This window comes from Candidatus Parakkermansia intestinigallinarum, assembly GCF_944389695.1.
GTDB classification, from domain to species: domain Bacteria; phylum Verrucomicrobiota; class Verrucomicrobiia; order Verrucomicrobiales; family Akkermansiaceae; genus Akkermansia; species Akkermansia intestinigallinarum.
In genome coordinates, this window is record NZ_CALXNG010000016.1 from 1 (window position 1) to 49,396 (window position 49,396).

The window sequence follows — 49,396 nt, forward strand, 5'->3', positions numbered from 1 at the left end:
CTGCCCCCTGCGTTGTTTTTCTCTTCTTCTCTCTGCTCTGTTGCGGCGTCATTCCACACAATTAGCAGAAGAGCCGAGTTGTCCTTTCGTGCAGCGTGCCAACGAAGAGTTTATTGACAGGCGTACCGATGATGAAAAGCAAGATGCAAAGCGTTGAAAGTTAGCGGATAAAACAGCAAAATAAATGCAAAAACTTCTGGACTCAAGTCCCCATTGTGCTATACTGAAAGATACACCTAAACGTTTAGCAATAATGAGTAACAACTTTCTAAGCAAGTACAGATTCGAGCTTTCAAATAAAGCCCTCCAGCGAGTTGCGCTGCTGATAAAGCTGCACTACGACTTGAAGGAGAGCTTCTTCATTATAGCCAAGAAACACGTCCGGACGGCGAAGCGAAAGAAGAACTATCGGGAAATTGAGATAAAACACAAGGAACTGCAAAGCATCCACGAAAGGCTAATTGAAACAATCAGCCAAATGGAGGGGCTGTTCACCGATATCTTGGAGGAGCTAAAAGTTGCAGCTGATTGTCTCAATCCTGAAAACACAGATACGCCCCATTACGGCTCTGCCTACATTGAAAAGGACGATGTCGAATACTACCTGTCCTTGACAAGCTATCTTCCCACAACAAACAACAACAACACATTATGAACGTATACATCGAAGCTAACTTCAAGCTGGTGAGCACAGGCGAATATCAAACAGTCGAAGTCAAGATTGACGAAGACCTGATTCCATTCGGAGTGCACAAGTTCCTGACCGCTCGATATGGAAAACTTGATTCTCTGAGCTTCCATTTCACCAGAGAAGCTGAGGATTAAACAGAGGATAGGGCAACCTGCTCAGCCGCCCACAAGCCACGTCTGGCACCAAAATAGAAGCTGCAAATTTATTGCGTAATATGCGACTCATTCAAGTAATAAAGAACAGCCTCCCGGATGGAAGGCTGATACTTTATTCGTGCTTATTTCTTTTTATTCTGATTAAACTTGCGTATTACATCTCTATGATGTGACAAGGGGTCATTATAATCCAACGGTATATAATCACCCTTTTGAGATTTGAAATCTTTACAGCGGTTACCCTTGCCATTGGCACACCATGAATATTTGCAGTTGCCGATTGTATCGCCCATCATGCAAGGTCGACAAACAGGCCGCACATTTTCAGGCAACTCCGCCAGTATATACCCTGAATTGTCCGGATCGGCGGCAATATGATTCTTATAATGCTCTTCAAAATATGCCATTAATGCAGGCTCATGCCGTCTGACAGCCTCGGTTAACGCTTTTGCTTGTTTGTTGACTTTAACAAATTCATGCTTTTTTTTCTTCTCATTGAAGGATTTAGCATATTTCATATATGCGTCTTTGTATAAAGTTCCGCTCGATGATATTTTGCTATCGCCAACTAACGATAACAACGCATTTTCCCACTGTTCATCTGTCCATGATGCAAATTTAGCACCCTCTCTCAAGTCCGGCAAATTAGCATCCCAATTTTCTTTTTCTCTTAAATCTCTGAGTTTTTGAAACTTTTTAGTTAACTTCGCTATTTCTTTTTCTATTTTTTCAGGTGTTTTTTTTGCATTTTTAGGATTTGTCGGATCATTCAGAATATTGAGTTGTTCCTGAATTTTATTCATCCGATTGATATTTTTTTCAATTTTCTTTACTTTGTTAGCGGCATCTTTAGCTGTTTTTTTCATCGCCTCGCATTGTTCGGTCATGGCAAGAGCTTCCATGCGATCCGCCAACTCAGTTCTACGCTCCATAATACCGGTAGTCGATGCCGTGCTGTCTACAACCCCCTCAAACGAAAGGAGCGAATTATTCTTGTTTGAATGGTCTTCTACGTGCCTCTTTTCGTGCGCTATAACTCCCGCCTCTACAATAAATAACGGCAGTCCTGTTTTTTGGGCTCCCATTTGCACTACATTAATATCATATCCACCTGTAATGGTGCGATTCGTTTCGGAATACCCCGTTATTTTTCCATCTTTCCAAGATACCGTCAAATCGCAGGCTGAAATAACCCACCCGGCAAGCGCGGAATATTGAGGGGCAAACACCTTACACGTCCAATATCCCCAGCTCTTATCACTATTGTAAACAACTTCACCCGGTGTAGTTTTATAGGTCAAATCCGGGCGAGGTTGCGGTTTAATTTCAATCTTAGGAGCAGAGAATGCCGTACCGGCAGAGCCAAGCAAAAACGACAGACAAGTTACTACTGTTATAGCTGTTTTCTTTATCATGTTCATATTTAAAATAGGATATAAATTCAGGTTCGGCAATGTATCACACAAACATTCTGTACCTCGCCATCAATAGACAAGATAGTCACATCCAACTCTGAAGTCAAGCAAAAATCACCCTATTCTCTTGCGAATGAAAAAAACACTATCTCGTAAAGTATCTTCCCGGTAGTTCGGAGTTTATCACACAGTAGTCTGCACGCTCCGAACAGCCCAAGAGAACATCACCATTGAGGCTCATGATTTGATTATTGAGTACAATGCCCTCAAGGCAGTGGTAATTGCAATGAACCCGAACGTTGTACCCGAGCCAGCTACGGCAACGCTAAGCCTGCTGGCTCTCGCAGGTCTGGCTGCACGCCGCCGCCGTAAGTAATAAGCAACAAGTTCGAGTGGGGTAACCAAGCCCCGCATTGCGCACCCGCCCTAGGTTTCATACTGATGGGCGGGATTTCTTTTTGACACGTGTCCACAAGTATGGACACTCACTTTCATTCCAATACTCACGTTCGTTCTTTCTTCAAATCCATCACGTCCGAGTCTATGGGCTGCGGCCACCCGGACAAAGTTGCAGACGCTATCTCTGATGCCATCCTCGATGCCTGTCTTGAGCAGGATCCAGAAAGCCGTGTTGGCTGCGAGACTCTGGTAAAGGGCAATCAGGTTATCCTTGCCGGGGAAATTACCACCAAGGCAAAGCTGGACTACGAGCAAATAGTGAAAGCCGTAGTTCGCAGCATCGGTTACTGCACAGCTCAGGATGACCCAGTATTCAATTCCGAATCCCTCAACGTGACAAACCTAATCTGCGAGCAAAGCCCCGACATCGCGCTCGGCGTTGATGAAAACACGGGAGCGGGAAAAGAGCAAGGCGCAGGTGACCAAGGCATGATGTTCGGCTACGCTTGCGATGAAACTCCCGAGCTGATGCCAGCCCCCATCATGTTTGCCCATCGAATCATGAGGAAGCTGGAAGAAACAAGGAAGAGCAAAGCTTACGAGTGGCTTCGCCCGGATGCTAAATGCCAAGTGACAGTTGAGTACAATTATGCAGGAAAGCCCAGCCGTATCAGCGCCGTTGTTCTCAGTACTCAGCATGCCCCAGAGGTTTCGAGGGAAGAACTTGAGAGCGTTTGTCGACAAGTCATCACCGCCAGCCTCCCAGCCTCACTTTTATCACCCTCTACTCAATTCCTTATCAACCCCACCGGACGCTTCGTTACAGGTGGCACACAGGCCGATTGCGGTCTGACAGGCCGTAAGATTATCGCCGATACCTACGGCGGCGTAGGGCGCCATGGCGGGGGCGCATTCTCCGGCAAAGACGCCGGCAAGGTTGACCGCAGCGCAGCTTACATGTGCAGATGGGTTGCCAAGCACATCGTGGCAGCAGGATTGGCCAAGCATTGCGAGGTTCAGGTGAGCTATGCGATAGGTAAGGCTGAGCCTGTTTCAGTTGAGGTTTTGAGTGATTGCAAAGCCTTAACTGACGATGAGCTTTCCAGGCGAGTGAAAAAGGTGTTCTCATTCAAGCCCGCCGATATTATCGAAGCTCTGGGGCTGAAGAATCCGATATTCTCGGCTACTACGAATTACGGCCACTTTGGCAAAGCCGACCTGCCTTGGGAGAAAATCAATTCTGAGCGTATTGATATGTTACAAAAAGCATGAACGAAGCATTAAAATGCAATTTGTCTGAGTTGTAGCCCGAACGGAGCGGTAAACTGCCAAAATGGCATTTTTTGCAGTTTTGGCAAAATAAAAACATTGATATATCAATGTTTCTGTTTTTAATGCCGCAAAAAATGATGGCAGAGTCCCTGTGAGTTCGACCCCCTCGAAGGACCCTCGAAAAAAAGGGCACTCTTCGCAAGAAGGGTGCCCTTTTTCATCATACACCTGCGGCTGTGGGGATCGAAGCCACGACAAGCGCAGGTTGTCGTGGGCGAGGACATGCAGTGCATGTCCTCGCCCCTTCGCCCGCGAGACACCTCTCGCAGGGCAGTCTGCGCAGCAGACCGAAGGGGGCGGCCCCGGAGGGGGATCCCCACTGCTCACCCTTGAAAAAAAGGGCACTCTTCGCAAGAAGGGTGCCCTTTTTCATCATTCCCCGTAGGTTGTGGGGATCGAAGCAATCGAAGCCGCGCCGCGGGGGGACTCAGCGACGCCTCAGTCGGGAATAACGATGACCTGACCGACGTGTATCCGCGAAGCTTCAGCCGCCGTCATACCGTTGGCCTGAAGCAGCTCAGAGAGAGAGACACCGTAGCGGCGCGCTATACCGCCGAGAGTCTCGCCCGCCTTCACCGTGTGCGATCCGGGCCCGGCGGCGGGTTCACGGGGCGAATCGGCAGCGTCGGGCGGCTCGGGGCGGCTGCCGTCGGTGATGCGGCCCTCGGCATCGGGAATGAGCAGGACGGCGCCTTGGTTCAGCTCGGTGGCGGGATTAGCCCGGCGCAGCATCTCGACGCTGATGCCGTACTGAGCGGCAATGCTGGGGGCGCTGTCGCCGCGCCGCACGATGTGCTTGACGGCCACGGGGCCGGCTTGGCGCAGCAGAGGCTTGAGCCTCGGCGTCGCGGCAGGGGCTGCAGCGGGGGCGGGATCGGGCTTGGGCTCCGCGGCGGCGGGTTTGCTCACCGGCGGTTCAGGCTGCGCGGCGCTGCGGGTCGGAGCAGGAGCCGGCGCCGCTTTTTCGGTGCGCGCTTTGTTCGGCTTCTGCCCGGCGCTCGCGCTGCGGCCTTCGCGCAGCAGCACCATAGCGTCGAGCTCACCCCCCTCCGCCGCTTTCTGATACCAATCGCGCGACTGTCGGCGATCCGGCGCCGTGCCGGCGAAGCCGATGCGGCAGAAGAGCCCCATGCAGCGCTCGGCGGCGGGCAGACCGCGGGAGGCCGCGCTCTTCACGAGTTTCAGGACGTAGGGGTCGCCCCTGCCGTGGTCGCTGCATTGGCCGTAGATTTTGACGGCGAGGTTGTAGAGTTCATGCGGCGAGGGGTCTTTCCGGGCGAGCATTTCTTCGGCCTCGGCAAACAGGTTCTCGTCGCGCCGAGCGTCGGCGCTCTCCTCCTTGTCATTGCCGAGCAAGCCGCCGTGGACGACGGCGGCCCCGCCGCCGAGAAGCACGAGAGCGGCAAGGATGAAGATGGTGCGGCGGCGGGAGCGACGGGGCTGGTCGTGATGAAACATGGGGAGAGAAGGCGTTGGCGGTTCGCAGGGACGCGCGAGCTCGCCTGCGGCTATGATGCGAGACTACACAAGAGGCGGCGCGAAGTCAAGTGAGAATTGTGCCCGCACCTGCCGCGCCGCCGAGCGGCGCAGGTGTCAGCGTTTGACCTGCAGGTAGATGGTGCAGCGCGCCCGGTAGTCGCTGCAGTCGGTGACGAGGCGCAGGCGCGCGAGCACGGGTTTGGCCGTCGTCTGCGGGGTGACGGTGATGGTGTACTCTCGCCCTTTGCGAACGATGCGGGGCTCGTAGTCGAAGCCTTTGCCGACGAGTTCGGCTCGCTCGATGTTGTGCACGGGCGAGCCTTCCGGGATGGTGATGCGGAGCACCTGCGGCGTGCGCGCAGAGCCCTTCTGCCAGACGAGGCTCGGGCTGCTCACGGTGTAGAGGGCGGGGACGCTGAAGCGGATGGTGAGGCGCGTTGTTTTGCCGTCGGCAGTGCGGGCGTCTATCTGCTTGTCGATGTCGCGGCTGAACTTGGAGCTGTCGACGCGGGCGATGAGGCGGCTGCCGTCGATGCGCGCCGTGATGCAGTCGCAGAGGGGGGTGACTTTCTCGATGCCGACGCCGTCGGTCTCAAAGATGACCGTGACTTCGTTCTGCAGGTAGTCCAGCTTGACGCTGCGGGTGTCGGTTTTGAAGTCGGCGGCGGCGGGCACGGCCGCTAGGGGCAGCAGCGGCAGCAGGGCGAAAAGGAGGAGGGGCTTCATGGGAGGGTGTCGGGTGAAGAATCAGGGGCTCGTCGGGAGTCGGAGGAGTCGGAGGAGTCGGAGGAGGCGGAGAGAGCGGAGGCGGCGGAGGTCTCAGCTCGGCTGCGGGGTGTCGCTGCCGCTCGCAGGCTGCGTCAGCTCAGCGGTCGGCTGAGTCGCCTCAGCGGTCGGCGCGCTTGCTTGGTCGTTCGTTTCTCGGCTTCGGGCCTTGGTTTCTTTTTCGTCGGGGCGCTGCCCGGGCAGGAAGGAGACGAGGAGGAAGAGGGCGGCGGCGATGCAGACGCAGCTGTCGGCGACGTTGAACGAGGGCCAGTGATACATGCCGTCGGGGTTGACGGCCGAGTGGATCCACGGCAGGCCGACGTCGAGGAAGTCGACAACGTAGCCGCGGCTGAGATTTTCAAAAAAGCTGAGTTGTTCGGCTCCGGGCAGGAAGAAGCCCTGAAGCAGGCGATCGGTCATGTTGCCGATGACGCCGGCGAGGATGAGAGCCCAAGCTACTCGGAGAAGGCGCGAGAAGAAGAAGCCGCGGCGGTAGAGTACGATGAGAAAGGCGAGGGCGGCCAGCTGCACGCCGAGGAAGACGTAGGGAGCCCAGAGGGTGCCGTTGCCGAAGCCGAAGGCGACGCCGTTGTTGTGGACGCGCACGATGTCGAAGCAGAGCGCGGCGCTGTCGAAGACCGAGACGTGATCCGTGTAGTAGACGGGAGGCTCGAAGTTGAACACGATGAGCCATTTGCTCACTTGGTCGATCAGGTAGAGGACGACGATGAGGATGATGAGGCTGATCGTGGTGCGACGCGAGGGGGCAGAGGTGGTCATGGTTCCGCTCGGCAGGGTGAGGGGGTGGGTGAATCGGGGAGGAGGGATCAGGGCGGAAAGGCGCGGAGGGAGGGAGAAGGGCGGCCGGAGGAGGGGCGGGCCGGAGGGGGCGCCTTCCCTCCCGCTGGCTCGCTCCCCGTCGGCGGAAGCGCCGGGGAGCGAGCACGGGCAGAGGGGCATCAGCCCAGCACGGCGGCGCAGCGGGCGCAGAGGCCTTCGTCGTTGACGGCGGGCTCGTAGCGGCGGCAGCGCGGGCACATGGCGCAGGGGGTCTTGGCAGCCGTGGCGGCAAGTTCGGCACCGCGGCTGAGGTCAAGGTCGGCGACGATGAAGAATTCTTTGGCGAATTCTTTGTTCTCCAGCAGGGCGACGACAGCGGCATCCTCGCTCTCGGGGATGCTGAGGTGCACGACGGCTTCGTTGTTTTTGCTGAAGGCTTTGGCTTTGACCTGAGCTTCGATGGCGACCTGGATGACGCTCTTGATTTGCTGCAGGCGGGCGAAGGTGGCGCTCAGGCCCGCATCGGCGGCGGGGTCTGCCTCGGGGAAGTCCTGCTCGTGCACGGAGTCACTGTGGCCGGCGTGCTCCCAAGCCTCTTCGCAGGTGAAGGCGAGGATGGGGGCGAGCAGTTTGACCAAGGCGTCGAAGATGCGCGAGAGGGCATACTGTTTGCTCACGCGGCGCGGCGCATCGGCGGCATCGCAGTAGAGGCTGTCTTTGGTGATGTCGATGTAGAGCGCCGAGAGTTCGTTGGTGCAGAACTGGTTGATGGTGGTGAACACCTTGCGGAAGTCGTAGGCCTCGTAGGCGGCGCGCACCTCGCGGATGAGGGCGTTGAGGCGCTCGAGAATCCAAGCGTCGAGGGGTTCGAGCTCCGCCGGCTTTTCGCTCTTGTAGCCCTTGAGGTTGGCCAGCAGGATGCGCAGGGTGTTGCGCAGGCGGCGGTAGGGGTCGGTGATCTGCTTGAAGAGGTCTTCGCCGAAGGGGACTTCGTTCTGCCAGTCGACGCTGCTGACCCACAGGCGCACGATGTCGGCGCCGTACTTCTCGTAGAAGTATTTGGCGTTTGTGGGCTTCTGGTAGCTGCCCTGAGCGCTCTTGGAGATTTTGCTGCGATCTTGGTTGACGACGAAGCCGTGGGTCATGACGGCTTTGTAGGGGGCGCAGCCGCGCCAAGCGCAGGAGAGCATCAGCGAGCTTTGGAACCAGCCGCGGTGCTGGTCGGTGGCTTCGAGGTAGAGGTCGCAGGGGGCGTGGAGTTCGGGGCGCGTCTCGAGGACGGCGACGTGCGATGAGCCCGAGTCGATCCAGACGTCGAGGGTGTCTTTGCCCTTGCGGAGGCCGGCGGGCAGGCCGAGGCGCTCGCAGAGTTGCTCGCTGCTGAGCTCAAACCAGATGTTGGTGCCCTTCTCTTCGACGAGGTCGGCGACTTTGCGGACGATGTCGGCGCGCAGCACGGGCTTGTCTTCCGCGTCGAAGAAGACGGGCAGCGGCACGCCCCAAGTGCGCTGGCGGCTGATGCACCAGTCGGGGCGGGCTTCGACGGTGCCGTAGATGCGGTTGCGCCCCCATGCGGGCAGCCACTGAGTTTTGTCGATTTGCTCGAGGGCGACGGGGCGCAGTTTCTCCATGCTGATGAAGAATTGCTTGACGGCGCGGAAGATGATGGGCGTCTTGGAGCGCCAGCAGTGCGGGTATTGGTGGGTGAACTCTTCGCGGCCGAGCAGGCGCTCGCGCTCGACGAGCATGGTGATGACGTCTTCGTTGCTGTCAAAGACGTGTTTGCCGACGAGGGCGGGCACGCCGCATTCGGCGGTGTAGCAGCCGTCGTCATCGACGGGCGAGAGCACGCCGAGGCCGTACTGCATGCCGACGTTGTAGTCGTCGGCGCCGTGGCCCGGGGCGATGTGCACGGCACCCGTGCCGGTGTCGGTCGTCACGAACTGGCCCATGATGATGAGCGAGTCGCGGTCGAGGAAGGGGTGGCGGGCATGGCGATTCTCGAGCTCCTGCCCCTTGAAGGTGGTGAGCTCTTCTTCAAGGCTCCAGCCGGTCTTGGCGCAGAAGGTTTCGATGAGTTCGCGCACGACGATGAAGTTGCGCCGGGCGCCGTCTTTGGCGTAGCGAGCGACGACGTAGGTGAAGTCGGGGTGCAGCGCGATGCCGAGGTTGCTGGGCAGGGTCCAGGGAGTCGTCGTCCAGATGACCATGTCGCAGGTGACGCCGTTGACGGGGGCATCCATCGGGAAGGCGACGAAGATGGCCGTGGAGGTGTCCTCCATGTACTCGACTTCGGCTTCGGCGAGGGCGGTGTGGTGCGCGTAGCTCCACTGCACGGGCTTGAGCGACTGGTAGACGGCGCCGTCTTCGACGAGTTTGGCAAAGACGCGCAGAATCCAGGCTTCGTAGCCGGGCTGCATGGTGATGTAGGGGTTGAACCAGTCGCCGAAGACGCCGAGGCGGCGGAAGGAGACGCGCTGCTGGTCGATGAAGCCGAGCGCGAACTCGGTGCAGCGGCGGCGGATCTCGGCGGGCTCAAGGCCTTGGAATTCTTTGACGACTTTGGCCTCGATGGGCAGGCCGTGGCAGTCCCAACCGGGGATGAAGGGGGCGTAGTAGCCGGCCATGGTCTTGCTCTTGACGATGATGTCCTTGAGCACTTTGTTCAGCGCGGTGCCCATGTGCACGTCGCCGTTGGCGAAGGGGGGGCCGTCGTGCAGGATGAAGCTCGGAGCTCCCTGCGCCTTGCGGCGCTCCGTAATTCGCTCGTAGAGCTTCTCTGACTCCCATTTCTCGAGGCGGGCCGGCTCTTTGGTCGTGAGGTCACCACGCATGGGGAAGGTGGTGTCCGGCAGGAAGATTGTGTTCTTGTAGCTCTTGGCGGGCGTGCTCATACGCGCGCTAATATACGCCCGACGCTCTGAAAAGTCAAACCATTATAGATTTCGGGACGAGGCTTTCGCGCCCGACGGTGCATTTTGTCCCGCTGAAACGACGGCGCCGCTGCCCGATGGGTTCTCGGGCAGCGGCGGCGGATCGCGGCGGATGCGATTCTCCGAGCTGAGGTTCAGCCTTGGCGGAGGATCTCGAGTTTCTGCGCGTCGAGCATCTCCCAAGGCAGGTCGGCTTTGGTGAAGTGGCCGTAGTTGGTGGTGCGCTTGAAGATGGGGCGCTTGAGGCCGAGGGCGGCGGTCATGTCGGCCGGCTTGAAGGAGAAGGCTTTGTTGACGCGGCGGATGATTTCTTCTTCGGGCAGTTTGGAGGTGCCGTAGGTTTGCACGTCGAGCATGATGGAGACGGGCGCGGCTTTGCCGATGGCGTAGGCGACTTGGAGTTCGCAGCGGTCGGCCAGCCCGGCGGCGACGATGTGCTTGGCGACCCAGCGGCACATGTAGGCGCCGGAGCGGTCGACTTTGCTGCAGTCTTTGCCGGAGAAGGCGCCGCCGCCGTGGCGACCCATGCCGCCGTAGGTGTCGACGATGATTTTGCGCCCGGTGAGGCCGGAGTCGCCGTGGGGGCCGCCGATGACGAAGCGCCCGGTGGGGTTGATGTAGAATTCGGTCTCGGGGGTGATGAGTTCGGCGGGCAGGACGCGGCAGATGAGTTCGCGGCAGAAGCGGCGGATGGTGTCGTTGTCGACGTCTTCGGTATGCTGGGTGCTCAACACGACGTTGAGGATGCGGGAGGGTTTGCCGTCCGCTCCGTATTCGACGGCGACCTGGCTCTTGCTGTCGGGGCGCAGCCAAGCGACTTCGCCGCTGTGGCGCACGCGGGCGAGCTCGATCATGATGCGGTGCGAGAACATGATGGGCGCGGGCATGAGCTCGGGGGTTTCGTTGGAGGCGTAGCCGAACATGATGCCCTGGTCGCCGGCTCCCTGCTCGCTGCCTTCTTTGCCGTCGGCCTCGCGGGCATCGACGCCTTGCGCAATGTCGGGGCTCTGGGTGGAGAGGTAGTTGGTGATGTCGACGCTTTCGGCGTTGAAGACGGGGTCGTCGCCGGCGTTGCGGTAGCCGATGGCGCGGATGGTGTCGCGCACGATGGCTTCGTAGTCGACGCGGGCTTGGGTGGTGATTTCACCGGCGAGGATGACGTGGCTGTCTTTGACGAGGGTTTCGCAGGCGACGCGGCTGTCGGGGTCTTGCTCCAGGCAGGCGTCGAGGATGGAGTCGGAGATGAGGTCGGCGACTTTGTCGGGGTGGCCTTCGCCGACGGATTCCGAGGTGAAGATGTGCAGGTGTTTCATATGCGTTCTTTATTCAGGCTGTGAAGATTGAAAGCGTGTCAGTCCGCTGGGCAGGCCCGCGCGGTGCCGACCGATGCCGGCGAGGACGGAGACGGCGATGGCGGCGCAGTAGTGGCTGTGCTCGGGGCGCCAATCGAACATGCAGCGCAAGGCGTCCCAGAGCAGGGTGACCTCGTTGCGGTAGGGCTGGGCTTGGATGTGGAAGCAGCGCAGGCCGATGTTGTACAGGCGGTGGCATTCCTCCCGCGTGAGGAAGTTGTAGCGGCATTCGCCGGGGGGCGCGAGCGGAGCGCCCGGCGATGCAAGGCAGCCGACGCGCGCGCACAGGCGGGCTATTTGCTCGGGCAATTCCATGTCGCAGGGTCGAGCGCGGCGAGCTGAGAGCAGCTGAAGGTGGTCGCGCCGCACGGGGCAATGCCGCAGGCAGGGGTCGTTGACGACGGCGTCGAAACGCAGCGGGGCGCTGAGTTGCTCGGTCAGGCCGGGGCGCACGGCGTCATCGGGGTGCAGCATGAGTCTGGTGTAGAGCTGCCCGAGGCGCTCGTAGAGCTCGGGGGTTCTCTTGCCGGGTTCCGCGACGAGGCGGTTGACGTGGCAGATGAGGGCCAGCTTCGGGAAGCGCGCACGCAGGCGGCGGGCCAGTTCGTCGTTGGCCACACAGACGGCGTTGCGGCGAGCGTCGGCTTGCACGAGCAGCTCGACGAGTTTCATGCCGTAGGGGTCATTGAGTTCGTCCGGGCTGATGCGCGGCCGATCGAAGATGAGGGTGAGTCCGCGCTCGAGCGCGGCGTACTGCCGGATGAGGGCGGCGGCCCGGCTCAGGCTGTAGGGGGCGCGGGGTTCGTGCCAGTCGAGGCTCCAGAGGCAGGGCGGAGCGCCCGCAAACTGGGTGACGATTCTCGGGGCTCCCTGCTCTTCCAGCTGAGTGCTCAGTTCGATGAGTCCGGCGTCCCAGCGGAAGGCGCCTTCGAGAATCCAGCGTGCGTCGGGCATGTCGTCCGCGACGAGGAAGGCACAGCGCTGCCGGGCTTCGGCGCGGGTGATTGGGTCTGCATGTGCTCTCATCTCGGGGAAGCGGGGCTGAGGGATTCCCAGAAGCGAACGCCGGCGGCGTGCATGCTGTTTTGCGTTGCGGTGTCGCTGCGCAGGATGAGGCGCAGCAGGTCGGTGAGCAGGGGCGCGGCGTTGGCATGCCCGCGGCCCTGAAGTTTGAAGTGGCGGAAGCCCATGTCGTAGAGGGCATCGAGTTCCGGCTCGTTGAGGGCGAGCACGCGCCGCGTTTCGTCGCTCAGCAGGGTGTGCAGCTCTCCGCAGCCGTTGCCGGCTTTGGCCTTCATGAAGTGCGAGTCGTCGTAGCTCAGGAAGTTGAGGGCGTATTCGGAGAGGGTGCGGTAGTGGTAGGGGCGAATCGGGCAGTTGCGGATGCAGTATTCGTTGATGATCAGGATGTATTTATCCTTATCCTCAAGTTTCTCCAAGAGCTCGGGGCGGCGGACGTCGTCGGGGTGCACCATGACTTCGTCGTATTCGTCGGCGAGGCGGCGGTAGACGTCGGGGTTGCGAACGGGCTCGTTGTTGGTGATGTGCAGGACGGAGGAGACCAGTCGCAGCTCCGGGTACTCGCGCCGGATGAGTTCGCGCAGCCCGTCGTTGGCGACGATGACGGCGTTGCGGGCGGTGGGGTTGTTCCGGCTGAAGAATCGGCAGAGGGCATGCCCGACGGGGTCCTTGAGTTCGCGCGGGCCGAGCAGCAGGTTGGTGAAGGTGAGGTAGACGCTGATGCCGAGCCTAGCGTAGGCGAGCCCGGCTTCGCGGATGTCTTCCGCTTCGCGCATCATGTGCGACAGGACGCGCCCGCTGTTCCACGGGCAGAGGGGAGCGCCGTGCACGATGTGAAAGGGCTCGAGGGAGAGGGCGTCGCGGCAGTACTCGTAAAAGGCCACGAGCTCCCGATCATCGACGAAGGCGCCGGAGACATCCCAGACGGCTTCGGGGCGATGGGGGTGCAGGTATGGTGAGCCGGCTTTCATGCGTCGTTAGTGTAGCAGCTGAGGGGGTGCGCTTCAAGCTCAATCGGCGGCTGTGTCGAAATCAGCTCAGGCGGCAGCCGAGGCCGGCGCTGTCGGCTCTGATGTCGAGCAGGGCGAAGGCGTTGTCATCCAAGCTGTCGAGGACTTCAAAGTCGGCTTCGCTGTAGACGGCGTAGTATTCGGCGCCCCAGAGTCGGGCGACTTCCGCGAGGTTGTACGGCGGCGGTTGCACCATGAGGCGGCGCAGCTCGTCATCGAGTTCGGGGCGGTCGGCGAGGCCGGCGCCTCCGTTATTGAGGACGGCGACGATGCGTTTGCCGGCAGAAAGCTGCGGCAGGAGGCTCGCGGCGCCGAGGTCGCGCAGGAGGGCGAGGTCTCCGGTGAGGCAGCAGGCGAGGGATGCGTCGGCGGCGTTGCCGAGGAAGGCGGCGATGGTGCCGTCGCTGCCGCTGTTGGCGGTGTTGGCCCGCAGGTAGACGGTGGGGACACGCAGCTGGGCGTAGCGGTTCCAGAGCTCGGTGCAGCTGCCGCTGCCCAGGCAGAGGACGTCGGCGATGCAGACGTGGTTGGAGAGGTAGCGCACCATGGCGGCTTCCGATTCGGGCGCGGCCAGCATGGCTTCTTCCACCTGCCCTGCGTGGTGACGGCTGCGGCTCAGGAGGCGATTGACGTCGCCGACGTGGGGCACGTCGCCTAGGGCTTTCATGATTTGTTCAAGGTCGCCTTCGATGACGTGGCTGCGGCGGCTCAGGCCGGAGAAGCCGGTGCGGGTGACGGAGTAGACGTCGGTCTGCGGCAGTTGCTCGAGCTGTTTCCAGAAGCGCCCGGTTGGCACGTCGCCGATGCGCAGGACGTAGCGGGGCGGGCTCTTGCACAGCCAGTCGTCGCCGCCGTGCAGCAAGAGAGCCGAGAGTTCTTCGCGCAGGCCGCTGGAGGCTTCGGCCAGCAGGGGGACGCGCAGGGTCTGCGCCAGCCAGAGGGCCGGTTCCTGTTCGCCGGGTTCGAGGGCGCCGATGATCAAGACGAGACCCTCGCGCGAGCGGAAGCGCAGCATCTGGGAGAGTTCGACGAGCGAGCCGTGGAAGCGCGGGGCCTGCGGGGCCGGCCCGGGCTCCAGCGTGCTGTAGTCGCCGCTCAGGGCGACGCCTTCGCCCATGCAGATGTTGAGGTGGATGGGGAAGCCTTCGCTGAAGAGTCCGGCGAGGTCGGGCAGGTCGGAGACGGCGCAGGGCAGCGTGATGTCGAGGCTGGGGGCGTACATGCCGAACATGCCCTCGTGTTCGATGCAGCCCGGGCGGGCGGCTGCTCCGGCGTGCTCGGCGGGCTCGACGGTGACGATGACGAGGGGGCGGCGCTGGTAATAGGCTTCGACGACGGCGGGGGCGAGGGCGGCGGCTGCCGTGCCGCTGCCGGCAACGACGGCGACGGGGCGGCCGGTGGCCTGCATGCGCCCGATGGCGAAGTAGGCGGCGGTGCGCTCATCGCTCTGGCTCCAGCGGTGGATGAGCGGGCAGTCGGCCAGGGCGCGTATGGCGTTGCCGTTGTGTTCTCCGGGGCAGCAGACCCACTCGGCAAGGCCGCCGATGGTGCAGCAGGCGATGAGGTTTTTCATGGGGGGAGGCGGCGTATCAGTTCGGGGTGGCGGCGTCGGGCTGCGGCAGGGCAACGGGGCTGCCCATGTGCAGGGGTTCGCGCTGAGAGATGAGGTCGTAGAGCATCGAGATGCGCGCGCAGCGCTCGCGCAGGGCTTGGCGCAGGCGGCTGCTGCGCCCCATGCCTCGCTCGGAGGCTTCGTATCCCTCGGCGTCTATCCCCATGCTGCGGGCGATGGCGACGGCGCGGCGCACGTGGCCGGGCTGGCTGACGATGAGCATTTTGTCTGCCCCGAAGATTCTGTTGGCGCGCACGACGGAGTCGTAGGTGCAGAGCCCGGCGAAGTCTTCGATGATGAGTTCGCGGGGCACGCCGCGCTCGACGAGGGCCTCGCGCATGTCTCGCGGCTCGTTGTAGTAGGGGCTGCTGTTGTCGCCCGACACGATGATGCAGCTGAGCTTGCCGGCCTGCCAGAGTTCAACGGCGGCTTCGATGCGGTAAATGAAGTAGAGGTTGTTGTAGGGGCCGATTTTCTTCGAGCAGCCGAGCACGAGCCCGACGCGCTTATCGTCGCCGCACTGCGCGGCACTGCTGTGGCAGTGGGCGTCGGCCATGATGAGCGTGTATGCTTCGGCCGCCGCCACCAGCAAGCCCGCCAGCAGGAGGGCGAGGAAGGCGGCGACGATGAGGCGCGTGTATCTGAGGCGCAGCGACAGCATGATCGGCTCGGCGGTCTGTCTCAATCAATGGGTATCACTTGGATGCGCGTGGTCAGCTCGTGAGTCTCGCCGCAGCGCAGCATGATGTTTTCAGCCGGAACGACGCCGGTCTCGACGCAGAGGAAGTGCTGCTGCTCTCCCTCGCCGAGGTCGGGCATGCCGGCGGCCAGTTCGGCGCCGGGGTTCCAGACGATGCACGAGCCGGAGCCTGCCCGGCTGATGCGGATGCTGCGCTTCCGGCCCGGGTCGTGAATCGTCAGTTCGGCGTTTTCCGAGACGGGGCAGTAGATGCGGTCGATGTTGCCGGCGGGGATGAGCGGGTCTTCGAGGTGAGGCACGGGTTTGGCGGCGTACTCGGTGAAGGCGCATTCCTCCAGCCCGGTCAGAGCGATCTTCTCGTAGTCGCTCACGGCGTAGTAGCAGTGCATGGCGGCCGAGAAGTGCATGGCCTGCGGCACGTCCATGGTCATGAGGCTCAGGGTCAGTTCGTTGCCGATTTCCATGGCGAGGGCTGCGCTGGGAGTCATGTTGTCCGCCGGCGGCAGAGCCAGCAGCAGGCGCACGCGACCGTCTTCCTGCTCTTCCTGCGCGGCGAGCTGCCAGAGCGAGGTGCGCGCGACGCCGTGGGTCGGCAGCGAGGCGTCTTGCGGGTGCTTGCCGAACCAGGGCCAGCAGATCGGGATGCCGCCCCGCAAGGCTTTCCCCCGGCGAAAGACGGCGCGAGGGCTCATGTAGATGACGGGTTGCTGCCCGGCGGGCGTCCAGCTGAGCAGCTGAGCGCCGTAAAGGGATACTTCGGCGCTGCACAGCGCCGTTTCGATGCGGATAACGGGAAAGTCTTCTCCGTGCGGATATTCGGTGGTGACCATGGCTCGGCGCCATTGTATCAGATTGCAGCGCGTCAGGCAAGCGGTAAGCGGGTCATGTCGCTCCGCCGTTTCCGCGCGCAGCGCTCACTGGTCCGGATCGCTGTTGTCTCGCCCCAGAATGGAGCGGGTGTTCATGATGTTTTTGTTGTAGTAGTCGCGGTAGTTGCGGACGGGAGGCGCCGGCGTGCGGTCGCGCCGGGTTTCAAAGTAGCCGCTTTCCGTCTCGCGATGGTAGCTGCTGCCCGAGGTGCCGTAGACGACGTCGGTGCCGGACATGGCCTGCCCTTCGAGCGCCGAGCGGCTGTCGCTGCCGCTGTAATTTTCATGAGCCAGCCCGCGGCTGCCGTTCATGAAGTCGGGGCGCAGATCCTTGCTGTACGAGCTCGTGCGGCCGCCGGTGAACTCGCGGCGGTCGCCGTACTCGCGCCTCCCGTCGTAGTGCCGGTCGGCAAAGGCGCTCTCGCCGCCGCCGCTGTAGCGCGACGTGCCGTAGCGCTCTTCGGTGCCGCGGGCGCTGTTGAGGTCTTTTTGATAGCGGCTGACGCGGTGAGAAACGGCTTCGGGCACGCCGTCCTCGTTCTTCTTGAGGCTGAAGCCCGAGTTGATGCGCTCCTCGAAGCTCGACATGATGTCCGTCTCCTTGCCGGGCTCTTTCTCCTTGACTTCATTGCCGTACTCGTCGTACACCGTCCGCACGGAATGGCAGGCGGTGAGCAACAGAGCCAAGGCAAGCGCGTATCTCATCAGCGCTCAGTATAGCTGTTTCACCCGCACATGGCAAACCTTTTTTCCGCCGGGGGCGACTTCCGCGCTGTGCCTTGCTGCTCAGAGCCACCGATGATGCCCCCGAGCTTCCGCCGGACGCGATTCTCCCGACGCGATGCGCCGGGCGCCCCTCACTTGAAGAGGCGGCGGAAGGCGGCCGTGACGGCCATACCGGCGCGGCCGAGGCCGCCGGCTTCCTTGAGCACGAGCCACTCCGTATCGCGCCTGAACGGCGCGCGGCAACGCGGCACGTCAATATGCTCGACGATGTTGCGCAGGAAGGCGCGCAGTCGGCTGCGCCAGTCGAAATCAAAGCCGTCGAGCAGGGGCTTTTCGGCCAAAATGCTGCGGTAGGCTTCGTCATTTTCATCCAGATAGCGAATGTAGGCAATCAGCTCGGCGGTGCTGCGGAAGTCATCGACGTTGATGACGGACTTGGGGTTGATGCATTCGGGGATGCAGCCCTTGTAAATGGGCACGGAGCCGGCCAGAAGGGGCTCGATGAGTTTCTCGGTGCAGTAGCCTTCGCCGTAGGTGTTCTCCCAAGCAATGGTGAACTTGTATTGCCTGATGAAGCTCTGCTTGCTCGACGAACGGACATTCGAGTAGCGGCCTCCCAACTCGGGCGCCTCCATGTTGTGCAGCACCCGCCCCGGGCAATCGACATGCTTGTACTCCATGAGCTGCTTGCAGAAGTCGAGGCGCTCGCGCGTGCCGATGTAGCGCGCCTTGTTGTTCGAATAGATGAAATTGCAGAAGCGCGTCTTGGCTTCCGCCAGTTGCGGCGCGCGATCATTGATGCCGCTCAGATCAAAACCGTACTCCCAAGGAGCAATGCGCAGGTAGCGATCCCCGTAGCTCATGGGCTGGCAGGAGATGGCGTAGTCGCACTCATTGAAGTTCGGATGGACGTTCTCGAGGCAGAGAAAAAGCCGCCGGGCATTCTCCGGCATCCGCGTGAAATTCCGCGAGAAGCATGAATAGACGACCAGCTGCGGATTTCGGGTATCAATCACGGGATTGCAAACCGCCGCAAGATCGGGAAGGTAGGCGCAGGGGTCGCAGATGCTTTCCGGCAGATCACAACTGCAGGTGCGTATGGTGGGTAGGGTCTGGTTCATGGGGACGAAGATGCTGTTCGAGACCGCGGCTTGCCTTCCGTGCCTCAACCGCGCTCCGCTATTCTAGCCTATATCCTGCGTTGCTGCAAGATATTTCATACCCGTAAGATCTTCCGCTCATCACCGCTCATCACCGCTCATCACCGCTTGTGGGGTCGGCGCCGACCGCACGCTTCTTCGGCGCGCAAGGCCCCGGCCGCCGAGTCTCCGCCGGGCACCGAACGCAGAGAGGGGAGGCTCACGCGAGCCTCCCCTCCCCTGAAGGTTGTTGATTCGATGTTGTGTTGTCTACCTGAGCCGCGGCTTCAGTCGTAGCGGCCGCTCCGGATCAGTCGGATCTGGGCATTCACCTCGCGCGTCCACATGCGCGAGCTGGTGCAGTAGTGGCGACCGATCTGCTCGACGGTCACACGTCCCTTGTCGCGATAATTGCCCAGAATACGTCCCAGATCGTGCACACAAGCTTCTTTGCTCTCGTAGCGGCGCTGTCCCTTGCGGCCCATGATGCCGGCAAGGTTGTTCTTGGTGCGCGCGGCACGTGAGGTGGCATGCCCCGACTCAAGCCTGATGATGGCTTCCATCAACACGGGGTCCACTCCATTGGCTTCTGCTGCCTGTTTGATGACGGGGCGCAGGTCCGTGACAGCATCAGCTGCCTCGCCCATCGGCACTCCCATCAGCACGACAGCCGTCAGAATCGTCAATGCTAACTTCATGTCGCGGCGCATCCTAGCACGGAAGGTTGAAATTGTCAACAGAAAATCGACAAGAGCTTTAATGATGCCGTGTTACACTGATAACATCTAATTTACGTTAAGGAAATTCCCGGCTTGCACACGGGCTTTTTATTCACGATAATACCTTGTTGATAAAACGCTAAGACAAGCAGATAAGAAAGGCGCCAAAGTAGTCGATTTTCACCCGTTTCGTTATTCCGTTTACCCGCTTTTTCACCGCGTTTCGCCCGTTTTATGACAGAAGCGAGCGATTCGGGCGCGGCAGGCGGCCCTCAGCGCCCCTGTTCGCGGCGCAGGCGCAGCTGCCCGCAGGCGGCGTTGATGTCGTGTCCCTTTTCGTAGCGCATCGTGACGGGAATGCGCTCGGCAATCAGGGCGCGGCAGAAGGCGCGGCACTCGGCTTCGCTCGGGCGCACCCAAGGGAGACCCTCGACGGTGTTGTAGGGGATGAGATTGACCTTGGCGCGAAGCTCGCGGGCGATGGCGGCGAGTTTGTGCGCCTCGGGCAGCATGGCGTTGACATCTTTGATGAGGATGTACTCGAGCGTCACCATGTGCTTGCTGGTGCGCGTCCATTCCTTGAGCGCGGGGATGAGCTCGCGCAGCGGCCACTTTCGGTTGACGGGCATGACGCGATCGCGCACGGCGTCATCGGCGCCGTGCAGCGAGACGGCCAGGCGCAGCGGCTTGCCGAAGGCCGCCAGGCGGCGAAGACCGGGCACGTTGCCGGAGGTCGAGACGGTGATGTGGCGCGCGCCGATATTGAGCGCCTGCTGATCAAGGATGATGCCGAGGGCCTTGAGCAGGTTGTCGATGTTGTCGAGCGGCTCGCCCATCCCCATGAAGACGAGGTTGTCGATGCGCTCGCCGGCGATTTGCTCCGCCAGCAGAATCTGCGCGAGAATCTCCGAAGCCGTCAAGTGGCGCGTAAAGCCGAGCAGGCCGCTGGCGCAAAAGCGGCAGCGAAAGGCGCAGCCCACCTGCGATGACACGCAGAGGGTGAGGCGGCTGCTCAACGCTCCCCCCTGCCCTTCGGAGGCGGGAATGATGACGGATTCAATGAGATGCCCGTCACCGAGGCGCGAGAGAAACTTGCGGGTGGCGCCGCTGCCGCTCTGCGAGACTTCGACGAGCTCCAGCGGGCGCAGGCGGAAGCGCGAGGCGAGCTGCTCGCGAAGCGCGGGCGGCAGGTTGCTCATCGACGCGAAATCGGCGGCGCGGTGCTTCCACATCCACTCCATCAGCTGCGCGGCGCGAAAAGGCTTCTGACCGAGCTCCGCCAGCAGAGCGACGAGAGCGTCGCGGTTGTATTCAAGCAGGCAGGGGCGCAGCCCCGAGGGCTCGGGGGCGGCGGCGGAGGCTGGGGCTGAGGCTTCATCGCTCATGGCGCGGAGGAGCGGAGGGTGCGTCAGAGGATGGTGTTGACGTATTCGTCAACGGCGAAGGGACGCAGGTCATCCTTCCCCTCACCGACACCGAGGAAGATGGGTGAAATCTGCAGCTCATCCTGAATCGCCACGGCCACGCCGCCCTTGCCCGAACCGTCCATCTTCGTGATAATGACGGCATCGAGCGGCGCGGCTTTGTGAAACTCGCGCGCCTGCATGAGGGCATTGGCGCCGGTGGTTGCGTCGACCACGAGGTAACAGGCGTGCGGCGCATCGGCATCCTGCTTGGCGATGGAGCGGCGAATCTTCGCCAGCTCCTCCATGAGGTTGTGGCGCGTATGCAGACGCCCCGCCGTATCGCAGATGAGGTAGTCCACGCCCTCGGCCAACGCCTTGGTATGGGCCTCGTAACAGACGGAAGCGGGATCCTGATTCGGCCGTCCCTTGTAGAGCGGCAGTCCGAGGCGATCGGCCCAGCTTGCCAGCTGCTCGACGGCGGCAGCGCGGAAGGTATCGGCGGCGGCAAGCAGCACCTTGCGTCCCTGCCGCTGCAGCGCGTAGCCGAGCTTCGCTCCGGTGGTCGTCTTGCCCGCGCCGTTCACCCCGACGAGCAACAGCACGCAGGGGCGGCCGTCCTTGGGCTGAGGCAGCTGCGGGAGCTGGGCCGGGAAGGCCGAGCGGAGCCGGCCGCGGATGAAGGCGGCGATTTCTCGGGCATCGTGCTCATCGCGCTCGCGCAGCTCCTCAATCAGGGGCAGCACGCGCTTCGCGCCGATGTCCGCCGCAATGAGATCAGCCTCCATCTCATCCCAGTCGATCTGAGGCTCACCGAGAAACTTATCTATCAGACGTGTGAAAAAGTTGGCCATATCGTCGTGCGGCGGGTGGGGTGATTCCGGGTAAAGTGACTTCGGGTAAAAGTGATTTCAGGGAGGGTAATTTCAGGAGGGGGAGGAAGGAGAAGGAGCGCGGAGCGGAAGGGAGATGGCTGCGAACAAGCGGTGATGCGGGCATGCAGGTCGTGCGCCGACGCCCGCCCTCAGGCATTCGCCACGGCGGAAATGATGCCGTGCACGAAGGGAGCACTCTTGCGGCCGCTGTATTCATGGGCGAGAGCCGTTGCCTCGGCAACGACAATCTGCACCTTGAGCCCGTGCACCAGCAGCTCGTAAAGCGCTAGGTAAAGAATGCAGCGATCTACCGTATCGACGCGCTCGGGGGTGTAGTGCTCGAGCGCGGCGGCTATCTTCTCATCGTAGCGCGAGCGGTGGCGCAGCAGGTCGCGCACGTAAGCCTCCGTCTCGCGCGGCAGAGCCCTGAGCTTCTCGCAGCTCTCCGCGAGAGACGCATACTCCGCGTCAGCCTTGAGCAACTCCGGCGTGCGCAGCGACGCGCAGCAGCTCAGATCAGCCTTGCGGCGGCGCAGCACCACCGCCACCGGCTCGAGCAGCAGGCGATAATCGGGGCGATCGGCAAAGAGAGTGCTGAGAGTCTCGCCCATCTCGACGAGCGTCGCCGCGAGCGCACAAAGATCCGCACAGCAAAGATCCAGTTGCCCGACGCCGTCGCGACGCTTATCATTGAGGCTGTAGCTGAGAGCCTTGAGCGCCGAGCCCAGGGCGGCGGAGCGGCTCAGGTATCCCTCCAGCTGCTCGCGCAGAGAAGCGGCCGTGAGGTCGCCGCGCGTCCCCTCCAGAGCCGCCGCAATGCGCAGCTCGACCAAGCGGTGAGCATCCGGCTGAGTCCGCATGCAGTGCAGGACGGACTTGGCGCGCGCCTTGGCGAAACGCTCGCGCTCCGACTCCTGAGCCAGCTCCCAGAACGAAGCGTAGTCAAAGCTCTCGGGGCTGTCCCCGTTTTCAAACATGGCGTAGAGGAGCCTCAGAGCGTATTTGCGAACGATAACCGGTGATAACATGAATGGGCAGGAGTCTGATAGATGTTGCAAACGCAGGCGCAGCGGGCAGCCTGCATCGGGAAGGCTGAGATCTTCCGGCTCAGCCGTCAGAAGCCGGTGCCCCGGCGGGGCGGCGAGTGGCGCAGCGGGCCGACGCGCGGTGCATCAATCACCTCGAGCATCGCGACGGCAGCTCGCGCCGCCTCGCGCCCTCGGTTGAGGGTCGAGGCGATGCAGCGGGCGAAGGCCTGCTGCTCATCATTGAGCAGCAAAACCTCGTGGATGACGGGCACCAGAGTGTCGCAACCGATGCTCATCAACTGCTGCGTGATGCTGCTGCCGATGAGGTCGGCATGAGCCGTACTGCCGCGCAAAATCACGCCCAAGGCAATCACGGCATCGGGGCGGTTGTCGTCCGACACGCCGGGGCCGCAAATCGAGCGCTTCACCATCAGCGGCACCTCGAAGGCGCCCGGCACGCGAACAACGCTCACGCGCACCAGCGGAGCCACCGCCTCGAGCTCGTCTAGGCAGTTCTGCAAGAGGGCATCGGTGTACTTCTCATTGTACGTGGCGCACACAATCGTGATGCGGCCTTTGCCGTGACGGGGCTGCTGGCGCTGGGGAAGTTCTGTGGACATGGCAGGCTGAAACTCGCAGGCGGCGCTAATCTAGCACGCTGCAAGGTATTCGTCAAGAGCAAAACCCCGCGACGACGCGCAGCGGCCGAATTTCAGACGCGCCGCGGCAGCGGCGGCTCCCGCGGCACCCCGCGGCACCCCGCAGCACCCCGCGCCCCCCGCAGCACTCCCACGGCACCCCGCGGCGCAACGCGCGCGTCCGCCACGGCGCAACGCACGGCACTCTCCCACGCCACGCCGCACGGCACCCCGCGCGTCCCCCGCGATACCCCGCACGACACAATTTCGGGTTGCAGCCGCTGCGCCATCGGCGTATACTCACGGCGAACCAACCGATTCTCAACCATGCACACACTGCGCTACACGCCCATGCCCGCGAGCTTTCACAGCGGGCGCCGCGATGCACTGGCTGCTCAGCTGCCCGCCGGCAGCTTGGTCATCGTGCACGCCAATGACATCTACCCCACCAACGCCGACGGCACCCTGGCCCACCACCAGAACGCCAACCTCTTCTACCTCACCGGCATCGATCAGGAGGAGAGCGTGCTGATCATGATTATCGGCCAAGGCGGCAGCCACCAAGACATCCTGCTGCTGCGCGAAACCAACGAACGCATCATCATCTGGGAAGGCGCCCGCCTCACCCGCGAGCTCGCCACGGCCATCTCGGGCATCTCCGACGTGCGCTGGACGGACACATACAACGCCCTGCTCGCCGAGCTCGTGCCCTCCGCCAAACAGATCTGGCTGGAGCGCGACAACCACCCGCGCCGCTACACCTACGTGCAGACCCGCAACGAGCGCATGGCCGCCGCGCTCAAAGCCTCCTACCCCGACGCCGAGCTCTGCTCCCTCTACGACACCCTCACCGCCATGCGCCTCGTCAAACAGCCGGAAGAAATCGCCCAGCTGCGCGAAGCCTGCCGCATCACGGGCGAAGGCTTCACGGACGTGCTGCGCGGCATTCGCCCCGGCGTCGGCGAATGGGAGCTGGAGGCGGATCTGAGCCGCGCCTACATCCGCCGCCGCGCGCGCAAGTTCTCCTTCCTGCCCATCATCGCGAGCGGGCAAGACACCTGCGTTCTGCACTACATCAGCAACCACAAGGTCTGCGAAGACGGCAGCCTCATCCTCTTCGACATCGGCGCCGAATACGGCGGCTACGCCGGGGATATGACGCGCACCGTGCCGACCAACGGCCGATTCACCCCGCGGCAGCGAGACGTCTACAACGCCGTTCTGGCCGTACACCGCTACGCCCGCAGCATCATGCGCCCCGGCGTCGCCCGCCTCGACTACGAGAAACAGGTGCGGGCTTTCATGGCCGAGCGACTGCTCGAGCTGGGGCTCATCAGCAAGGCCGACATCGCCGTCAACCCCGCCGACCCGCCCGCCGTGCGCCGCTACTACATGCACGGCACCTCGCATTCGCTGGGCATCGACGTGCACGACGTCGCCCCGAACAACCCCGTCTTCGCCGTCAATCAGGTGTGGACGATTGAGCCGGGCATCTACATTGCCGAAGAAGGCATCGGCGTGCGCATCGAGACCGACGTGCTCATCACCGCCGACGGCACGGAAGACCTGATTCCCAATGCCCCGCTCGACATTGCCGACATCGAGCGCATCATGTCCGAGCAGGCCTGAGCCGCGCCTCCGACCCGCGCATCCCTCAGCACCCGCGCCCCCGAGCCCGCCGCCGGGCTCGGGGGCGTTGCGTCATCGAGAAAGGTCCGGCACTATATCCTTGAGTTGCGGGAGCGCATCTGCTAAACTCCGAGGAGCGGGCGGGCATGCAGCCGGCCCTCACCATCCCCCACCTCTCATGAAATTACTCGCGACACTGACAGCGGCAGCCCTGCTCCTCGGCGGATTCAGCACGGCAGAGGCCGCATCGAAAGACCCGAAAAAGCCCAACATCATCTTCTTCCTCGTCGATGACATGGGCTGGCAAGACAGCTCCCTGCCCTTCTGGCGCGACGCAGAAGGCAAGCCCATCCGCACCTACCTCAACGACCGCTACCGCACGCCCAACATGGAGAAACTGGCGGATAAGGGCGTCGTCTTCACCAACGCCTACGCCTCGGCCATCTGCTCCCCCACGCGATGCAGCATGATGAGCGGCATGAACGCCGCCCGCCACCGCGTCACCAACTGGACGCTCGAGCGAGACACCTCGACCGACGCCGGGCATCAGGCCATCACCCCGCCCGACTGGGCCGTCAACGGCCTGCAGCCCGAGCGCGTCAAAGCCAAGGGAAGCACCACCAAGCCCATCACCGGCGAGCGCATCGACTACAGCATGAAGCGCCCCTACGCCACCTGCACCCCCCTGCCCAAACTCCTCAAAAAGCGCGGCTACACCACCATTCACTGCGGCAAAGCCCACTGGGGCAGCCGCGACACCCCCGGGGCTGATCCCAAAAACTTCGGCTTCGACTACAACATCGCCGGCACGGAAATCGGCGGCCCCGGCAGCTACCTCGGCCGCGATCACTACGGGCGCAACAAATTCCACGTCTGCGGTCTGGATGAAAACAACTACTACGAAGACGACGTCTTCCTGACCGAGGCCCTCACGCTAGAAGCCCTCAAGCGCCTCACCGCGCTCAACGACGACCCGAAGGAGAAGGGCAAGCCCTTCTACCTCTACATGAGCCATTATGCCGTGCACTGCCCGCTCAACAACCCCGATCAGCGCTTCGTCGGCAACTACGACAACCCGAACGATTCGCACCCCTGGTCGCAGGTGGAGCGCAACTACAGCACCATCATCGAAGGCATGGACAAGAGTCTCGGCGACCTCATGAACTGGCTGGAGGAAAACGACCTGACGGAGAGCACGGTCATCATCTTCATGGCCGACAACGGCGGCCTCGCGCTTTCGAGCAGCACGCGCACCGGCGACCGCCACGCCAACTACCCGCTCTACTGCGGCAAAGGCTCCCTCTATGAGGGCGGCATTCGCGAACCCATGATCGCCTACTGGCCCGGCGTCACGAAGGCCGGCACCATCAACCGCTCGCCCGTCATCGTCGAGGATTTCTTCCCCTCCCTGCTGGAAATCGCGGGCTACAAGAAGCTGCCCCGCACGGAGCAGAAGGTCGACGGCGTGTCTTTCGTGCCCGCCCTGCGCGGCGAGAGCATCAACGGTGAGCGTCCCCTCGTCTTCCATCTGCCGAACATCTGGGGCGAAGGCGCCGGGCAGGGAACGGGGTACGGCCCGCAGTCTGCCGTCATCCAGGGCGACTGGAAGCTCATCTACCGCCACGTGCCGCAGAAGTTTGAGCTCTACAACATCGCGGAAGACATCAGCGAGAAAAATGATCTGGCAGCCAAGATGCCCGAAAAAGTGCGCGAACTCGCCAAGCTGCTCAGCAAGGAACTCCGCCAATGCGACGCGCAAATGCCCGTGTACAAGGCGGGGAATCCCGTCGGCGCACCGGCCGGCTCTGCGGTGCCGCTGCCGGCCGACAGCCCGAATCTGCCGAAGAAGTAACCCGCGCACAAGCCGAGGCCTTCGGCCCGGCCCCTGCCCCCTCTCCGAGCCAGCCCTGCGGCGGGCTCGTTTTTTTTGCATGACGCTTCATGCCGATTCTCCCGCGCTTGCCTGCCGGAGCCCCCGCAGGCGGCAACTCCGAAACAAGCAGGACAAGCAGGACAAGCCGGACAAGCAGGACAAGCCGGATAAGCCGAGCGAAGCGGCAGGGCGGCGGCTCGCCTGCGGCTGCCGATGCAGCGGCGCCGCGGAGTCGGCAAAAAGAAGCCCGCTCTTCCGCGGCGGGAAAAGCGGGCTTGCCTCAACGATCAGGCAGGGAGAGCGCGCTGGCTCTCAGTCCTGCGTGCGCACGCGCAGCGATTCCCCGTGGGCATCGAGCCCCTCGACTCGGGCAAACACCTGCACGTAGGGCAGCGAAGCCGCGGCCGCCTCGCGCGTCATGCGCACGATGCTCGTGCGGCGCTGGAACTGGTCGGCTCGAATACCCGAAAAGGACTTACCCGAGCCCCCCGTCGGCAGCGTGTGGCTCGGCCCGGCGAGGAAGTCGCCGCAGGCCACCGTCGCGTACGTACCGGCATAAATCGCCCCGGCCGTGCGGATGCGGGACAGCAGATCATTCTCAAGCTCCGGGCGCACCACCAGCACCAAGTGCTCGGGCGCAAAAGAGTTGACGATATCGGCTCCCTCCTCGAGCGAATCCACCAGCAGGCAGGTCGCCCGCTGCGCCAGCACCTCGCTGAGGTATTGAGAGCGACTGAGCTGCGTGACCTGACGCGCGATTTCGGCCTCGACCTGCTCCAGCAGAGACTCACTCGTCGTCACCAAGGCAATGACACTGTCCCCGCCGTGCTCGGCCTGCGCCAGCAAATCCGCCGCCACGTAAACCGGATGCGCCGACTCATCCGCCAGCACCATCACCTCGCTGGGACCGGGCAGCAGGTCGATGGCCACAGCCCCGAGCAACTGCCGCTTGGCCTCCACCACAAAGCGGTTACCGGGGCCGAAAATCTTCTGCACCGGGCGAATCGACTCCGTTCCCAAGGCGAGAGCCGCAATGGCCTGAGCGCCGCCGATGCGGTAAATCTCCGTCGCGCCCACCGTCTCCAGAGCCACCAGAACCGCCGGATTCACCTTGCCGTCCGGCCCGCAGGGAGTCATCGCCACAATCTCGGGCACACCCACCGCCTTCGCAAACCCGCCCGTCATCAGCGCCGTCGACACCAGCGGAGCCTTGCCGCCCGGCACGTAGATGCCCACGCGGTCAAAGGGCACGAAACGCTCCCCCACCTCGCAGCCCTGCGCATTCACGCCCGTCCAGTCGCGGCGCATGCTCTGCCGGGAAAAATACTCAATATTGGCCAGACTCGCGGCAAGCGCCTCCTTCACATCCGCCGGCACGGCCGCGCGAGCCTCCGCCATCTCCGCCTCCGTAACGCGCAGGTCAGCCGGATGCAGCTCCACATGGTCAAAGCGGCGGGCGCAGTCGCAGAGAGCCGCATCGCCCCCCGTCGCCACCATGTCCACAATCGAAGCAACAGCCTCCTGCACACTCGTTGCGGGAATCGCGCGGCGATTCATCGCCGCCACCGCCCCGGCATAACCGACATCACTCTTACGGTAGGTTTTCATTGCGGGCGGATTATAGCAACTCTTCCGCCCCCTGTCAATCGAACTGAAACACGGCTTTTCAACGCCCCCTTCAGCCCCCTTCACCCTCCTCGCATTCGACTCAAACACGAAAACAATCTTTACACAAAACACTGACATTCAATAGCCTCGAATTAACATCACCAAAAGATGCCCCGGGGAGAAAAATTCAGCTTTTTATAAATTTTGCTTGATTACCATAACTGAATCGATTATCATCCCTGCGTCATCTGACATTAACAACGTTCCACACATCATGAGCAATCCTGACATGAAAAATCTGACGCGCTACACGCGCGAGAAGACTTCGTTCCAAGGCTGGCGTGTATGCATCAGCAGACAGGGACTTATGTTCACCAAATACTTTGCCGATCACGCATTCGGCGGTGAAGAAGGCTCCCTTGCTGCGGCACGACAGCTCCGTGACGAAATCATCAACAAGCTCAAGGAGGCTCCTGCGCGCGAGGTGCTCCCCATCTATCAGGAGCGTTACGCCAAGCCGCGCAAGTCTGCCGGCAACAAATAAGACAACTTACTGCTTTCCCCCAAGACCGGTCGGCTTCGGCCGTCCTCCGAGGCGCACACGTTCTCAGCTCTCCGTGTGCGCCTCTGTTCTTTTGCGCCGGGAGCAGGCTCGCGGCAAACCGACGGGCAAGCTCTCCGCGCCCTGAGGCCCGATGAGAAAAGCGGGCGGGCGGCGCAACCGTGCCGCCCCCGCCTGCCGAGCCCGGGTGAGCCGCCCCCTTCCTCGTCGGCTCAGAGCTCCGAGAAATCCAGTCGGCGCGTCTCCTGATCCATCTGCTCGCGGTAGCAGGCATCCCAGAAGAGCAAGAGCATCGCGCCCAGCAACAACATCCGCACCCCCGTGTCGAGCGGGTAATTGACAATCTCGTGCGACGAGCCCATGCAGTTGCAGCTCAGCTCAAGCCCCCGCGCCCAAGCCTGAGCGTAGAGCACGAGAAAAACCGACGTCATCACCACGCCCCAGAGACTCGCCCCCTTGTAGCGAAAGCGCAGAAGCAGGCAGATACCCACCACGAATTCCATCGACAGCCCGAGGCAGGCCAAGGGCATCGAAAAAGCCTCCGGCAGCAGTCGGCTGCGCGTCAGGAACTGCGCCGTTTCGCCCAAATCGCCGACCTTCATGACGGCCGTGTACAGAAAAAAGAGGCCCATGCCGATGCGCAGCAAAGCCAGCAGAAAAGAGTTGAAGCTCACGCCCTTCTTCATGCGAGCATTGTAGCGTAGCAGCGTCACGGCTGCAAGAGGAAAGTCTGTCCCATGCCGCACGGACACCGCGTGCCGCAAAGCGAAGCCGCCGCCGAGGATCAATTCCCCGACGGCGACTCCAACTTACTACCTATGAAACACGATCCTCCCTTCTCTTGGTGCGCGGCGCTCTCTCCTTCACTGCGCACCGGAAGAACCGTTACGGGTAAGACACAAGGCTCGCACAAATGTTCAAAAAAAAATGAATTTTTCTCCGAGCTCAACTTCAGATGAAAAAAACGCCCCGCCACCATTCGCATCGAGCCTTTACATCTGATAAGCAAACGCATCGTATTCCTACCCCTCTTCAGGATATGTTTTAACGAAAATCCCGCCGCTCCCATAAAGCAAGCCGCCGCCGGGCGAACCCGGCGGCGACTCCAACTTACTACCTATGAAACTCGATCCTTCCTTCTCGCGACCCACAGTGCTCTCTCCTTCACCGAAGGTCGGAAGAACCGTTGCAGTTGTGACACCGCAGATGCCGAAATGTTCAAAATAAACAGGCAGATTTTTTCATTTTTCAGATAGATATATAAAAATTCGGAAAGCCAAAGGAATCCATAAATCACTCAATTCGCTTATATTCGATCTCATACCCTTCTGAAAGGCAAGTATTGATAGCTCAGAGCGGGAAGAGGACAAAAAGCCGCCGCCGGGTCTACCCGACGGCGGCTCCAACTTGCTACCTATGAAACTCGATCCTCCCTTCTCATGACCATCGGTGCTCTCTCCTTCACCCATGATCGGAAGAACCGTCTCAAGACTGACACCCGAGACGCCGAAATGTTCAAAGAAAGCTTTTTGTCCGCCTCAGCTCGCGGGCGCGACGGAAGCGGAGCGGTCATGATTAACTCACCATCAGGATATTGCAAGACTCCGGACACGCAGAGCAGCCACTGCTCGGGCGACTCGATAACGCCTCTCGGCAAGCAAAAGCCGCCGCCGAGTTACCCCGGCGGCGGCTCCAACTTGATACCTATGAAACTCAATCCTCCCTTGCAAGAGCCGTCGGAACTCTCTCCTTTCCGACAGCGGGAGAACAGTCAAATCAGAGACCATTCAACCCGCCGAATGTTCAAAATTTTTGAGCCCTGCAACGCAGTTATTTTTCAGCTCTCTTTTAAGGGCTCTTTGTCAGGCTCTTGAGAAGTCGGGATTGAAAATTCGTCCACCTTGTAGAGGCGATTCTCCCAGAGGTAGTGGCGGGTATAGAGCACGAGCGTGCCGCTGAGGGCGAACAGGCTGATGAGGTTCGGCAGCGCCATGAGGCCGTTGGCGACATCGGCGAAGTCCCACACCAGTGCGCTGCGCGGCACGATGCAGCCCACGAAGGTCATGAGCACCCAGAGCATGCGGTAGGGGGTGATGAGCTTGATGCCGCCGAGGTATTGCAGGGCGCGTTCCCCGAAGTAGGACCAGCCCAGCAGGGTCGAGACGACGAAGGTCGTCAGGCTGACGGTGAGCAACAGGCTGCCGATGCTGCCGATGCTGGCGAAGGCGTGATAGGTGAGCACCTCTCCCGCCTCCGAATCGACTTGGGGATGCGCCATGACGGCCACGGTGAGGGTGATGCCGGTGAGCGTGCAGATGACGACGGTGTCCCAGAAGGGGCCGGTGGAGGCGACGAGGGCCTGCTGCACGGCGTTGGGGGTGCGGACGGGAGCCGAGACGATGGGCGATGAGCCCATGCCCGATTCGTTGGAGAAGAGGCCGCGCTTGCAGCCGGTCTGCATGGCGAGCATGAGGGTCGAGCCGATGAAGCCGCCGCCGGCGGCCTGCTCGGTGAAGGCGCTGTCCATGATGCGGGCGATGGCGGGCAGGATGTAGTCCGCGTTGGCGATGAGCAGCAGAGCGCATCCGGCCATGTAAATGAGAGCCATGGCGGGGACGCAGGCCGAGCAGACGCGCGAAATTCCCTTGAGGCCGCCCAGCAGCACGCCGGCGACGAGCAGGGCGAGCACGAGGCCGGTTCCCCAGGCCGGGAAGCCGAGCGAGGATTCCTCAACCACGCGCGCGACGGCGTTGCTCTGCGTGATGTTGCCGATGCCGAAGGCGGCGATGGCGGTCAGCACGGCGAAGGTGACGCCGAGCCACTTGCACTTCATGCCGCGCTCAATGGCGTACATGGGGCCGCCGACGATGTTGCCTTTTTCATCGCGCACGCGGTAGCGGATGGCCAGCAGGCTTTCGGCGTAGCGGGTCGACATGCCGAGCAACCCGGTGAGCATGCACCAGAAGACGGCTCCGGGGCCGCCCGTGGTGACGGCGACGGCCACGCCGATGATGTTGCCGGTGCCGACGTTGGCCGCCAGAGAAATCATCAGCGATGAAAAGTGGGAGATATGCCCTTCGCTCTTGTTGCCGCGGGCAAAATAGAGCTTGAGGGCGGTGAAGAAGTAGCGCTGCGGGCAGCGCAGGATGACGGTGAGGTAGAGGTGCGTGCCCAGCAGGCAGAAGAGCAGGATGTAGCCCCAGAGGAAGCCGCTGGCCGCGCTCAGACTTTCTTCAATGAGTTGCAACATGGAAGGGCGGTAATGAGAGCAGAGGACTGTACACCCGAAGCCCCGCGCTGTCAAGCCGCGAGTCCGAGATGATCCCCGCCGGAGGGCGCGAATTCGGGGCGCAGTACAGGCGCAGTACAGGCGGGTACAGGCGGGTGCAGGCGGAGGTGCTGCGGCGGGTCTTCCTGCATCGGCGGAGCTGCTTTTTCTTGCCTTGTGCGCTTCTTGTTTTATACTGAGGGCTATGAAGATTCTGCTCTTTGGCGGCACGGGCCGCTGCGGCCGGGTGTTGGGTGAGTGGCTGAGCGAGGCGGGGCATGAGCTGCTCGCTCCGGCACACGGGGACTGTGATTTGCGCGATGCGGCGGCGGTGTCGCGGCTGGTGCTGGGCTGTGGTGCCGAGGCGGTGGTGAATGCTGCGGCCATCAGCGGGCCGGAGACCTGCCTCGACGACCCGCTCACCGCTCACGGCGTCAACGCGATGGCTCCGGCTGCCATGGCTCTGGCCTGCCGCCACACGGGCGCACGCCTGATTCATCTGTCGACGGACTACGTGCTCGACGGGCGCCGCGCCGGGTTGAAGGATGAGTCGGCGAAATGCCGGCCGATCAATGTGTACGGCGAAAGCAAGCGGGAGGGTGAGCTGGAGGTGCTGGAGGCGCTGCCCGAGGCGCTGGTGGTGCGGGTGTCGTGGATCTGCGGCAATCCGCAAAAGCCGTCTTTCGTCGAGTCGACGCTGGCCAAGGCGCTCGCGGCTCAGCCTCTGGCGGCGATTGCGGACAAGTTTTCGCTGCCGACGGACGCGCGCGATATTGCCGCGGCGCTGGCGGCTCTCTTGCAGGAGCCGGAGGGCGATCGCACGGCGGGCGTGGTGCAGCTGTGCAGCGGCGGCGAGCCGATGAGCTGGCACGGCTGCGCCTCGGCGGCTCTGCGCTGCGCGGTGGAGCTGGGTGCCCTGCCCTCGATGCCCGAGTTGCGCGAGCAGCGGCTGGATGAGGCGAGCTTCTTCCGCGACGCGAGACCGCGGCACACGGCGATGAGCAATGCCCGCCTCGCGGCGCGCCTGAGCCGCCTGCCGGGGGCCCCCGTGCTGCCGGAGGCTCAGCTCTGCCTGCGGCGCGTGACTGAGCGTTATCTGCGCGCGGTCGGCGCTCTCTGAGCGCAGCGGGAGCCCTCGCTGCCCCCGTGACCGCAGCCCTCGCTGCCCCCGTGACCGCAGCCCTCGCTGCCCCGTGAGCGCAGCGGGGGCCGTTGCCCTTTAGTCGCGCTCTTCGGGAGCGCGGGGCAAGGTGCGGGGCAAAGAAAGCCCCGGTTCCGGGGATCATCCGAAACCGGGGGGGCAAGTCAAACGGGAGCCGGCGTGCGCGGCTCTCTTCCGAGCGCGTCAGCGGCCGTCAGCGCTCAGCTTCCCCGCGCAGGCAGAGGAAGGCGTAGGCGACGGTGAGGGCGCCGACGACGGCCCAAGTGATGAGCATCGCCGTGATGCCGTACGCGAGGGTGCAGGCGCCGCAGGCGCCGCCGATGAAGGCCATCAGCAGCAGGACGGCGCAGTCGCGGGCGTGGGCGCCGCGCTCGACGGAGAGCGCCGTGCCGAAGACGAAGAGGACGAGCCCGCCGACAATGCCGCCGAGCAACAGACAGGCCGAGCAGGCGACGGCGAGATCGCCGCTGAGCAGTTCGGGTGCCGTCAGCAGGATGAGCGCGATGGCGAGCAGGGCGACGGCTAGGCGCATCGCGGTGAAGAAGGCGCTGCGGCGGCGCAGTTGCGAGGTGCAGCCGATGGTGCAGAGCACCATGCCCAAGCCGATGAGCAGTTCGGCGCTGATGAAGTAGGTGTCGAGCGAGTCGGCCGCGCAAGCCATGCTGATGAGGTAGAGGCAACCGCAGATGAAGCCCGAGCCGATGGCGATGAGGAGGCCGAGGAGGCGGCGGCCTGTGCGGAGGGCGTAGAAGCCGCCTTGGGGCAGATCGCTGTCTTCGGCGAGCTCGCCGAGCTCGCTCTCGCTCATGCGGACGCGCAGCAGGCCGACGCCGCCGAGCAGGGCCAGGGCGGCCAGGACGCCGTGCTGCACTTCAGGCGGCGTGTAGCGCAGCGGCAGGCTGACGACGAGGGCGGTGAGCAGGGCGAGCGAGAGCCCGAGCCCGAAGCGGCGCAGCGCCGTGCGGCGCGGCCCTCCCTTGGCGACGATGGCCAGGGCGATGGGCGCAAGGCTAAAGGCGGCGAGGGCGGCAAGGCAAGCGGCGGTGGTCAGGAGTGTTTCGGTGGGTTCGGGCAGCAGGGCGAGTCCTTGCAGGGCGATGAGGGCGACCGAGCCGATGAGGGCGAGTGCGCGCCAAGGGCAGAGGTAGGTGAGCACGCAGCCGATGAAGCCGATGCAGAGGCTCTCGGGGGTGCGGCAGATGAGGAGCAGGCCGTTCTGCGCGGGGTCGATGCCGAAGAGGGCGGCGATGACGAGTCCCGTCAGGGCGCTCATCAGGAAGATGAGCGAGCGGGCGCGGCGGGGCAGCACGGGGGTCAGATCGCGAGCGTGGGGAGTGTTCATGTTGCCGTAAGCCTATCACAGCGGCGGCGGAAGCGCAAGCGGCAAGTCCGTCAATCTGCGCGGGCGCCCGTGTGCCCGCCGGGCGCAGTCAGTCGCGCCGGAGCAGGAGGAGGCCCGTGGCCGCAAGCCCGAGCGCGATGAGCAGAATCGTGATCAGGCTGCCGACTCCCCCCGACTCAAGCCACCGGGAGGAGAGGAGCAGGCCGACGCTGAGCCAGAGCAGCAGCAGTGATACGATTCCCAGCGGCAGCACGAGAGCCGAGGCGAGGCGCGGCGGGTAGGAGGAATAGCAGTGCACGAACAGAGCCGCGACGAGGGCGAGGAGGAAGCCGATGGCGATGCGGGATCCGATGAAAAAGCTGACGCCCTCCGCCATACTGAGGATGGAGGGGACGAGGAAGCAGAAGAGGTAGACTAGGCCGAAACCGAGGACGAGGGGGCTTTTGCCGGGTCGCAGGTAGAGGATGAGGGCGAGGGCGAGGCAGACGAGGGCGGGGCAGGCGTCCAGCAAGAAGAGTGTGTAGGAGTCGATGCGGGGCCGGTGCATGAACAGGGTGTACATGCGGGCGGCGCCGCCCATGATGCAGTAGAATAGCAAGCCGCCGAGCTGCGCGAGCACGACGGGCAGCAGCTTCGAGGCAACGGGGAGCAGTCTTGTCACGCCGATGATGCACAGGAAGCCGGAGGCCAGGGCGGTGATGATCCAGCAGACGGCGGGGTAGCTCGCGCCGGCGGCGCTCTCGATGAAGTAGCCGGCGAAGGCGAGCACCGCTCCGAGGGCGCAGATGAAGGTGGGGAAGCGGCGTTTCGACGCCGCGGGCAGGAGGGCGTTTCTCGACTGCAGCTTAGCTGCGAGACGGGGTGCGGGCTGCGGTTGAGCGGCGGGCTGCGATTCGGGGGCGTACTGCGGCTTGCGGAGGGCGACGACGAGCACGGCGAGGCTCAGCGCGGCGAGGAGTACGGCGAAGCCGCCTCCCGTCGGTGTCAGGGTCGCGGAGGACTCGGCTGCGTCGATGCGCCACGGGTACCACACATGCACGCTCAAGGCGATGGCGAGGGCGCTGCTGCCGCCGGCGAGCAGGATGCGCGGCAGGGCCGTGCTCCGCGGTCCGCAGGCAATCATGCGGGTGAAGAGGACGGGGAGTGACGCCATCAGCACGGCTCTGCACAGGCCGCAGAATCTCGTGACCGTGAGGGAGAATGTGTTGATTTCGGCGCGGGGCGGCGCGCAAGGCGCCACGCTCAGAAACAGGACGAAGAGCAGGTTGATGAGGGCGAGGCTCATCAGGACGGCGAGCAGAAGGCTTCGGTTGCGCAGCGAGCCGAGCAGGACGAGCAGAAAAAGCGCCAAAAAGACACCGGGGAAGATGTAGGCGCCGTCCGGCGGAGACGGAAAGGGCGTCGGCAAAAGAAAGCAAGCGGCGGCGACAACGGCGCCGAGGGCGTGCAGGCGGTAGTCGCGGCCGGCTCCGGGGTAGACGAAGCTGCAGTCGGGCGGGGTGCTGGCCGTCTCGCTCGGCTCGGCTTTCTCGGCATCTTCGCTGCTCATGGTTTTGTCGGTATTTTCGCTGTTCATGGTGAAGGGCTCCGAGTGATTCGTCCCTATCATAGGGCGCAGGGGCGGCGGTGTCAATTTTTTTCGGGTGCTGACGCGGTGCCGCAAGGCAAGAAACCCGGCAGCCGCCGAGGCGGGCTGCCGGGTTGTGTTGCGCCCTGCCCCGATCATCGAGGCGGGCGCGAGCCTGTTGTGCGAGGGAGCGAGGCTTTAGAAGGCGAAGACGCCTTGGATCTGGAAAACCCATTCGCCCGAGCGCTCGGGGCTGTGGACGGGGTTGAAGATGTATTGGATGTCGGGCTGCAGGTAGAAGGTCGGGGTGATCTGCGCGACGGCGCTCAGCTCTACGCCGTATTCGCTGTCGTAGCGGCAGGGTTTTTCACTGTCGGCGGCGCGCTCCCACAGGAAGCCGAGGGCGACTTGGTCGTGGTTGCTCTTGCTGCCCCAGCCCTGCGAGGTGAAGGGGGCCTGGAGGACGAAGCCGGCGGTGACGGCGCTCTGCACGCCGGTGAACTCGGCGGCCTGATCATCCATGAGGCCGCAGCAGGTGAAGAAGCCGAGCTGCGAGTTGCGTCCGAGCTGCTGCTGGAAGTTGAGGGCGGCGCCCGAGCCGTTCTGACCGTCGTTGGTGGTGATGGTGTATTGGAGGCGGTAGGTGCCGGGACCCATGCCGAACACGTCGTCGAAGATGAAGCCTATCTCACTGACGTGAATCCAGTTGTCGCTGGTGATGTAGTTGAAGGGATTGTGGTTGACCGGGGTGTTGGCCGAGGTGCCGGCGTAGAGCCAGTAGAAGTGCTCGGTGGGCTGCCAGGCCGTCAGCACGCCGAAGTTGGCCCACTGGAGGGGCAGGCAGGGGTTGTAGTTGAAGGACTGGTTGATGAGGTTGCCGCTCCAGCTGGCCGAGTAGGCGTTCTGGTCGAGGTAGTTCGAGACGTCGAGGGTGCCGACGAGGAAGACGAACGTGCCGTCGAAGAGGCTGGCGCCTAGCGCGAGGTTCGGGATGAAGGCGCCGTTGCCGCCGCGCAGGCAGCCCTGCGGGTTGCTCAGCGAGCCGATGCTGTCTTGGGCGCTGCTGCGGGTTTCATTGAAGTTGACGCCCTTGCCCCAGTCCGCCTCATAAGTCATGAAGATGCCGCAGCTGTTGTCGCAGGATTTGGCGAGAAACCAGCTGCCCCAGAGGCTCGTGTTGACGCTGCCGAAAGCGCGGCGAAGGCCGGGTGCCGGCCGGGGCTGGACGTGGGTGTAGTCGCCGCTGATGGTCAGGTTGTACTGCAGGCCGACGCGCGAGAGGGCGGTTTTGACGTATTGAGCCGAGGTGGAGAAGGGGTCTTCGCTGATGAGGGCGCAGGGCTCGGCGCAGGTGTTGCCGGGCACGAAGATGCTGTCGAGGTAGGGCATGAACTTCTGCGGGCTCGAGGGGAAAAAGACCCAGCCGCGGCAGGGGCCGCTCTTGTCGTCGCTGTTCAGGTCGCGTTGAAGCTGCCCGAGGATGAGGGCGGGGGTGGGCACGCCGGGCTGGCGGCGGCTGTGTTGCAGCTCCGCCGGAAGGGTCTTGCTGAGGCTGCCCGGCACGTCGTTCGGGGGGAGCGGTGCGGGATTCCAACCGAAGGCGCTGTCGATGTATTCACCGCTTTCATCGGCGAGGAGCGGCAGAGAGCTCAGCCCCGCCAGAAGGATACAAGTTAAGGTGTCGGTTTTCATGGTTATGGCTGAGACACGCCGGGCAGGCGCTCCGTGTCATAACAGTCAGCTGACAGAAAGTCCCACGGCATTTTGCTTGCCAGAGGGGCAGGCCGTCTTTATAATGGGGCGCGTATGGCAGGTCAGTTCCGCATCAGCCCGGCCCGATGGCTTTTTCTGGCTCTGCTGGGTGCCGGTATCATCGGCCTCAGCCGGCTGGGTTCGTGCACGCCGGAGCAGGATGAGGCGACGGCGGCGGGAAGCGGGTCGTATCGCCAGATCTACGATGCGGATGTTCCGCCGGAGCAGATTCCCGAGCAGCTCATCGGCGGGCTGATTCTGCTGACGCCCGAGCAGCTGGCTCGCACGCCCGAGGCGGACGGTTTTCAATGGCCCTGCGGTACGCCGGGCGGCGCCATGACCTACGATGCCCAGCCGTTCGGCTCGCCGAACGAGGTGCGCGGCGGGCAGCACACGGGTATGGATATCAACGGTATCGGCGGCAGCAACACCGATCTCGGCACGCCGATTCGCGCGGCGGCTCGCGGGCTTGTTGTCTACGCCGGAACGCCGTCGGAGGGCTGGGGAAAGGTGGTGGTGCTGGCTCACCGCTTGCCCGATTCCGACCGCATCATTCAGACGCTCTATGCCCACCTCGATCGCATTGAGGAAGGGGTAATGCCGGGCTGCGCGGTGGCGCGCGGTGACTCGCTCGGCACGATGGGAACGGCCGACGGCCGCTATCTCGCTCACCTGCATTTTGAAGCGATCGAGTCGCGCTGCACCGAAGCCGGGATGCCGGGCTACGGTTCTCGCGGCACGATGAATCGCCTCGATCCGGCTCAGCTTATGCGGGAGTACCCGGCTCCGGCCTTTCCGGATGCCTACGGGAGACTGCGCGACATTCGCCTGCGCGAGGCTCTCCGCATGCAAAGCGATGCGGCGGCTTCGCCTGCTGCCGCGAGCGATGCGGAGGGCGGCGGCGACCTGCTGATTGTATCGCCCGCCGATTACCTCTGAAGCCGCGCAAGCCTGAGCCTCACCCGCATGTTTTCCGAGTTTTTCATTCTTCTCTGACTTTTTTCACGGACGCCTCACTCTTTTTTCATTCGCATCATGAACCGCAAGATTATTCTGTTTCTCCTTGCCCTCCTCGCTACGATCAGCGTGGGGCTCTTCCTCATGTTCAAAATCGCCGGTTCGACGGCGGCTCACGACGACACGGGCAGCGCAGAGACGCCGAGCGCTGACGCAGGCGCTGACACCCCGCAAAAGGAGACTAGCGCGGATGCCGGGAAGGACGATCAGGCGGGCAAGCCGGACGAGCCGGTCCAACCGACGCCTCCTGCGGGCGGCGGCGATACGGTGACGACGCCTGACGATGCCGCGGGGCATCAGGGGGCGGGCGACGGAGAGCCGACGCCGACGCCCGACGGCGCGGACGCGAGCGATGAGGTCGTGATTCCGACTCCGGCGGATAAGCCGCGCAGCAAGGAGCACGGCGCGGCGCTGAACCTCGGCGAGGCTCTCAAGATGGATCTCTGGTCGGAGGCTCTCGACCTGCTGGCCTCGCAGGGGCTGATCAAGCCCGAGGCTCAGGCGACGCTTCGGGATTGGATGAGCCGCAACCGCTATGCCTCGCAGGAGGAGGTGGGCGACCTGCGCCGCACCGACGGCAGCAAGCTGACGCGCTACCGCTTCCGCTCCGAGGGCGGTCAGGAGGATGCTCTGGTCGATGTGGTGACGACGGCCGACGGCCGCACCTTCATCGACGCCGTGCGCGTTGTGCCCTCGGCCGACAGCGCACAGCTGCCGCCCAAGTCCGATGCTCTGCTGACGTCGGAGTGTTTTGTGAAGGCGCTGCGGGCGGGGCAGATGTCCGCCGCGCTGAAGATGGTGGAGGGCTCCGAGATTTCGTACGCGACGGTGGCGGGTATCTGCATGATTTTCGAAGAGGACAACTACCGCCTGCGCACCAAGTTACCCATTCGCGGCACCTTTGAGAATGAAACCAACGCGGGTTACCTCGTCTACCTGACGACGGAGAAGAGCCCGAAGCCGGCCAACATCGGTCTGGAGCTCGTCCGCACCGAGGGGGGCTGGCGCGTGAAGAATGTGTCGCTCGACACGCTGCTGAGCGAGTACGAGAACACGGCATCGGCGGAGGGCTGCCGCTACTTCCCCATCGTCAAGAACCCGAAGGGAGGCGATTCTCTCGCGCTCTTCTTCGCCTTCAATGAGGCGACGCTGACGCCGCGCTCGATGCGCCAGTTGCAGATTGTCGCCGATCTGCTCAAGCAGAGTCAGGGGACGCTCAAGATTTCCGGCCACACCGACGATGTAGGCTCTCAGGCCTACAACCTCCAGCTCTCGCGCAAGCGTGCCGAGGCGGTGAAGGCGGCTTTGGTCTCCTTCGGCGTGAAGGCGGAGCAGATCGACACGGAGGGTCTCGGCAAGAGCCAGCCGCGCCGCATGTACCGCGCGGGCGACAGCGTCGAGGAGATTGACTACATTCGCGGTGAGAACCGCCGTGCCGAAATCTATCTGGACTTCGAGTGATGCGCTACGAGATGGGGCTCAGCGCTCGCAGCTCGCGCGACTACGCGGCCGAGCTCAACTCTCAGCAATATGCCGCCGTGACGACGGACTGCCGCCGCGCGCTGGTCATTGCCGGAGCCGGCAGCGGCAAGACGCGCACGCTGACGTACCGCGTGGCTTGGCTGCTCGACCAAGGGGTGGCGCCTTGGCGCATTCTGCTGCTGACCTTCACCAACAAGGCGGCACGCGAGATGCTGCGGCGCGTCGAGCAGCTTACCGGCAAGCCCGCTGATCAGCTCTGGGGCGGCACCTTTCACGCGGTTGCCAACCGCCTGCTGCGCCGCCACGCCGATCTGCTGGGCTACCGCCCGGGCTTCACGATCATGGACAGCGATGATCAGAAGGCGCTGATGCGCTCGCTGGTCAAGCAGCATGCCCCCCGCGAAGGCCGCGACCGCCGCTTCCCGAAGGCCGAGTTGCTCATCGGTCTGCACAGCCTCGCGGCCAACACCGAGCGCGATCGGCGCGACGTGCTGGCGGAGGATTACCCCGATCTCGAACGCTGGGCGGAGCCCATCGAGCAGATTTTTGACGCCTATGCCGAGCGCAAGCGGCAGAGCAACTGCATGGATTTTGACGATCTGTTGCTCAATCTGCTGCGTCTGCTGCGCGAGCACGCCGATATCCGCGAGCAGATTCGGCAGCGCTTCAGCCACATTCTGGTCGATGAGTATCAGGACACGAATGCCCCGCAGGAGGAAATCATCCGCCTGCTCTCCGGCGGCCCCGATTCGCAGCTCATGGTGGTCGGCGATGACGCGCAGAGCATTTACTCGTGGCGCGGTGCGAACGTGCAGCACATTCTCAGCTTCGGGCAGCGCTATCCCGATGCCTCGGTCTTTCGCATCGAGACGAACTACCGCAGCGTGCCGGCGATTCTCGCCGTCTCGAACAGCGCCATCGCCGGAAACACCCGCCAGTATCGCAAGGAGCTGCGCTCGGCTCGCGCCGCGGGCAGCATGCTGCCCGCCATCATCCCCGCACCCGATAACCGCACCGAGGCCGCCTTTGTCGCGCGCCGCATCGACGAGCTTCTCGACGGCGGCATGGCCGGGCGCGATATCGCCGTGCTCTACCGCGCGCACTTCCACAGCCTCGACGCGCAGATGGAGCTGACGCGCCGCCACATCCCCTTCCGCATCACCAGCGGGCTGCGTTTCTTCGAGCAGGCGCACGTCAAAGACGTCGTCTCCTTCTTGCGCCTGCTGGTCAATCCGCGCGATGAAGTCGCCTTCCGCCGCATCGTCGGCACTTTTCCCGGCGTCGGCGACGCGACGGCTGCCAAGTTGCTGGCGGCCTGGCTCGAGGTGCTCGAGCTTCGGCAGCGCGAGCACCCCGGCGAGACGTCCGTCCCCGTGCCGCACAGCGAGCTGTTCGGCGGCATCCGGGTTTCGGCGAAGCTGAAGCCCCACTGGGGGGCTTTTCTCTCGCTGATGGATTCCCTGCACCCGCAGGGCGGCACGCTGACGCCCTCCGAGCTCGTGGGCCTCGTCGTCAGCTACCTGACGCCCTACCTGCACAGCGCCTACGAGAATTATGAGGAGCGTGCGGACGATCTGGCTCAGTTGTCGCGCACCATCGACAGTTCGGGCAATCTCGATGAGTTTCTCGCGCAGGTGGCGCTGCTCAGCGAGGCGGATCAAGAGGTGCCCGAGGATGACGACTGCGTGACGCTGAGCACCATTCACCAAGCCAAGGGCTTGGAGTGGAAGGCGGTTTTTGTCGTCTTTCTGGGCGAGGGCATGTTCCCGAACCGCCGCGTGCTCGAAGCGGGAGACCTCAACGCTCTTGAGGAAGAGACGCGCCTCTTTTACGTGGCGGTGACCCGCGCCGAAGATCAGCTCTACCTCAGCTACCCGCGCTACAACGGCCGAGGCGGCGACCGCCAGTATTGCCCCGCCTCGCGCTTCCTCACCTCACTGCCCCCCGAGCTCTACGAGGTCTGGGAGATCTGCTGAGCCCCTGCCCTCGCCTGCGGCGGCCGCAGCAAGCCGTCGTGCCCGCCGCCAACGGGCTCAGTGCCCGCAGCAGCCGTCGTGCTCGCCTGCGCCGTGTTCGTGTCCGCAGCAGCAATCGTGCTCGCCTGCGCCGTGCTCGTGTCCGCAGCAGCCGTCGTGCTCGCCTGCGCCGTGTTCGTGTCCGCAGCAGCAATCGTGCTCGCCTGCGCCGTGCTCGTGTCCGCAGCGGCAGTCGTGCTCGCCTGCGCCGTGCTCGTGTCCGCAGCGGCACGCGTGCTCGATGCGACCATGATCACCGCAGAGGCATTCGTGGTCGGGGTCGTAGTCGGCGTCCTCAATTTCAGGCGGCAGAGGCGGCTCGCCCTCGTCTTCGGCAGCGCGGCGGCGATGCGGCGGTTCAAGGCGGGCGGCCAGCTCGGGGCTTGCCGCCACGTCGGCCGCGTAGCGTCCCTCGCGATCGCGCACCGCCGGCGAAGCCCCGGCCGTCAGCAGCATCGAGACAATATCGTCGTAGCCGTAGGCCGCCGCCACATGCAGGGGCGGGCGCCCGTAGGGATTGAGCGCATCGAGGTCGGCACCGGCGGCGATGAGCAACTCGATGAGGGCAGCGTCGGGCTCAACCCCCATCTCGGCCAGCTCGGGCGCCAGGTCGATTTCATCCTGCAGGAGCATGGTGGCGGCGTGGTGCAGCTCGGCGACATCGCGCGTCACCATGAGCTCGTCGAGAAAAGCCTGCACCGGCTCGTCGAACTCCTCGGGATCGAGCTCTTCCGCCATGCGGCGCAGTTCACCCAAGCTGACCATCGGACGCGCCTCGTCCTCCACCGGCACACTGTTCCATTGTAGATCGCTCATGGCGATTATTGTACACATTCTCCCGCGCTTTGGCGAGCCAAACCCGACGCGCGCAGCGGTATTTGCACGGCCGAGAGCCTGCGGGAGCCGCGAGCAACGCGGGCAGGCTCCGCCCGCCGCAGGCGGTCTTTCGCCGCTCGCGCGTGCTCGCACGAGCCTTTGCAGGAGCGCGAAGCGGCTGCGCTTCCGCGCGAAAACCCGCACCCCGCATCCGCCCCGCGCGGGCTTGCATACGTGCGCGGCGGGTCTGAACTTTGTGTTTGACGCCGAGGCGCCTCTGTGATAGCTTTAACTGAAATGCACACGCACAATTGCAGTCTGGAATGGAAGCGCCTGGCCGATCTGCCCGACGCTGAGGGATTTGCCGGTTCGTATGCCGGCGTCAGCAACGGAGCTCTCATCGTCGGGGGCGGCGCCAACTTTCCCGAAAAGCCGCTCTGGGAGGGCGGGCTGAAGCGATGGACGGACCGCCTCTTCGTGATGCTGCCGAAGAGTTCGGGCTGGCGCGATGCCTCTCCCCTGCCCAAGCGCATGGGCTACGGTGCCTCGGTGAATCTGCCGCAGGGCATGATGATCATCGGCGGCTGCAATCAGGACGGCGTCTTTGCCGACTGCCTGCTGCTCAGCTACGAGAAGGACGATGTGAGCTGCCGCCCGCTCGCTCCCCTGCCCGTGCCGCTGACGGGGCATGCCGCAGCGGTGATGGGCGGCAAGGTCTACGTGTTCGGCGGCAGTCTTCAGCCCGGGGAGCAGGACGCCCGCAACAACCTTTACATCTACGACCCCGAGGCCGATTCGTGGAGCGAGGGCCCTGCCCTGCCGGGGCGCGGCCGCTTTCTGTTTCAGATGGCGACGCTGGGCTCGACCATCTACGTGCTCGGCGGCATCGGCCTCAAAGAGGGCGACGACGGCCGCATGCAGCGCGACATGCTCACGGAGGCGTGGAGCTACAGCGAGGCAACGGGCTGGCGGCGCCTCGCCTACCTGCCGCACTTCTGCGCTGCCGCACCGACGCCGGCTCCGGTGATTCACGGGCTCATCTGCCTGCTGGGCGGTGATGATGCAACGGTCAAGGGCTTTGCTCCGGCCGAGCATCCCGGCTTCCACAACCAGAGTCTCTTCTACAACCCAGCGACGAATGAGTGGAGCAACGGGGGCGAGGTGGCGGCGGCTCGCGCCGTGCTGCCGTGCACGATTTGGAACGGGCTGGCCGTCATCGTCAACGGCGAACAGCGCCCGGGCAAACGCTCGCCCGAGGTCTGGGGAGCCCGTCTCTGAAGGCCGCCGCCGCTTTGTTTTCGAACCCTGAACACGCACATACCCCAAGTTTACCTATGCTGTTCCGAACACTCTCCTTCTGTCTCGCTTCTCTCGGGCTTCTTGCCGCCGTCTCGCCGCAGGCCTCGGCGCAGGCGGACGCAGCGGCTCCCGCCCCCATCGGAAGTACCGAGGCCGCACCTGCGGCGCCGGAAGTTGCCGCGCCTTCCCCGGCCGACACTGCCGCTCCGGCTGAGGCGACCGCCGCATCGCCCGCCGCCTCCGCCGCCTCCGCTGCTCCGTCGCCCGCCGCCGCCCCGCTCGCCGCCTCGCGAGAGGGGCTGCCGCGCCTCGAGCAGAAGCCCTCGGCCTCCATTCCCGACCCGCTGGGACGCGCCGGCATGGCCGCAGAAAGCACGAACATCGGCGTGATGGCGGCGGGCGGCGCCAACTTCCCCGACGCGAAGCCGGGAGCCCGCACGCCTGAAGAGCGCGGAGCCAAGCGCTTCAGCGACGAGGTCTATCTCTTCTCGCGCCCGGATGCCGAAAGCGGCAACATGGAGCAGCTCTCCGTCGGCAAGATGCCGCGCGCGCTCGGCTACGCCGCCACCGCCCGCATCAGCATGGGCATGATTGTCGCGGGCGGCTGCAATGAGCAGGGGCACCTCCAGACGGTCACGAAGGTGGAATGCCTCGGCACCGACGGGCAGCGCGAGTGGCAGTTCACCGAGCTGCCCGAGCTGCCGGTGCCCGTCGCCTATGCAGCCTTTGTCGAACGGGGCGGCAAGCTTTACGTCTTCGGCGGGCAGGAGTCGCCGGATGCCGTGAGTGCGAGCCGACGCTGCTTCGTGTTCAACCCCTCGCTGCCCAAGGAGGGCTGGAAAGAGCTCGCACCGATTCCCGGCGAGGGGCGCATGCTGGCAACGGCCGGCAGCTGCGGCGGCAAGATCTACCTGACGGGCGGATGCTCGCTGCACGCGAATGCCGCCGGAGCCGCCGAGCGCAGCTACCTGTCCGAGACCCTCTGCTACGACCCCGAGGAGGATCAATGGAAGCGCGTCGCTGACGCTCCGGCCACCATCGTCGGAGCCGCCGGGCCGATGCCGACGGGGCTCGGCGAGCTCTACCTCATCGGCGGCGACCCGGGCGACTACTACCGCGCCTCTCTGGCCGGGCAGGCGCCCGAGCAGCACCCCGGGCAGAGCCGGACAATTTACGCTTACCGCCCCGAAACGGACAGCTGGTCGGTGGCGGGCGAGCTGAGCACGGGCGTGGCGACGGCACCGGCCGTCGTACTGGGCGAGGCATCTCCACTGGAGCTGCTCGTCATCTCAGGCGAGACGGCACCCGGCGTACGCACCCCCCTCATCAACCGCGTACAAGTGCACCGCGACGATATCGAGAGCGTTGAGAACGTCGTGCTGCTCACGCCTTGGCTGGCGATCGGCCTCGGTGTCATTGCCCTGCTGCTGGCTCTCCGCAAGGGACTGCGCTCCAAGCCGCTGCCGAAGTTCGACAGCTCGAAGGGCCCCGGCAAATGGGCTTGGATCGCCGTAGCCGTGCTCTGGGTGGTGGTGATGCTCAATTATTTCGACCGCCAGCTGCTCGCCGTGCTCAACACGTCCATCACGCGCGGCGAAAACGGCATTGCGATGACGCAGGCGCAGTTCGGTCAGGTCACCTCGGCCTTCCTCATCGTCTACGCGGCCCTCAGCCCGGTGGGCGGCTATCTGGCTGATCGCTTCAGCCGCAAGTTCATCATCATGTGCTCTCTGGTGGTCTGGTCAGTGGTGACGTGGCTGACCGGCAAGGCGGAGACCTACGAAGAGCTGCTGATTGCCCGTTCCGCCATGGGTATCAGTGAGGCCTTTTACATCCCGGCGGCTCTCGCGCTCATCTCCGACTACCACCGCGGCAGCACTCGGTCGATGGCAACGGGGCTGCATATGAGCGGCATTTACGCCGGCCAGATTCTCGCCGGCTACGGCGCCATGATGGCCGGAGAGCCCTGCATGCTCGGCTGGCGTCTGACCTTCGAGGCCTTCGGCTTCATCGGCGTGGCCTACGCGATCATCGTGGTCATCTTCCTGCGCGATCCGGAGGCGGCCAAAGACGGCGAAGCGGCACCCGCGGCGAGCGAGGGAGCCGAACTCAAGCCCGCTGCGTCGAACAACTTCAGCATGGCGCAGGTGCTGCGCAGCCTCTTCACGGGGCGCGCGATGGCGATGCTGCTCATCATGTACGCCTTTGCGGGCTTCGCCAACTGGTTCCTGATGAACTGGTACCCGCGCCTGCTGCAGGACATGTTCGGCCTCTCGGAGGCAGAAGCCGGCCCGCAGGCCACCTCGTGGATCAACATCGCGAAGTTCGCGGCGGTGCTGGGCGCTGCCGTCATTGCGGACCGCTGGTACCTGCGCAACCGCAACGCGCGAGCCTATGTGCCGGGCATCTGCTTCTGCATCGCGGGGCCCTGTGTCATCCTCGCCATGGCGCCGAGCCTCGGCATTGCGATTCCGCTGGGGCTGACGGTCACGCTTGCCCTCGTTTCGATGCAGGGCGTGGCTCAGGGCTCTCTCGACGCCACGCTCATGCCGGTGCTGCGCTCTCACATCGACGAGCGCTTCTCGGCCACGGGCTACGGCCTGCTCAATCTCACCTCGGTGGGCGCCGGTGCTCTGGTCTCATGGCTGGGCGGCAAGCTCATGGATGAGAACATCGCTCTGAGCGTGCCGCTGGCTACGGCGGGTGTGATGATGGTGTTCTGCGGCCTGCTTTTCTTCATGCTGCCCAAACACAAGGCCTGATTCGCATGCGGCTCAGGCGCAGCGAAAGCAAAGCCCCCGTCGCTCAGCCGAGCGGCGGGGGCTTTGGCGTGAAACTTAGGCGGTGAAACTTGGGCATGAAAAGCGGCGCGGGGCGGGCGCCGCCCGGAGGAAGCCCGGGCGGCCTGCCGACCTCCTCAGGCCTCCCGCTCCGTCAGCAGCAGCACGTCGTAGCCGAACACGGCCGTGAAGAGCTGCCCCTTGCTGCGCAGAGCGAGGTTCTCCAGCGTCAGATCGTGCACGCCCGGCACCAGCAACTCCAAGCGGCGGTTGGCGTAGCGCACCGTAAAGCCGGGGATGCGGTGGCAGTGTGCGCGGTCGAGGGCGTCGGCCACGCGCAGGATGGCCGCGAGCTTCTGGACGCGCAGGCGGTTATCGAGATCGAGCTCGGCGTAGGAGCGCTCGTCCTCGTTGGGCTCGCCTCGGCGGTGGTAGCGGGCCAGCAGACCGACGATTTCAATATCGCGGCGCGAGAGGCCGAAAATCTCGGAGTTGAGGATGATGTACTGGCTGTGCTTGTGGTGGCGCTTCGAGCTCACGTAGGTGCCGACCTCGTGCAGAATGGCCGCCACCTTGAGCAGCAGACGGTCGTGCCGCGTGAGGCGGTGGAGCGATTGAAGCTGGTCGAAGAGCGAGCAGCTCAGGCGGCGCACCTGCTGGCTGTGCCCGCGATCCACGTGATAGCGCCCCGCCAGCAACACCGAGAAGTGAATCACCTCGTCCTCCAGCCCCTGCGTATCCCTCTGCGAAGGCATGAGGCTGCGCAGGAACGCGTGCGAATACTCATCCGCCGGCAGCAGAATACTGCGGGGCGAGAACTCGCGGGCGACAGCGAGGTAGATCGCCATCGTCGGCAGCAGGGCGCGCACCGTCGCGTAATCCTCACCGAACTTCTCCATGCGCTGCGAGAGGGGCATGGCGGCCACCTCATCCGTCAGCTCCGCGAGGGTTTGCAGAGAAATACGCTCCTGCTCGACGAGCGGTGAGTGCAGGCGGTGAAAGTCCGGGCCGTAGACAACGAGGGCTTCGGGCTCGCCGCTGACGGACTCTTCGGCATCGTGGCGCATCTGCTCAACGAGGCTGCGAATCTGCTCGCGCACCAGCAAATACTCATTCTCGGGGCTGCCGGGATCCGCGGCCCCGACAGCCGCACTCGTGCGATGCGCACCGAGCCGATAGTTGGCGTAATAGGTGATGCGCCCCCGCTCGCAGAGCAGCAGGCGCGTGTTGCCCGGCCCCACGTGCAGCACCAGCAGGCGGCGGCGAACCAAATCCTCATACTTCCGGGGCATACTCTGCATGTGCAGGTAGATGAGGCGCGTCATCTCGCCGTCGTCCATCACCTCGAGATGCAGGCCGCACGAGATTTGAAGGCGGTTGACGAAGAGGTCGAGGCCCTCGACGTCGAGCAACACGTTGGTGGCCAAGAGGCGCACCGTCACCTCACCCGCGCGCCGATACTCATCGAGCAGCTCATTGTAGCCGCGCACCACCTGCACGCAGCGATCGGCCGTATCTCGCGAAATGCTGCCCGACAGGAAAAAATCATACACCAGCTCCAGAGGCTGCGTGAGCACGTCGAGCACGCGCAAGCCCTCGGGCCTGTCCTCGGCCACCATCATCGAAATCGAACTCGCGCCGATGAAAATCACGGCTTGCACGGCGGGCTTCGGGGCAGGCTTCGCCGTGCGCGAATGCCGTGCGGCCGAAGCCTTCGCTTGAGTCTCCTCCTGCGGCGTCTCCTGCATCGCTTGGGTCTTTTTCGTGCTCATCTCTCAGCTCTCGTCTTGAAAAGGTGTGTGCGGGGGAAAGGGGAAGGAAGAACGGCGGCGGAAGGCACGGCCGTCCTCCGTCCGCAGCCCGTCTGCCATTATACGACAGGCGACACGGCGATTCAAGCGGCAATTCCGTCAGACCCGCCGACCGCACACGGACAAAAATCCGCACCATAAATCGAGCGAGAAAGGGACATGCGCAGTTGACTGGACAAAAATCCGCACCATAATCCGTTCATGGCTTTGAGGATTAGCAGGCAAGAACTAGTGCAGCTCATGCGTGAAACGCGGTTCCGCTACAGAAACGAAGTTGGACGGAAAAATAGGAGTAAGATTATAAACCGCATAGTATCAATCAGTGGGATGAGCAGGAAATGGGTCATCCGACTCCTAAGCGGTGCCGAAG

39 protein-coding genes are annotated in these 49,396 nt (G+C 63.5%); 13 read left to right on the forward strand and 26 right to left on the reverse strand.

What is annotated here, in order from left to right; translation table 11 throughout:
- Positions 1-184 precede the first annotated feature (184 nt).
- Complete coding sequence (locus AC6UAL_RS05825; RefSeq protein ID WP_500682431.1) at positions 185-655, forward strand: hypothetical protein; 471 nt, start codon at positions 185-187, stop codon at positions 653-655.
- Complete coding sequence (locus AC6UAL_RS05830) at positions 652-825, forward strand: hypothetical protein (protein WP_500682432.1); 174 nt, start codon at positions 652-654, stop codon at positions 823-825. The genes AC6UAL_RS05825 and AC6UAL_RS05830 overlap by 4 nt, the downstream gene beginning before the upstream one ends.
- A gap of 143 nt (positions 826-968) precedes the next feature.
- Here AC6UAL_RS05830 and AC6UAL_RS05835 read toward each other — a convergent pair whose 3' ends face one another.
- Entirely contained in the window at positions 969-2,261 is a 1,293-nt protein-coding gene (locus AC6UAL_RS05835; protein WP_500682433.1) for a hypothetical protein, read from the reverse strand.
- 286 nt (positions 2,262-2,547) lie between these two features.
- On the opposite strand from AC6UAL_RS05835, the gene AC6UAL_RS05840 reads away from it, so the two are divergent.
- Positions 2,548-2,637, forward strand: coding sequence for a PEP-CTERM sorting domain-containing protein (locus AC6UAL_RS05840; protein WP_500682466.1), 90 nt, complete (start codon positions 2,548-2,550; stop codon positions 2,635-2,637).
- Between the two features lie 101 nt (positions 2,638-2,738).
- Positions 2,739-3,932 carry a methionine adenosyltransferase gene (gene metK, locus AC6UAL_RS05845; protein ID WP_500682467.1) on the forward strand — a complete coding sequence of 398 codons (1,194 nt, stop codon included), beginning with the start codon at positions 2,739-2,741 and terminating at the stop codon, positions 3,930-3,932.
- 498 nt (positions 3,933-4,430) lie between these two features.
- Here the strand turns inward: metK (AC6UAL_RS05845) and AC6UAL_RS05850 are convergent, their stop codons facing one another.
- The 17 genes from AC6UAL_RS05850 to ribH all read right to left on the reverse strand — a co-directional run bounded on the left by AC6UAL_RS05850 (position 4,431) and on the right by ribH (position 23,025).
- Positions 4,431-5,450 carry a LysM peptidoglycan-binding domain-containing protein gene (locus AC6UAL_RS05850; protein WP_500682434.1) on the reverse strand — a complete coding sequence of 340 codons (1,020 nt, stop codon included), beginning with the start codon at positions 5,448-5,450 and terminating at the stop codon, positions 4,431-4,433.
- A 135-nt stretch (positions 5,451-5,585) separates the two neighbouring features.
- Positions 5,586-6,197: a hypothetical protein gene (locus AC6UAL_RS05855; RefSeq protein WP_500682435.1), complete on the reverse strand. Its 612-nt coding sequence runs from the start codon at positions 6,195-6,197 to the stop codon at positions 5,586-5,588.
- A 93-nt stretch (positions 6,198-6,290) separates the two neighbouring features.
- On the reverse strand, positions 6,291-7,019 hold the full coding sequence (locus AC6UAL_RS05860) for a signal peptidase II (RefSeq protein ID WP_500682436.1): 729 nt from the start codon (positions 7,017-7,019) through the stop codon (positions 6,291-6,293).
- 179 nt (positions 7,020-7,198) lie between these two features.
- A complete protein-coding gene (gene ileS / locus AC6UAL_RS05865) occupies positions 7,199-9,913 on the reverse strand; it encodes an isoleucine--tRNA ligase (RefSeq protein ID WP_500682437.1) in 2,715 nt (904 codons plus the stop codon).
- Between the two features lie 173 nt (positions 9,914-10,086).
- A complete protein-coding gene (gene metK, locus AC6UAL_RS05870; RefSeq protein WP_500682438.1) occupies positions 10,087-11,265 on the reverse strand; it encodes a methionine adenosyltransferase in 1,179 nt (392 codons plus the stop codon).
- A gap of 9 nt (positions 11,266-11,274) precedes the next feature.
- Positions 11,275-12,330, reverse strand: a complete 1,056-nt coding sequence (locus AC6UAL_RS05875) for a hypothetical protein (protein WP_500682439.1) — start codon at positions 12,328-12,330, stop codon at positions 11,275-11,277.
- On the reverse strand, positions 12,327-13,295 hold the full coding sequence (locus AC6UAL_RS05880) for a hypothetical protein (protein WP_500682440.1): 969 nt from the start codon (positions 13,293-13,295) through the stop codon (positions 12,327-12,329). Before AC6UAL_RS05880 ends, AC6UAL_RS05875 begins: the two co-directional genes overlap by 4 nt.
- Positions 13,296-13,356: 61 nt before the next feature.
- Positions 13,357-14,907, reverse strand: a complete 1,551-nt coding sequence (locus AC6UAL_RS05885) for a thiamine pyrophosphate-binding protein (protein WP_500682441.1) — start codon at positions 14,905-14,907, stop codon at positions 13,357-13,359.
- Positions 14,908-14,923: 16 nt separating this feature from the next.
- Entirely contained in the window at positions 14,924-15,631 is a 708-nt protein-coding gene (locus AC6UAL_RS05890) for a SanA/YdcF family protein (RefSeq protein ID WP_500682442.1), read from the reverse strand.
- Complete coding sequence (locus tag AC6UAL_RS05895) at positions 15,628-16,476, reverse strand: D-hexose-6-phosphate mutarotase (protein WP_500682443.1); 849 nt, start codon at positions 16,474-16,476, stop codon at positions 15,628-15,630. Before AC6UAL_RS05895 ends, AC6UAL_RS05890 begins: the two co-directional genes overlap by 4 nt.
- Positions 16,477-16,560: 84 nt before the next feature.
- Positions 16,561-17,220, reverse strand: a complete 660-nt coding sequence (locus tag AC6UAL_RS05900; RefSeq protein ID WP_500682444.1) for a hypothetical protein — start codon at positions 17,218-17,220, stop codon at positions 16,561-16,563.
- 152 nt (positions 17,221-17,372) lie between these two features.
- The gene (locus AC6UAL_RS05905; protein WP_500682445.1) at positions 17,373-18,362 is read right to left on the reverse strand and encodes a glycosyltransferase family 10 domain-containing protein; all 990 of its coding nucleotides are present in this window, start codon (positions 18,360-18,362) and stop codon (positions 17,373-17,375) included.
- 305 nt (positions 18,363-18,667) lie between these two features.
- Entirely contained in the window at positions 18,668-19,078 is a 411-nt protein-coding gene (locus AC6UAL_RS05910) for a glucosaminidase domain-containing protein (protein ID WP_500682446.1), read from the reverse strand.
- A gap of 293 nt (positions 19,079-19,371) precedes the next feature.
- Entirely contained in the window at positions 19,372-20,484 is a 1,113-nt protein-coding gene (rlmN, locus tag AC6UAL_RS05915; RefSeq protein WP_500682447.1) for a dual-specificity RNA methyltransferase RlmN, read from the reverse strand.
- Between the two features lie 23 nt (positions 20,485-20,507).
- Complete coding sequence (gene ftsY / locus AC6UAL_RS05920; RefSeq protein WP_500682448.1) at positions 20,508-21,356, reverse strand: signal recognition particle-docking protein FtsY; 849 nt, start codon at positions 21,354-21,356, stop codon at positions 20,508-20,510.
- Positions 21,357-21,526: 170 nt separating this feature from the next.
- A complete protein-coding gene (locus tag AC6UAL_RS05925; protein ID WP_500682449.1) occupies positions 21,527-22,405 on the reverse strand; it encodes a transcription antitermination protein NusB in 879 nt (292 codons plus the stop codon).
- Positions 22,406-22,491: 86 nt separating this feature from the next.
- Positions 22,492-23,025, reverse strand: coding sequence for a 6,7-dimethyl-8-ribityllumazine synthase (gene ribH, locus AC6UAL_RS05930; protein WP_500682450.1), 534 nt, complete (start codon positions 23,023-23,025; stop codon positions 22,492-22,494).
- A 345-nt stretch (positions 23,026-23,370) separates the two neighbouring features.
- On the opposite strand from ribH, the gene AC6UAL_RS05935 reads away from it, so the two are divergent.
- Positions 23,371-24,672, forward strand: coding sequence for an aminopeptidase P family protein (locus AC6UAL_RS05935; protein WP_500682451.1), 1,302 nt, complete (start codon positions 23,371-23,373; stop codon positions 24,670-24,672).
- A 178-nt stretch (positions 24,673-24,850) separates the two neighbouring features.
- Positions 24,851-26,524 (forward strand): sulfatase, encoded by a 1,674-nt coding sequence (locus AC6UAL_RS05940; protein WP_500682452.1) that lies wholly within the window; start codon positions 24,851-24,853, stop codon positions 26,522-26,524.
- A 333-nt stretch (positions 26,525-26,857) separates the two neighbouring features.
- Here AC6UAL_RS05940 and hisD read toward each other — a convergent pair whose 3' ends face one another.
- On the reverse strand, positions 26,858-28,153 hold the full coding sequence (gene hisD, locus AC6UAL_RS05945; protein ID WP_500682453.1) for a histidinol dehydrogenase: 1,296 nt from the start codon (positions 28,151-28,153) through the stop codon (positions 26,858-26,860).
- 274 nt (positions 28,154-28,427) lie between these two features.
- Between hisD and AC6UAL_RS05950 the strand changes: the two genes are divergently transcribed.
- Entirely contained in the window at positions 28,428-28,697 is a 270-nt protein-coding gene (locus AC6UAL_RS05950; protein WP_500682454.1) for a hypothetical protein, read from the forward strand.
- 230 nt (positions 28,698-28,927) lie between these two features.
- Here the strand turns inward: AC6UAL_RS05950 and AC6UAL_RS05955 are convergent, their stop codons facing one another.
- Together AC6UAL_RS05955 and AC6UAL_RS05960 are read right to left on the reverse strand one after the other, a co-directional pair.
- Complete coding sequence (locus AC6UAL_RS05955) at positions 28,928-29,401, reverse strand: MauE/DoxX family redox-associated membrane protein (RefSeq protein ID WP_500682455.1); 474 nt, start codon at positions 29,399-29,401, stop codon at positions 28,928-28,930.
- 1,151 nt (positions 29,402-30,552) lie between these two features.
- On the reverse strand, positions 30,553-31,962 hold the full coding sequence (locus AC6UAL_RS05960; RefSeq protein WP_500682468.1) for an alanine/glycine:cation symporter family protein: 1,410 nt from the start codon (positions 31,960-31,962) through the stop codon (positions 30,553-30,555).
- A gap of 226 nt (positions 31,963-32,188) precedes the next feature.
- On the opposite strand from AC6UAL_RS05960, the gene AC6UAL_RS05965 reads away from it, so the two are divergent.
- Positions 32,189-33,103 carry an SDR family oxidoreductase gene (locus AC6UAL_RS05965; protein WP_500682456.1) on the forward strand — a complete coding sequence of 305 codons (915 nt, stop codon included), beginning with the start codon at positions 32,189-32,191 and terminating at the stop codon, positions 33,101-33,103.
- A gap of 235 nt (positions 33,104-33,338) precedes the next feature.
- On the opposite strand, the gene AC6UAL_RS05970 is transcribed toward AC6UAL_RS05965, so the two are convergent.
- From AC6UAL_RS05970 to AC6UAL_RS05980, 3 genes are all read right to left on the reverse strand, one after another.
- A complete protein-coding gene (locus AC6UAL_RS05970; RefSeq protein WP_500682457.1) occupies positions 33,339-34,487 on the reverse strand; it encodes a hypothetical protein in 1,149 nt (382 codons plus the stop codon).
- Positions 34,488-34,575: 88 nt separating this feature from the next.
- Positions 34,576-36,063, reverse strand: a complete 1,488-nt coding sequence (locus AC6UAL_RS05975; RefSeq protein ID WP_500682458.1) for a hypothetical protein — start codon at positions 36,061-36,063, stop codon at positions 34,576-34,578.
- A gap of 189 nt (positions 36,064-36,252) precedes the next feature.
- Positions 36,253-37,746 carry a carbohydrate porin gene (locus AC6UAL_RS05980; RefSeq protein WP_500682459.1) on the reverse strand — a complete coding sequence of 498 codons (1,494 nt, stop codon included), beginning with the start codon at positions 37,744-37,746 and terminating at the stop codon, positions 36,253-36,255.
- A 114-nt stretch (positions 37,747-37,860) separates the two neighbouring features.
- Here AC6UAL_RS05980 and AC6UAL_RS05985 point away from each other — a divergent pair, with 114 nt between their 5' ends.
- From AC6UAL_RS05985 to AC6UAL_RS05995, 3 genes are all read left to right on the forward strand, one after another.
- A complete protein-coding gene (locus tag AC6UAL_RS05985; protein ID WP_500682460.1) occupies positions 37,861-38,745 on the forward strand; it encodes a murein hydrolase activator EnvC family protein in 885 nt (294 codons plus the stop codon).
- A 96-nt stretch (positions 38,746-38,841) separates the two neighbouring features.
- On the forward strand, positions 38,842-40,284 hold the full coding sequence (locus AC6UAL_RS05990) for an OmpA family protein (protein ID WP_500682461.1): 1,443 nt from the start codon (positions 38,842-38,844) through the stop codon (positions 40,282-40,284).
- The gene (locus AC6UAL_RS05995; protein ID WP_500682469.1) at positions 40,284-42,281 is read left to right on the forward strand and encodes an ATP-dependent helicase; all 1,998 of its coding nucleotides are present in this window, start codon (positions 40,284-40,286) and stop codon (positions 42,279-42,281) included. The genes AC6UAL_RS05990 and AC6UAL_RS05995 overlap by 1 nt, the downstream gene beginning before the upstream one ends.
- 57 nt (positions 42,282-42,338) lie before the next feature.
- Here the strand turns inward: AC6UAL_RS05995 and AC6UAL_RS06000 are convergent, their stop codons facing one another.
- On the reverse strand, positions 42,339-43,136 hold the full coding sequence (locus AC6UAL_RS06000; protein ID WP_500682462.1) for an ankyrin repeat domain-containing protein: 798 nt from the start codon (positions 43,134-43,136) through the stop codon (positions 42,339-42,341).
- A 297-nt stretch (positions 43,137-43,433) separates the two neighbouring features.
- On the opposite strand from AC6UAL_RS06000, the gene AC6UAL_RS06005 reads away from it, so the two are divergent.
- Together AC6UAL_RS06005 and AC6UAL_RS06010 are read left to right on the forward strand one after the other, a co-directional pair.
- A complete protein-coding gene (locus AC6UAL_RS06005; protein WP_500682463.1) occupies positions 43,434-44,414 on the forward strand; it encodes a Kelch repeat-containing protein in 981 nt (326 codons plus the stop codon).
- Between the two features lie 56 nt (positions 44,415-44,470).
- The gene (locus AC6UAL_RS06010; protein WP_500682464.1) at positions 44,471-47,197 is read left to right on the forward strand and encodes an MFS transporter; all 2,727 of its coding nucleotides are present in this window, start codon (positions 44,471-44,473) and stop codon (positions 47,195-47,197) included.
- Between the two features lie 155 nt (positions 47,198-47,352).
- On the opposite strand, the gene AC6UAL_RS06015 is transcribed toward AC6UAL_RS06010, so the two are convergent.
- Positions 47,353-48,987 (reverse strand): Ppx/GppA phosphatase family protein, encoded by a 1,635-nt coding sequence (locus tag AC6UAL_RS06015; protein ID WP_500682465.1) that lies wholly within the window; start codon positions 48,985-48,987, stop codon positions 47,353-47,355.
- Positions 48,988-49,396 lie beyond the last annotated feature (409 nt).

What these genes read in the sequence shown, in the direction of transcription:
- AC6UAL_RS05825 (WP_500682431.1), top strand. Translation starts at nt 185, where the DNA reads ATGCAAAAACTTCTGGACTCAAGTCCCCATTGTGCTATACTGAAAGAT.
- AC6UAL_RS05830 (WP_500682432.1), top strand. Translation starts at nt 652, where the DNA reads ATGAACGTATACATCGAAGCTAACTTCAAGCTGGTGAGCACAGGCGAA.
- AC6UAL_RS05835 (WP_500682433.1), bottom strand. Translation starts at nt 2,261, where the DNA reads ATGATAAAGAAAACAGCTATAACAGTAGTAACTTGTCTGTCGTTTTTG.
- AC6UAL_RS05840 (WP_500682466.1), top strand. Translation starts at nt 2,548, where the DNA reads ATGAACCCGAACGTTGTACCCGAGCCAGCTACGGCAACGCTAAGCCTG.
- metK (WP_500682467.1), top strand. Translation starts at nt 2,739, where the DNA reads ATGGACACTCACTTTCATTCCAATACTCACGTTCGTTCTTTCTTCAAA.
- AC6UAL_RS05850 (WP_500682434.1), bottom strand. Translation starts at nt 5,450, where the DNA reads ATGTTTCATCACGACCAGCCCCGTCGCTCCCGCCGCCGCACCATCTTC.
- AC6UAL_RS05855 (WP_500682435.1), bottom strand. Translation starts at nt 6,197, where the DNA reads ATGAAGCCCCTCCTCCTTTTCGCCCTGCTGCCGCTGCTGCCCCTAGCG.
- AC6UAL_RS05860 (WP_500682436.1), bottom strand. Translation starts at nt 7,019, where the DNA reads ATGACCACCTCTGCCCCCTCGCGTCGCACCACGATCAGCCTCATCATC.
- ileS (WP_500682437.1), bottom strand. Translation starts at nt 9,913, where the DNA reads ATGAGCACGCCCGCCAAGAGCTACAAGAACACAATCTTCCTGCCGGAC.
- metK (WP_500682438.1), bottom strand. Translation starts at nt 11,265, where the DNA reads ATGAAACACCTGCACATCTTCACCTCGGAATCCGTCGGCGAAGGCCAC.
- AC6UAL_RS05875 (WP_500682439.1), bottom strand. Translation starts at nt 12,330, where the DNA reads ATGAGAGCACATGCAGACCCAATCACCCGCGCCGAAGCCCGGCAGCGC.
- AC6UAL_RS05880 (WP_500682440.1), bottom strand. Translation starts at nt 13,295, where the DNA reads ATGAAAGCCGGCTCACCATACCTGCACCCCCATCGCCCCGAAGCCGTC.
- AC6UAL_RS05885 (WP_500682441.1), bottom strand. Translation starts at nt 14,907, where the DNA reads ATGAAAAACCTCATCGCCTGCTGCACCATCGGCGGCCTTGCCGAGTGG.
- AC6UAL_RS05895 (WP_500682443.1), bottom strand. Translation starts at nt 16,476, where the DNA reads ATGGTCACCACCGAATATCCGCACGGAGAAGACTTTCCCGTTATCCGC.
- AC6UAL_RS05900 (WP_500682444.1), bottom strand. Translation starts at nt 17,220, where the DNA reads ATGAGATACGCGCTTGCCTTGGCTCTGTTGCTCACCGCCTGCCATTCC.
- AC6UAL_RS05905 (WP_500682445.1), bottom strand. Translation starts at nt 18,362, where the DNA reads ATGAACCAGACCCTACCCACCATACGCACCTGCAGTTGTGATCTGCCG.
- AC6UAL_RS05910 (WP_500682446.1), bottom strand. Translation starts at nt 19,078, where the DNA reads ATGAAGTTAGCATTGACGATTCTGACGGCTGTCGTGCTGATGGGAGTG.
- rlmN (WP_500682447.1), bottom strand. Translation starts at nt 20,484, where the DNA reads ATGAGCGATGAAGCCTCAGCCCCAGCCTCCGCCGCCGCCCCCGAGCCC.
- ftsY (WP_500682448.1), bottom strand. Translation starts at nt 21,356, where the DNA reads ATGGCCAACTTTTTCACACGTCTGATAGATAAGTTTCTCGGTGAGCCT.
- AC6UAL_RS05925 (WP_500682449.1), bottom strand. Translation starts at nt 22,405, where the DNA reads ATGTTATCACCGGTTATCGTTCGCAAATACGCTCTGAGGCTCCTCTAC.
- ribH (WP_500682450.1), bottom strand. Translation starts at nt 23,025, where the DNA reads ATGTCCACAGAACTTCCCCAGCGCCAGCAGCCCCGTCACGGCAAAGGC.
- AC6UAL_RS05935 (WP_500682451.1), top strand. Translation starts at nt 23,371, where the DNA reads ATGCACACACTGCGCTACACGCCCATGCCCGCGAGCTTTCACAGCGGG.
- AC6UAL_RS05940 (WP_500682452.1), top strand. Translation starts at nt 24,851, where the DNA reads ATGAAATTACTCGCGACACTGACAGCGGCAGCCCTGCTCCTCGGCGGA.
- hisD (WP_500682453.1), bottom strand. Translation starts at nt 28,153, where the DNA reads ATGAAAACCTACCGTAAGAGTGATGTCGGTTATGCCGGGGCGGTGGCG.
- AC6UAL_RS05950 (WP_500682454.1), top strand. Translation starts at nt 28,428, where the DNA reads ATGAGCAATCCTGACATGAAAAATCTGACGCGCTACACGCGCGAGAAG.
- AC6UAL_RS05955 (WP_500682455.1), bottom strand. Translation starts at nt 29,401, where the DNA reads ATGAAGAAGGGCGTGAGCTTCAACTCTTTTCTGCTGGCTTTGCTGCGC.
- AC6UAL_RS05965 (WP_500682456.1), top strand. Translation starts at nt 32,189, where the DNA reads ATGAAGATTCTGCTCTTTGGCGGCACGGGCCGCTGCGGCCGGGTGTTG.
- AC6UAL_RS05970 (WP_500682457.1), bottom strand. Translation starts at nt 34,487, where the DNA reads ATGAACACTCCCCACGCTCGCGATCTGACCCCCGTGCTGCCCCGCCGC.
- AC6UAL_RS05975 (WP_500682458.1), bottom strand. Translation starts at nt 36,063, where the DNA reads ATGAACAGCGAAAATACCGACAAAACCATGAGCAGCGAAGATGCCGAG.
- AC6UAL_RS05980 (WP_500682459.1), bottom strand. Translation starts at nt 37,746, where the DNA reads ATGAAAACCGACACCTTAACTTGTATCCTTCTGGCGGGGCTGAGCTCT.
- AC6UAL_RS05985 (WP_500682460.1), top strand. Translation starts at nt 37,861, where the DNA reads ATGGCAGGTCAGTTCCGCATCAGCCCGGCCCGATGGCTTTTTCTGGCT.
- AC6UAL_RS05990 (WP_500682461.1), top strand. Translation starts at nt 38,842, where the DNA reads ATGAACCGCAAGATTATTCTGTTTCTCCTTGCCCTCCTCGCTACGATC.
- AC6UAL_RS05995 (WP_500682469.1), top strand. Translation starts at nt 40,284, where the DNA reads ATGCGCTACGAGATGGGGCTCAGCGCTCGCAGCTCGCGCGACTACGCG.
- AC6UAL_RS06000 (WP_500682462.1), bottom strand. Translation starts at nt 43,136, where the DNA reads ATGAGCGATCTACAATGGAACAGTGTGCCGGTGGAGGACGAGGCGCGT.
- AC6UAL_RS06005 (WP_500682463.1), top strand. Translation starts at nt 43,434, where the DNA reads ATGCACACGCACAATTGCAGTCTGGAATGGAAGCGCCTGGCCGATCTG.
- AC6UAL_RS06010 (WP_500682464.1), top strand. Translation starts at nt 44,471, where the DNA reads ATGCTGTTCCGAACACTCTCCTTCTGTCTCGCTTCTCTCGGGCTTCTT.
- AC6UAL_RS06015 (WP_500682465.1), bottom strand. Translation starts at nt 48,987, where the DNA reads ATGAGCACGAAAAAGACCCAAGCGATGCAGGAGACGCCGCAGGAGGAG.